62 protein-coding genes (2 of these 62 running past the window's edge) are annotated in these 53,970 nt (G+C 72.0%); 25 read left to right on the top strand and 37 right to left on the bottom strand.

Going from position 1 to position 53,970, the window contains the following annotated elements:
• The 7 genes from IE140_RS34100 to IE140_RS34070 form a co-directional block, all read right to left on the bottom strand.
• Positions 1-680, bottom strand: the start of a protein-coding gene (locus tag IE140_RS34100; RefSeq protein WP_229827026.1) for a DoxX family membrane protein. The gene continues 961 nt to the left of window position 1, outside the view; 680 of the gene's 1,641 nt are visible here — the first part of the coding sequence; the start codon lies at positions 678-680; its stop codon lies beyond the left edge, outside the window.
• A 170-nt stretch (positions 681-850) separates the two neighbouring features.
• The gene (gene rlmB, locus IE140_RS34095) at positions 851-1,807 is read right to left on the bottom strand and encodes a 23S rRNA (guanosine(2251)-2'-O)-methyltransferase RlmB (protein WP_006125642.1); all 957 of its coding nucleotides are present in this window, start codon (positions 1,805-1,807) and stop codon (positions 851-853) included.
• A 113-nt stretch (positions 1,808-1,920) separates the two neighbouring features.
• Positions 1,921-3,321 carry a cysteine--tRNA ligase gene (cysS, locus tag IE140_RS34090; protein ID WP_150197625.1) on the bottom strand — a complete coding sequence of 467 codons (1,401 nt, stop codon included), beginning with the start codon at positions 3,319-3,321 and terminating at the stop codon, positions 1,921-1,923.
• 133 nt (positions 3,322-3,454) lie between these two features.
• Positions 3,455-3,859, bottom strand: a complete 405-nt coding sequence (locus IE140_RS34085; RefSeq protein ID WP_010063550.1) for a PPOX class F420-dependent oxidoreductase — start codon at positions 3,857-3,859, stop codon at positions 3,455-3,457.
• Between the two features lie 147 nt (positions 3,860-4,006).
• On the bottom strand, positions 4,007-4,519 hold the full coding sequence (gene ispF, locus IE140_RS34080; RefSeq protein ID WP_032781280.1) for a 2-C-methyl-D-erythritol 2,4-cyclodiphosphate synthase: 513 nt from the start codon (positions 4,517-4,519) through the stop codon (positions 4,007-4,009).
• Positions 4,509-5,276, bottom strand: a complete 768-nt coding sequence (ispD, locus tag IE140_RS34075; protein ID WP_150197626.1) for a 2-C-methyl-D-erythritol 4-phosphate cytidylyltransferase — start codon at positions 5,274-5,276, stop codon at positions 4,509-4,511. The genes ispF and ispD overlap by 11 nt, the downstream gene beginning before the upstream one ends.
• A 400-nt stretch (positions 5,277-5,676) precedes the next feature.
• Positions 5,677-6,159 (bottom strand): CarD family transcriptional regulator, encoded by a 483-nt coding sequence (locus IE140_RS34070; protein WP_003953493.1) that lies wholly within the window; start codon positions 6,157-6,159, stop codon positions 5,677-5,679.
• A gap of 697 nt (positions 6,160-6,856) precedes the next feature.
• On the opposite strand from IE140_RS34070, the gene IE140_RS34065 reads away from it, so the two are divergent.
• Positions 6,857-7,585, top strand: a complete 729-nt coding sequence (locus tag IE140_RS34065) for a DUF461 domain-containing protein (RefSeq protein ID WP_093445296.1) — start codon at positions 6,857-6,859, stop codon at positions 7,583-7,585.
• Positions 7,586-7,704: 119 nt separating this feature from the next.
• Here IE140_RS34065 and phoP read toward each other — a convergent pair whose 3' ends face one another.
• Positions 7,705-8,376 (bottom strand): two-component system response regulator PhoP, encoded by a 672-nt coding sequence (phoP, locus tag IE140_RS34060; RefSeq protein WP_007446453.1) that lies wholly within the window; start codon positions 8,374-8,376, stop codon positions 7,705-7,707.
• Between the two features lie 5 nt (positions 8,377-8,381).
• Positions 8,382-9,644, bottom strand: a complete 1,263-nt coding sequence (gene phoR / locus IE140_RS34055; protein WP_006125648.1) for a two-component system sensor histidine kinase PhoR — start codon at positions 9,642-9,644, stop codon at positions 8,382-8,384.
• Between the two features lie 198 nt (positions 9,645-9,842).
• On the opposite strand from phoR, the gene phoU reads away from it, so the two are divergent.
• Both phoU and IE140_RS34045 read left to right on the top strand, forming a co-directional pair.
• A complete protein-coding gene (gene phoU / locus IE140_RS34050) occupies positions 9,843-10,520 on the top strand; it encodes a phosphate signaling complex protein PhoU (protein ID WP_073226069.1) in 678 nt (225 codons plus the stop codon).
• 294 nt (positions 10,521-10,814) lie between these two features.
• Positions 10,815-10,964 (top strand): hypothetical protein, encoded by a 150-nt coding sequence (locus tag IE140_RS34045; RefSeq protein WP_167533443.1) that lies wholly within the window; start codon positions 10,815-10,817, stop codon positions 10,962-10,964.
• Between the two features lie 87 nt (positions 10,965-11,051).
• Here the strand turns inward: IE140_RS34045 and IE140_RS34040 are convergent, their stop codons facing one another.
• Positions 11,052-12,380, bottom strand: a complete 1,329-nt coding sequence (locus IE140_RS34040) for an MDR family MFS transporter (protein WP_150193476.1) — start codon at positions 12,378-12,380, stop codon at positions 11,052-11,054.
• 221 nt (positions 12,381-12,601) lie between these two features.
• Here IE140_RS34040 and IE140_RS34035 point away from each other — a divergent pair, with 221 nt between their 5' ends.
• Entirely contained in the window at positions 12,602-13,363 is a 762-nt protein-coding gene (locus IE140_RS34035; protein ID WP_006125651.1) for a phosphoglyceromutase, read from the top strand.
• A gap of 231 nt (positions 13,364-13,594) precedes the next feature.
• Positions 13,595-14,017, top strand: a complete 423-nt coding sequence (locus tag IE140_RS34030; protein ID WP_093445294.1) for a hypothetical protein — start codon at positions 13,595-13,597, stop codon at positions 14,015-14,017.
• Positions 14,018-14,044: 27 nt separating this feature from the next.
• Here the strand turns inward: IE140_RS34030 and IE140_RS34025 are convergent, their stop codons facing one another.
• Positions 14,045-14,788, bottom strand: a complete 744-nt coding sequence (locus tag IE140_RS34025; protein WP_093445293.1) for a class I SAM-dependent DNA methyltransferase — start codon at positions 14,786-14,788, stop codon at positions 14,045-14,047.
• A 98-nt stretch (positions 14,789-14,886) separates the two neighbouring features.
• Between IE140_RS34025 and IE140_RS34020 the strand changes: the two genes are divergently transcribed.
• The 3 genes from IE140_RS34020 (at position 14,887) to IE140_RS34010 (ending at position 15,912) form a co-directional block, all read left to right on the top strand.
• Positions 14,887-15,273: a YunG family protein gene (locus IE140_RS34020; RefSeq protein ID WP_150193477.1), complete on the top strand. Its 387-nt coding sequence runs from the start codon at positions 14,887-14,889 to the stop codon at positions 15,271-15,273.
• 151 nt (positions 15,274-15,424) lie between these two features.
• A complete protein-coding gene (locus IE140_RS34015; protein ID WP_010063563.1) occupies positions 15,425-15,673 on the top strand; it encodes a hypothetical protein in 249 nt (82 codons plus the stop codon).
• Positions 15,670-15,912 (top strand): hypothetical protein, encoded by a 243-nt coding sequence (locus IE140_RS34010; protein WP_032766339.1) that lies wholly within the window; start codon positions 15,670-15,672, stop codon positions 15,910-15,912. The genes IE140_RS34015 and IE140_RS34010 overlap by 4 nt, the downstream gene beginning before the upstream one ends.
• 63 nt (positions 15,913-15,975) lie before the next feature.
• Here the strand turns inward: IE140_RS34010 and IE140_RS34005 are convergent, their stop codons facing one another.
• The 3 genes from IE140_RS34005 to mshA form a co-directional block, all read right to left on the bottom strand.
• The gene (locus tag IE140_RS34005) at positions 15,976-16,782 is read right to left on the bottom strand and encodes a hypothetical protein (protein ID WP_093445292.1); all 807 of its coding nucleotides are present in this window, start codon (positions 16,780-16,782) and stop codon (positions 15,976-15,978) included.
• 280 nt (positions 16,783-17,062) lie between these two features.
• Positions 17,063-17,575 carry a type III secretion system chaperone family protein gene (locus tag IE140_RS34000; protein WP_032766337.1) on the bottom strand — a complete coding sequence of 171 codons (513 nt, stop codon included), beginning with the start codon at positions 17,573-17,575 and terminating at the stop codon, positions 17,063-17,065.
• A gap of 46 nt (positions 17,576-17,621) precedes the next feature.
• Positions 17,622-18,974 (bottom strand): D-inositol-3-phosphate glycosyltransferase, encoded by a 1,353-nt coding sequence (mshA, locus tag IE140_RS33995; RefSeq protein ID WP_109179142.1) that lies wholly within the window; start codon positions 18,972-18,974, stop codon positions 17,622-17,624.
• Between the two features lie 202 nt (positions 18,975-19,176).
• Between mshA and IE140_RS33990 the strand changes: the two genes are divergently transcribed.
• The 3 genes from IE140_RS33990 to IE140_RS33980 all read left to right on the top strand — a co-directional run bounded on the left by IE140_RS33990 (position 19,177) and on the right by IE140_RS33980 (position 23,034).
• Entirely contained in the window at positions 19,177-19,962 is a 786-nt protein-coding gene (locus IE140_RS33990) for a class I SAM-dependent methyltransferase (protein WP_150193478.1), read from the top strand.
• A 315-nt stretch (positions 19,963-20,277) separates the two neighbouring features.
• Entirely contained in the window at positions 20,278-21,366 is a 1,089-nt protein-coding gene (locus IE140_RS33985; RefSeq protein ID WP_150193479.1) for a C40 family peptidase, read from the top strand.
• Between the two features lie 318 nt (positions 21,367-21,684).
• Positions 21,685-23,034: a PP2C family protein-serine/threonine phosphatase gene (locus tag IE140_RS33980; protein ID WP_109179145.1), complete on the top strand. Its 1,350-nt coding sequence runs from the start codon at positions 21,685-21,687 to the stop codon at positions 23,032-23,034.
• Here IE140_RS33980 and IE140_RS33975 read toward each other — a convergent pair.
• The 3 genes from IE140_RS33975 to IE140_RS33965 form a co-directional block, all read right to left on the bottom strand.
• On the bottom strand, positions 23,016-23,354 hold the full coding sequence (locus IE140_RS33975) for a DUF2516 family protein (RefSeq protein ID WP_032766332.1): 339 nt from the start codon (positions 23,352-23,354) through the stop codon (positions 23,016-23,018). The two genes, IE140_RS33980 and IE140_RS33975, sit on opposite strands and share 19 nt — an antisense overlap.
• 139 nt (positions 23,355-23,493) lie before the next feature.
• A complete protein-coding gene (locus tag IE140_RS33970) occupies positions 23,494-24,183 on the bottom strand; it encodes a hypothetical protein (RefSeq protein ID WP_093445287.1) in 690 nt (229 codons plus the stop codon).
• 34 nt (positions 24,184-24,217) lie between these two features.
• Positions 24,218-24,721 carry a helix-turn-helix domain-containing protein gene (locus IE140_RS33965; RefSeq protein ID WP_093445286.1) on the bottom strand — a complete coding sequence of 168 codons (504 nt, stop codon included), beginning with the start codon at positions 24,719-24,721 and terminating at the stop codon, positions 24,218-24,220.
• A gap of 269 nt (positions 24,722-24,990) precedes the next feature.
• On the opposite strand from IE140_RS33965, the gene IE140_RS33955 reads away from it, so the two are divergent.
• The 4 genes from IE140_RS33955 to IE140_RS33940 all read left to right on the top strand — a co-directional run bounded on the left by IE140_RS33955 (position 24,991) and on the right by IE140_RS33940 (position 28,034).
• Positions 24,991-25,662 (top strand): MFS transporter, encoded by a 672-nt coding sequence (locus IE140_RS33955; protein WP_150193480.1) that lies wholly within the window; start codon positions 24,991-24,993, stop codon positions 25,660-25,662.
• An 88-nt stretch (positions 25,663-25,750) separates the two neighbouring features.
• Positions 25,751-26,605 carry an alpha/beta fold hydrolase gene (locus tag IE140_RS33950; protein ID WP_093445283.1) on the top strand — a complete coding sequence of 285 codons (855 nt, stop codon included), beginning with the start codon at positions 25,751-25,753 and terminating at the stop codon, positions 26,603-26,605.
• Positions 26,602-27,246, top strand: a complete 645-nt coding sequence (locus IE140_RS33945) for an HAD-IA family hydrolase (protein WP_093445282.1) — start codon at positions 26,602-26,604, stop codon at positions 27,244-27,246. The genes IE140_RS33950 and IE140_RS33945 overlap by 4 nt, the downstream gene beginning before the upstream one ends.
• Positions 27,243-28,034 (top strand): phosphotransferase, encoded by a 792-nt coding sequence (locus IE140_RS33940; RefSeq protein WP_150193481.1) that lies wholly within the window; start codon positions 27,243-27,245, stop codon positions 28,032-28,034. The genes IE140_RS33945 and IE140_RS33940 overlap by 4 nt, the downstream gene beginning before the upstream one ends.
• Positions 28,035-28,070: 36 nt before the next feature.
• Here the strand turns inward: IE140_RS33940 and IE140_RS33935 are convergent, their stop codons facing one another.
• Positions 28,071-28,742, bottom strand: a complete 672-nt coding sequence (locus IE140_RS33935; protein ID WP_176741900.1) for a TetR/AcrR family transcriptional regulator — start codon at positions 28,740-28,742, stop codon at positions 28,071-28,073.
• A gap of 19 nt (positions 28,743-28,761) precedes the next feature.
• Positions 28,762-29,565 (bottom strand): TetR/AcrR family transcriptional regulator, encoded by an 804-nt coding sequence (locus tag IE140_RS33930; protein WP_150193482.1) that lies wholly within the window; start codon positions 29,563-29,565, stop codon positions 28,762-28,764.
• Between the two features lie 131 nt (positions 29,566-29,696).
• Between IE140_RS33930 and IE140_RS33925 the strand changes: the two genes are divergently transcribed.
• Both IE140_RS33925 and IE140_RS33920 read left to right on the top strand, forming a co-directional pair.
• On the top strand, positions 29,697-30,740 hold the full coding sequence (locus tag IE140_RS33925; protein WP_150193483.1) for an ATP-binding cassette domain-containing protein: 1,044 nt from the start codon (positions 29,697-29,699) through the stop codon (positions 30,738-30,740).
• Complete coding sequence (locus tag IE140_RS33920; RefSeq protein WP_093445279.1) at positions 30,733-31,566, top strand: ABC transporter permease; 834 nt, start codon at positions 30,733-30,735, stop codon at positions 31,564-31,566. Before IE140_RS33925 ends, IE140_RS33920 begins: the two co-directional genes overlap by 8 nt.
• A 31-nt stretch (positions 31,567-31,597) precedes the next feature.
• Here the strand turns inward: IE140_RS33920 and IE140_RS33915 are convergent, their stop codons facing one another.
• Genes IE140_RS33915 through IE140_RS33905 form a run of 3 tightly spaced genes read right to left on the bottom strand, consistent with a single transcriptional unit; the run spans position 31,598 to position 34,564 of the window.
• Positions 31,598-32,854 carry a GNAT family N-acetyltransferase gene (locus tag IE140_RS33915; RefSeq protein WP_150193484.1) on the bottom strand — a complete coding sequence of 419 codons (1,257 nt, stop codon included), beginning with the start codon at positions 32,852-32,854 and terminating at the stop codon, positions 31,598-31,600.
• A gap of 24 nt (positions 32,855-32,878) precedes the next feature.
• Positions 32,879-33,865 (bottom strand): asparaginase, encoded by a 987-nt coding sequence (locus IE140_RS33910; RefSeq protein ID WP_150193485.1) that lies wholly within the window; start codon positions 33,863-33,865, stop codon positions 32,879-32,881.
• Between the two features lie 51 nt (positions 33,866-33,916).
• Positions 33,917-34,564: an RsiG family protein gene (locus IE140_RS33905; RefSeq protein WP_229827024.1), complete on the bottom strand. Its 648-nt coding sequence runs from the start codon at positions 34,562-34,564 to the stop codon at positions 33,917-33,919.
• Positions 34,565-34,679: 115 nt separating this feature from the next.
• Between IE140_RS33905 and dtd the strand changes: the two genes are divergently transcribed.
• A complete protein-coding gene (gene dtd, locus IE140_RS33900) occupies positions 34,680-35,129 on the top strand; it encodes a D-aminoacyl-tRNA deacylase (RefSeq protein WP_150193486.1) in 450 nt (149 codons plus the stop codon).
• Between the two features lie 51 nt (positions 35,130-35,180).
• Here the strand turns inward: dtd and ygfZ are convergent, their stop codons facing one another.
• From ygfZ to IE140_RS33870, 6 genes are all read right to left on the bottom strand, one after another.
• Positions 35,181-36,146 (bottom strand): CAF17-like 4Fe-4S cluster assembly/insertion protein YgfZ, encoded by a 966-nt coding sequence (gene ygfZ / locus IE140_RS33895; RefSeq protein WP_150193487.1) that lies wholly within the window; start codon positions 36,144-36,146, stop codon positions 35,181-35,183.
• 9 nt (positions 36,147-36,155) lie between these two features.
• Positions 36,156-36,614, bottom strand: coding sequence for a Fur family transcriptional regulator (locus IE140_RS33890; RefSeq protein ID WP_093445276.1), 459 nt, complete (start codon positions 36,612-36,614; stop codon positions 36,156-36,158).
• A gap of 56 nt (positions 36,615-36,670) precedes the next feature.
• Positions 36,671-37,243 (bottom strand): heme-binding beta-barrel domain-containing protein, encoded by a 573-nt coding sequence (locus tag IE140_RS33885; RefSeq protein ID WP_032781356.1) that lies wholly within the window; start codon positions 37,241-37,243, stop codon positions 36,671-36,673.
• Positions 37,244-37,525: 282 nt separating this feature from the next.
• A complete protein-coding gene (locus IE140_RS33880; RefSeq protein ID WP_229827021.1) occupies positions 37,526-38,536 on the bottom strand; it encodes a hypothetical protein in 1,011 nt (336 codons plus the stop codon).
• Positions 38,533-39,363, bottom strand: coding sequence for a hypothetical protein (locus IE140_RS33875; protein ID WP_229827020.1), 831 nt, complete (start codon positions 39,361-39,363; stop codon positions 38,533-38,535). Before IE140_RS33875 ends, IE140_RS33880 begins: the two co-directional genes overlap by 4 nt.
• Positions 39,360-40,160, bottom strand: a complete 801-nt coding sequence (locus IE140_RS33870) for a hypothetical protein (RefSeq protein ID WP_225679342.1) — start codon at positions 40,158-40,160, stop codon at positions 39,360-39,362. The genes IE140_RS33875 and IE140_RS33870 overlap by 4 nt, the downstream gene beginning before the upstream one ends.
• A gap of 105 nt (positions 40,161-40,265) precedes the next feature.
• Between IE140_RS33870 and IE140_RS33865 the strand changes: the two genes are divergently transcribed.
• Positions 40,266-40,628: a DsrE family protein gene (locus tag IE140_RS33865; protein WP_093807666.1), complete on the top strand. Its 363-nt coding sequence runs from the start codon at positions 40,266-40,268 to the stop codon at positions 40,626-40,628.
• Between the two features lie 19 nt (positions 40,629-40,647).
• On the opposite strand, the gene IE140_RS33860 is transcribed toward IE140_RS33865, so the two are convergent.
• The 8 genes from IE140_RS33860 to IE140_RS33830 all read right to left on the bottom strand — a co-directional run bounded on the left by IE140_RS33860 (position 40,648) and on the right by IE140_RS33830 (position 46,306).
• Positions 40,648-40,905 (bottom strand): DUF3099 domain-containing protein, encoded by a 258-nt coding sequence (locus IE140_RS33860; protein WP_032766301.1) that lies wholly within the window; start codon positions 40,903-40,905, stop codon positions 40,648-40,650.
• Positions 40,906-41,044: 139 nt separating this feature from the next.
• Entirely contained in the window at positions 41,045-41,332 is a 288-nt protein-coding gene (locus IE140_RS33855) for a DUF1416 domain-containing protein (RefSeq protein ID WP_003968135.1), read from the bottom strand.
• Positions 41,333-41,372: 40 nt separating this feature from the next.
• The gene (locus IE140_RS33850; protein WP_032781366.1) at positions 41,373-42,212 is read right to left on the bottom strand and encodes a sulfurtransferase; all 840 of its coding nucleotides are present in this window, start codon (positions 42,210-42,212) and stop codon (positions 41,373-41,375) included.
• A 173-nt stretch (positions 42,213-42,385) separates the two neighbouring features.
• Positions 42,386-42,466: a putative leader peptide gene (locus tag IE140_RS36725; protein WP_350310325.1), complete on the bottom strand. Its 81-nt coding sequence runs from the start codon at positions 42,464-42,466 to the stop codon at positions 42,386-42,388.
• A 299-nt stretch (positions 42,467-42,765) separates the two neighbouring features.
• Positions 42,766-43,458, bottom strand: coding sequence for an LmeA family phospholipid-binding protein (locus IE140_RS33845; protein ID WP_150193488.1), 693 nt, complete (start codon positions 43,456-43,458; stop codon positions 42,766-42,768).
• A gap of 157 nt (positions 43,459-43,615) precedes the next feature.
• Positions 43,616-45,091: a hypothetical protein gene (locus IE140_RS33840; RefSeq protein ID WP_150193489.1), complete on the bottom strand. Its 1,476-nt coding sequence runs from the start codon at positions 45,089-45,091 to the stop codon at positions 43,616-43,618.
• Between the two features lie 10 nt (positions 45,092-45,101).
• Positions 45,102-45,356: a MoaD/ThiS family protein gene (locus IE140_RS33835; protein ID WP_006125697.1), complete on the bottom strand. Its 255-nt coding sequence runs from the start codon at positions 45,354-45,356 to the stop codon at positions 45,102-45,104.
• Positions 45,357-45,418: 62 nt separating this feature from the next.
• Positions 45,419-46,306, bottom strand: a complete 888-nt coding sequence (locus IE140_RS33830) for an alpha/beta hydrolase (protein WP_150193490.1) — start codon at positions 46,304-46,306, stop codon at positions 45,419-45,421.
• A 344-nt stretch (positions 46,307-46,650) separates the two neighbouring features.
• On the opposite strand from IE140_RS33830, the gene IE140_RS33825 reads away from it, so the two are divergent.
• From IE140_RS33825 to IE140_RS33805, 5 genes are all read left to right on the top strand, one after another.
• Positions 46,651-47,469, top strand: coding sequence for a response regulator transcription factor (locus tag IE140_RS33825; RefSeq protein ID WP_032766285.1), 819 nt, complete (start codon positions 46,651-46,653; stop codon positions 47,467-47,469).
• Positions 47,470-47,493: 24 nt separating this feature from the next.
• Positions 47,494-48,534 (top strand): LacI family DNA-binding transcriptional regulator, encoded by a 1,041-nt coding sequence (locus IE140_RS33820; RefSeq protein WP_093445270.1) that lies wholly within the window; start codon positions 47,494-47,496, stop codon positions 48,532-48,534.
• Positions 48,535-48,630: 96 nt separating this feature from the next.
• Positions 48,631-49,695 carry a S1C family serine protease gene (locus tag IE140_RS33815; protein WP_150193491.1) on the top strand — a complete coding sequence of 355 codons (1,065 nt, stop codon included), beginning with the start codon at positions 48,631-48,633 and terminating at the stop codon, positions 49,693-49,695.
• Between the two features lie 70 nt (positions 49,696-49,765).
• Complete coding sequence (locus IE140_RS33810; RefSeq protein ID WP_097973790.1) at positions 49,766-50,506, top strand: response regulator transcription factor; 741 nt, start codon at positions 49,766-49,768, stop codon at positions 50,504-50,506.
• Positions 50,507-50,601: 95 nt separating this feature from the next.
• Complete coding sequence (locus IE140_RS33805) at positions 50,602-52,017, top strand: HAMP domain-containing sensor histidine kinase (protein ID WP_150193508.1); 1,416 nt, start codon at positions 50,602-50,604, stop codon at positions 52,015-52,017.
• 12 nt (positions 52,018-52,029) lie between these two features.
• Here the strand turns inward: IE140_RS33805 and IE140_RS33800 are convergent, their stop codons facing one another.
• Positions 52,030-52,965 (bottom strand): phosphatidylinositol-specific phospholipase C, encoded by a 936-nt coding sequence (locus IE140_RS33800; RefSeq protein WP_150193492.1) that lies wholly within the window; start codon positions 52,963-52,965, stop codon positions 52,030-52,032.
• Between the two features lie 363 nt (positions 52,966-53,328).
• Here IE140_RS33800 and IE140_RS33795 point away from each other — a divergent pair, with 363 nt between their 5' ends.
• Positions 53,329-53,970, top strand: partial view of a fascin domain-containing protein gene (locus tag IE140_RS33795; RefSeq protein WP_150193493.1) — the 5' portion only. 24 nt of this gene lie beyond the right edge of the window; only the first 642 of its 666 coding nucleotides appear in the window; its start codon is at positions 53,329-53,331; its stop codon lies off the right edge, out of view.

Raw genomic sequence — 53,970 nt, 5'->3', positions numbered from 1 at the left:
ATGCCGGCGTAGATGGAGATGAAGCCGAGGAGGACCCGCATGGGCAGCAGGACGACGCCCAGGTTCATCCGGTGGCCGGGGTAGTAGGCGTGCCGGACGGGGTCGCCCGTTCCGCGCCGGGCGCGGGCGTCGGCGGATTCGGCGGATTCCGGGGAGTCGGCGTCGTCGTAGTCGTCGCCGGGTCCTGCGGGTCCGTCGAGCGGGTCGTCGTACGCGCCGACGGCCTGCCGCATGGGCGGCAGCAGGGGGCCGGTGCGTCCCGGCTGGTGGGGGGCGGTCAGTACGGGGTTGGGCTGCGTCTCCTCCAGGAGCGGGATGACCTGCGTCGCGCCCGCTTCGTGGCCGTGCCCGCCGCCGGGGGCCGCGCCGAGTCCGGCGTCGAGGTGCCCGGCGGTGGAGTTGCGCACGGCCTGGAGGAGGCCCGTCGCGCCGGGGTCGCCGGGGGCGGACTTGCCGCTCCAGACGACGGGTGCCCGCCTGCGGCCGCCGCCGGCGCCGCTCATGGCGGGGATGCGGGCCGTTTCCGCGGGGGCACCGCGCAGCCGTGCGCGCTGGCCCGGGGCGAGCTGCACCCGGAAGCTGGCGTGGTTGACGATGACCTGCGCGGGGTCGCTGTCCACCTTGGTCATGCTCAGGGCGGGTTGCTCGTCGAACCGAGGCGTTCTGGTGTCCACACTCATCTAACCGAGTGATGTGTGTTTAGGACACTGCCTTGACCGCACCGGATGTGTCCGAGACCCGTCAAGATCAGGCCAAACTCGGGCATCCTGGATGGGTGTTCGGCGTTCGCCCGTCAATGCGCCCGGCGGGCGGGCCTGTCGACGGGCGAACGCCGCACGTCCGAGGAGCCTCAGGCGCGGCGGCGCGCCACCTCGTACAGCACGATGCCCGCGGCGACACCGGCGTTGAGCGACTCGGCGCCGCCCGGCATCGAGATCCGCACCCGGTAGTCGCAGGTCTCGCCGACGAGCCGGCCGAGGCCCTTGCCCTCGCTGCCGATGACGATGACGACCGGGCCGTCCAGCTCTTCCAGGTCCTCCACCGTGTGCTCGCCGTCGGCGGCCAGGCCGACGACGGTGAGGCCCGCCTTCTGGTAGCCCTCCAGGGCGCGGGTGAGGTTGGTGACCCGGGAGACGGGGGTGCGGGCCGCCGTGCCGGCGGAGGACTTCCAGGCTCCGGCGGTCATGCCGGCCGCGCGGCGCTCGGGGACGACGACGCCGTGGCCGCCGAACGCGGAGACCGAGCGGACGATGGCGCCGAGGTTGCGCGGGTCGGTCACGCCGTCGAGGGCGACGATCAGCGGGTCCTCGTGGTTGTCGTCGGCGGCGGCGAGCAGGTCGTCCGGGTGCGCGTACTCGTACGGCGGGACCTGGAGGACGAGGCCCTGGTGGTTCAGGCCGTTCGTCATCCGGTCCAGCTCGGGGCGGGGGGCCTCCATCAGGTTGATGTTGCCGCGGTCGCCGGCGAGCTTGAGGACGTCGCGGACGCGCTCGTCGTTGTCGATGTACTGCTGGACGTAGAGCGTCACGGCGGGGACGCCGTCGCGCAGGGCCTCGTAGACCGGGTTGCGGCCGACGACCATCTCCGAGGTGCCCTTGGCGCCGCCGCGCCGGGGTGCGGGGCGGCGGGCCGCGGCCTGCTTGGCCTGGGCGTTGGCGACCCGGTTCTTCTTGTGTCCCTTGCGGGCGGACGCGGGCGGGGTCGGGCCCTTGCCCTCCAGGCCACGGCGTCGCTTGCCACCGCTGCCGACCTGCGCGCCCTTCTTGTTGGACGTGCGGCGGTTCCTGCGCTGGCTGTTCCCGGCCATGACCTACCTGTTCCTGTAAATCCTCGATCCACATGCGGATGCGGATCGTGTACGTCTCATCAGTGTGCCGCCCGGATCGCCGGGCGGCACCATTGCCCTGCTCAGAGGTTCGCTCAGCGCGGTCCCAGCGTCCACCGGGGGCCGGTGGGGCTGTCCTCGATGACGAGGCCGGACTGGCCCAGCTGGTCGCGGATGGCGTCGGCGGCGGCCCAGTCCTTGCGGGCGCGGGCCGACTGCCGCTGGTCGAGGACGAGGCGCACGAGGGTGTCGACGACGCCGTGCAGGTCCTCGCTGCGGTCGCCCTCGCCCGCCCATTGCGGGTCGAGGGGGTCAAGGCCGAGGACGCCGAGCATGGCCCGGACCTCGGCGAGGCGGGCCGCGGCGGCTTCCTTGTCGTCGGCTGCCAGTGCGCTGTTGCCCTGGCGGACGGTGGTGTGGATGATCGCCAGGGCCTGCGGGACGCCCAGGTCCTCGTCCATCGCCTCGGCGAAGGCGGGCGGCACCTCGGCGGCGGGGGCGACGGTCTCCCCCGCCTTCTCGGTGACGCGCTGGATGAAGCCCTCGATGCGGGCGAACGCGGACTCGGCCTCGCGCAGGGCCTCCTCGCTGTACTCGATCATCGACCGGTAGTGCGGGGTGCCGAGGTAGTAGCGCAGGACGATGGGGCGCCAGTGCTTGACCATCTCGCTGACGAGGACGGAGTTGCCCAGCGACTTCGACATCTTCTCGCCGGCCAGGGTGACCCAGCCGTTGTGCACCCAGTAGTTGGCGAACGTGTCGCCGTAGGCCTTGGCCTGGGCGATCTCGTTCTCGTGGTGCGGGAAGATCAGGTCGATACCGCCGCCGTGGATGTCGAAGGCGGAGCCCAGGTACTTGTGGGCCATGGCCGAGCACTCCAGGTGCCAGCCGGGCCGTCCTCGGCCCCACGGGGTCTCCCAGCTGGGCTCGCCCGGCTTGACGGCCTTCCACATGGCGAAGTCGCGCGGGTCGCGCTTGCCGGTCTCGCCCTCGCCGGAGGGCTGGCGCAGATCGTCCAGCTCCTGGTTGGAGAGCTCCAGGTAGCCGGGGAGGGAGCGCACGTCGAAGTAGACGTTGCCGTCGGCCTCGTAGGCGTGGCCGCGCTCGATCAGGCCGCGCATCATCTCGATCATCTCGGGGACGTGGCCGGTGGCGCGGGGCTCGTAGGTGGGCGGCAGGCAGCCGAGCACGTCGTAGCCGTCGTTGAACGCGCGCTCGTTCTCGTAGCCGATCGACCACCACGGGCGGCCCTGCTCGGCGGACTTCGCGATGATCTTGTCGTCGATGTCGGTGACGTTCCGGATGAACGTGACGTCGTAGCCGCGGTAGGTGAACCAGCGGCGCATGATGTCGAAGTTCAGGCCCGAGCGGATGTGGCCGATGTGCGGTGCTGCCTGGACGGTGGCGCCACAGAGGTAGATCGAGACACAGCCCGCGGTGAGCGGGACGAAGTCACGGATCTGCCGGGCGCTGGTGTCGTGCAGGCGAATAGTCACGCCTCAAGGGTAGTAGGCCGACACCAGTGCCCCGCGACCCTTGGGGATCGCGGGGACAACTTTCTGGTACCGGGATGGTTCTGGACACCCCGGAGAGCGTTTTCCGGCCGTACGAGGGGGAAGTCGCCGGGCTTCAGATGCTGCCGACGACCTTGCGCGGCGAGATGCGGACGACGACGCGGGGGTCGTCGGCACCGGAGTTCGGGTTGAACTCGGCGTACGGCTTGCCGGTGTACTTCACCGAGAGCTCGTCGATCAGTTCCTGTCCGCCGTCCGTCGTCAGCGTCGCCTCGCCGCGGATCTCGGCGTAGCTGTACGGGGCGTCGAAGGGCTGGACGACGACGGTGACGCGCGGGTCGCGGCGGAGGTTCTTCTCCTTGCGGCGGCCGACGGTGGTGGAGATGAGGACGTCGTCGCCGTCGCGCTTGACCCAGACCGGGGAGACCTGGGGGCTGCCGTCGGGCTGGATGGTGGCGATGTTGACGAACACGGGGGTGTCGAGCAGGTTCTTGAGCTCGGTGGAGAGTGCGGCGGTCATGCGTACGTCCTCCTGTGCGCTGCGGGTCGGTGGCACCGGTCCGGTGTTCCGATGCTGCTCCTACCCGGCAACCGCGCGCGGTCCCGCTTCCTTCCCGCCACGTCCGGCCGGAAGGGTGAACGCCCCCCGGTCGGCGGGCCCCAGGACCTAGCGGGTCCGGTAGACCAGGGCGGTGGCGATGCCGGCGATGCCCTCACCACGACCGGTGAAGCCGAGCCCGTCGGAGGTGGCGGCGGAGAGCGAGACCGGGGCGCCCACCGCGGCGGACAGCACCTTCTGCGCCTCCTCGCGCCGCTTGCCGATCTTCGGGCGGAGGCCGACGACCTGGACGGCGACGTTCCCGATCTCGAAGCCCCCGGCGCGGACGATCCGGGCGGCCTCGGTGAGCAGGGTGATGCCCGCGGCCCCGGACCACTCGGGGCGGCCGGTGCCGAAGTGCTGCCCGAGGTCGCCGAGGCCGGCGGCGGAGAACAGCGCGTTGCAGGCGGCGTGCGCGACGACGTCGGCGTCCGAGTGGCCGGCCAGGCCGGGTCCCTCGCCCTCCCACTTCAGGCCCGCGCACCACAGTTCGCGGCCCTCCTCGAAGGCGTGGATGTCGGTGCCGATGCCGACGAGCGGGATGACGGGGGCGGGCCCCGCCGCGGACGTGTCAGAAACCATCGTTGGCCCTCCTGCGGGCGAGTACCGCTTCGGCCAGCACCAGATCGAGCGGCCGGGTCACCTTGAACGCTTCTTCGTGGCCGGGGACGACGACCACGGGCCGGCCGAGGCGTTCCACCATGCCCGCGTCGTCCGTGGCGCCCTCGCCGTCGACCGCGACCTCGGCGTGGGCCCGCTCCAGCGTGTCCCGGTCGAAGCCCTGCGGCGTCTGCACCGCGCGCAGTCTGGCCCGTACGGGGGTGGCGAGCACCGGCTCCGGCTCCCCGGGCGCGGCGGCGGGCTCGACCTCCTTGACGGTGTCCGCGAGCGGCAGCGCGGGGACGACGGCGGGTGCCCCGTCCCGTACGGCTGCGGCGACGGCGTCGACCGTGTCGACCGGCACCAGCGGGCGGGCGGCGTCGTGGACCAGGACGACGGCGATGTCCTCGGGCAGCGCTTCGAGGCCGAGGCGGACGGACTCCTGGCGGGTCTCACCGCCCGGCACCACCAGGTAGTCGGTGCGCTCGGGCAGCGCGTGCTCGTCGAGGAGGTGCTTCACCTCGGGTGCGCCGTCCGGCGGGGCGACGACCACGACGAGGGAGACGGCGCGGGACGCGGCCATGGCGCGGATGGCGTGGATCAGGATGGGCGTCCCGCCGAGCACCCGGAGGGCCTTGGGCGCGCCCGGGCCGAGCCGCACGCCCCGCCCGGCCGCGGGAATCACCGCGGCGGTACGGGGAGGGCGCGGCCGGTCGGCCGGGGGTGGCGTCGATGACATCGGTTGCACTCCGAAGGTCCGAGGGTTCCGAGGGTTCCGAGGCTCCGGGATGAAGGTCCCGGGGTTCGGCAGGTTTGTTTCCACGACCGACATGGGTAGGGGCCCAGCGAGCCGGGTGTGACACCCTGACTCGCACCGGGCCCCTTCCGTGAGTACCCGCCCGGTCGAGTACGGGCCGCATCGGGCTCACGCAGCACAGGGGCCGCCCTCACTCGACGGCCCCTTCCACACGGATCTTCCACACGGATCCGCATGTACACGGATTCGGTTGTTCACGGATTCCGATACCGCGGCAGCTGCGGATCCAGGTCCGAACATGCCGCAGCGCCCGACGACACAGCGTGAAAACGGCTGGTCAGCGGGCACCGCGGCACATTCATACGACCGGTGCGATCCGGTTTCAGGACGCGAGGACCTCGTCGAGCAGGGCCTCGGCCTTGTCCTCGTTCGTGTTCTCCGCGAGGGCGAGCTCGCTCACCAGGATCTGGCGGGCCTTGGCGAGCATGCGCTTCTCTCCGGCGGAGAGACCGCGCTCGCGCTCCCGACGCCACAGGTCACGGACGACTTCCGCGACCTTGATGACATCGCCGGAGGCGAGCTTCTCGAGATTTGCCTTGTAACGCCGGGACCAGTTCGTCGGCTCTTCGGCATACGGTGCACGCAGCACCTCGAAGACCCGGTCCAGCCCGTCCTGCCCGACCACGTCGCGCACGCCTACGAACTCCGCATTGTCCGCCGGCACACGGACCGTCAGGTCGCCCTGGGCGACCTTGAGCACCAAGTAGGTCTTGTCCACGCCTTTGATCTGGCGAGTTTCGATAGCCTCGATCAGCGCGGCCCCGTGATGGGGATAGACCACGGTGTCGCCAACCTTGAACGTCATGTGACAGGTACCCCTTCCGTGGCTATCCAGAGTAACACGAGAATCGCCTCTCCTGAATGGCGTTTTCGCAGGTCAGGGCATATCTCGGGGCTTGACAACAGCAACACGAACGTGCTGCGGAAGGTATCCGGAGGGCGGTATTCGCAGGTCGGAGCCGCTGTGCGCCCGGGGCGAAACATCCACGTCACACGGCCCGGAAGCCCTACAGAAGAGGACGAAAGTCCCGTTTTGTCGGTTTCGGGATAGCGATCTTTCCCTACTCCGTTCGGTGATCGCTCACCCGTACGGGCGTAACTGTCCGACCGCAATGAATTTGATCAAGCCATGTGCCGGCCGGCGCTTTCCGTCGCGGAACACGAAGGCGAAGAAGCCGCGAACCGGAAAGGAGGAAGAAGCGGCGGGGCGCCCGGGAGAATTGATCACGCGGATTATGTGAACGGCACATGGCCTACCGGCCGGTAGAACGCCTCTGCGGCGGCCCGGGCCCCGCCCTCGATCGCCGATCGGCCCCACGCCCGGCCGCCGAGACACCCCCTGGAGCCGACGAGACACCCCATAGAGGCGGGTCGGGTGCAGGGCGGGCGCGGCGGCTCGGTAGCCTAAGGCCGCTGACACACCCTTAGGGCGGCTTTACACCACCGCTCGACGCCCGACGTCCGAAGTCCGCAGTCCGAACGTTCAAGGAGTTGCCGCCGCCGTGAGCCGCAGCCTTCGACACGGCGCTCTCGCCGCCACCGCCACCGCGCTCTCGATCTTCTCCCTGTCCGCCTGTGCGGCGGGCAACAACGCCGAGACGCTCAAGATCCGGCCGGACAACCCGGCCACCTCGGTGGACGACATCAAGGTCCAGAACGTCAACGTGATCACGCAGCCGGGCGCGGGCACGGACGGTCCCGCCGTCGTCACCGCGACGCTGTTCAACGACGGCACCGAGCGCGAGGTGCTGGAGGCGATCACGCTGCCCGGCAGCAACGTCGAGGTGAAGCTCCAGGCGGCCGGCGGCAAGGGCCCCATCGTGGTCCCGGCCGGCGGTCAGGTCATCATCGGCGGCAAGGGCAACGCCGCCGCCGTGATCGAGAACAGCGGCGAGGCCGCGCGCAACGGCGACGTCCAGCAGGTCGTCTTCAAGCTCAGCCGGACCGGCGACGTCGGCCTCGGCGCGAGTGTCTTCCCGGCCGAGGGCTTCTTCAAGGACTTCGGTCCCAGCCCCCAGGCCGAGCCGCCCGCCCCGAAGCCGAGCCCGACCCCCTCGGGCGAGGCGACCGGCAACGGCGAGACCCCTGCCGCGACCGAGGGCGCGACGGGCGGTACGCCGGCGGACGGCGCGGCCGCCGAGGGCGCCACGGGCCAGGGCGAGACGGGCGCACAGGGCGATGCGGCCGCGCAGGGCGCGGGCGACGCCGCCTCGGTGCCCGCGGCCGACTGACGCGGCAGTACCCGCAGCACACACGCCGAAGGGCGCTTCCCCCACCGGGAAGCGCCCTTCGGCGTACAAAGGCGTGTACAGGCGTGTACAGGCGTGCACATGACCGCCCGGCCCGCGGTCTACGGCTCGAACTTGTACCCGAGGCCCCGCACGGTGACGAGGTAGCGCGGGGCGCCCGGGTCGGGCTCGATCTTGGCGCGCAGGCGCTTGACGTGGACGTCGAGGGTCTTGGTGTCGCCGACGTAGTCCGCGCCCCAGACCCGGTCGATGAGCTGCATGCGGGTGAGCACGCGGCCCGCGTTGCGCAGGAGCATCTCCAGCAGGTCGAACTCCTTGAGCGGGAGGTCGACCTTGCCGCCGGAGACGGTGACGACGTGCCGGTCGACGTCCATCCGGACCGGGCCCGCCTCCAGGGCGGCCGGGGTGACCTCCTCCGGCTCGCCGCGGCGGCGCAGGACGGCCCGGATGCGGGCGACGAGCTCGCGGGAGGAGAAGGGCTTGGTGACGTAGTCGTCGGCTCCTATCTCCAGCCCGACGACCTTGTCGATCTCGCTGTCCTTGGCGGTGACCATGATCACCGGGACGTTGGAGCGGCTGCGGAGCTGGCGGCACACCTCGGTGCCGGGCAGGCCGGGCAGCATCAGGTCGAGGAGGACCAGGTCGGCGCCGTTGCGCTCGAACTCGTCCAGCCCGTCGGGGCCGGTCGCCGCGATGGCGACCTCGAAACCTTCCTTGCGCAGCATGTAGGACAGGGCGTCGCTGAAGGATTCCTCATCCTCGACGACAAGCACTCGGGTCACGGAAGAGCCTCCGGGGCAGGGAAGGGGTCAAAGGTGTCGGTCTCGTACGGCCCCTCGTCGTCGCCGTTGACGATAAGCGGTCCGCCGGTGGTGCGCTCCCTCGTGGCGCCCGTTTCGGGCAGCCGGAGGGTGAAGGTGGAGCCCTGTCCCTCGGAGCTCCAGACGGTGACCTCCCCGCCGTGCGAGGCGGCCACGTGCTTGACGATGGCGAGGCCGAGACCGGTGCCACCGGTGGCCCGTGAGCGGGCCGGGTCGACGCGGTAGAAGCGTTCGAAGACCCGTTCGCGGTCCTTCTCGGAGATGCCGATGCCCTGGTCGGTGACGGCTATCTCGATGAGGTCCCCGCCGGGCGAGGCGAGGCGGCGTGCGGCGATGCCGACGCGGGTGTGGGCGGGGCTGTAGTTGACGGCGTTCTCGACGAGGTTGCCGAGCGCGCCGACGAGCTGGCCGCGGTTGCCCCAGACCGTGAGGCCCTCGGCGCCCGCGGAGGCCATGGTGATCTGCTTGGAGCCGGCCTGCTGGCGGCAGCGGTCGATCGCCTCGGCGACCAGCGTCTCCACCTTGACCGGCTCGGCGTCCTCCAGCGGGTCGTCGTTCTGCACCCGGGAGAGGTCGATGAGTTCCTGTACGAGGTTGGTGAGCCGGGTCGCCTCGATCTGCATCCGCCCGGCGAACCGCTCCACCGCCTCCGGGTCGTCGGAGGCGTCCATGACCGCTTCGGAGAGCAGGGAGAGCGCTCCGGTCGGGGTCTTGAGCTCATGGCTGACGTTGGCGACGAAGTCGCGCCGTACCGCCTCTATCCGGCGGGCCTCGGTGAGGTCCTCCACCAGCAGCAGCACCAGCCGCGAGCCGAGCGGGGCGACCCGGGCGGAGACGGCGAGGGTGTCCCCCCGGCCCGTACCGCGCCGGGGCAGGTCCAGCTCGACCTGCCGTATCTCGCCGTCCCGCCGGGTGTCCCGGGCCATGTTGAGCATCGGCTCGACGGCCAGCCGGCCGCCTCTGACCAGGCCCAGGGCGTACGCCGCCGAGCTGGCCTTGACCACGCTGTCGCTCTCGTCGAGGACGACTGCGGAGGAGCTGAGGACGGAGAGGACGGTGTCCACTCCGGGGGGAAGGGCGGCGTTGCTGTCGGGCCGCAGCGAGGTGCGCGTGGGCCGTTTCAGGTCGCGCTCGCTCCAGCGGAACGCCAGCATGGCGATCACGCCGGTCAGAAGACCGGCGATCGCCGCAGCTGCGGCGACCGCCGCGTTCACGTCCATGCTTCAAGGTTATGCGGGTGCGACGAGTCCCTCCCAGCCGTCCGAGTGCCATCTCGAACACTCGTCGCCCAGAGTTCACCGAGGGGTAGGAGCCGGTTCACTTAGGGGGCCGGATCCGGACGCGTTACGGCCCCACCGTGGCACCGTGGGGGTCGGTCCGAGACCCCGGCCTCAGTCTGGAACTGGAGAGGGACTTCCATGCGCGACGCTTACCACGAGGAACTCGATTCGATCGGAGAAGGCCTGGTCGAGATGGCCCGGCTGGTCGGATCGGCGATCGGGCGGGCGACCACGTCCATGCTCGACGCCGACCTGACGCTGGCGGAGAACGTGATCGCCGGCGACCAGAAGGTCGACGACCTCCAGCACGACCTGGAGGCCCGCGCCATCGCGCTCCTGGCCCGCCAGCAGCCGGTCGCCACCGACCTGCGCATCGTGGTGACCTCGCTGCGGATGAGCGCCGACCTGGAGCGCTCGGGCGACCTCGCCCAGCACGTGGCGAAGCTGGCCCGGCTGCGCTTCCCGCAGTCGGCGGTCCCGCACGACCTGCACGCCACGATTCTGGAGATGGGCCAGCTCGCCCAGCGCCTGATGGCCAAGGCGGCCGAGGTCATCATCACCAAGGACGTCGATCTGGCGCTCCAGCTGGAGCAGGACGACGACGAGATGGACCTGCTGCACCGCACGCTGTTCAAGCACCTGATGGACGACCGCTGGAAGCACGGCATCGAGACGGCGGTAGACGTGACGCTGCTGGGCCGCTACTACGAGCGCTTCGCCGACCACGCAGTGTCGGTCGCCAAGCGCGTCGTCTACCTGGTGACGGGCGAGCACGCGGACGAGATCCAGGCGGCGGCCCCGGTCGAGGGCGCGTAGGCGAGGGCGCGCCGCCGGAGGGGGGCACGGTCGAGGGTGCGCGGGGACGGGCCGGGGGGGGGGACGGGCCGGAGGGGACGAGCCGGGGGCGCCTCCGACGTACCACCGGCGCTCACCGGCGTACGCGAGCCGCACATACGTTCCTGCACGTGTGCGCCGTTGATGCGCCTGCCGGGATGGGCATGCAATGGGGCGGGGGGCGGCGCCATGGCCGGGATCGGTGGGCCGTGCCGTACGTCCCCGGCGGCGGCGCACAGGCGTCCGCCGCCCAGCGGTATGCCCTGAGGAGGGACCATGGCCGATTCCCCCACGACCGAACCCCAGCAGGAGACCCCGACCGAAGTGGTGCACCTGACCTTGCTCGGCGCCTGCGGATGCGGGGCGGGCTGCGGGTGCGGCTGCCAGTCCGGTGCCCCGTGCCAGTGCGGCGGCTGCTGCGGCTGACCCGTACCCGCGGGTGCGCGTACAGGTACGAGAAGCGCGCGGTGCCCGCCCGGACCCCCGTTCCGGATGGGCACCGCGCGCCGTATTTCAGCAGGCCCGCTCGACCGCCGCCGCGGGTGCGGCCTCCGGTTCGGCCTGGTCCGGCCGGGCCTCGGCGGGCACGGGCGCGGGCTCCGGCAGGGCTTCCACCGCGACCAGCTCCTCGCGCGGCAGCGTGCGCATCAGCAGCCAGTAGCCGAACCCGGCGACGGTGCCGATGACGGCGCAGGCGGCCCAGAGCCAGGCGGCGCCGTAGTGGTCGATGACGAAGCCGGACATCAGCGGCGCGACGAGCGCGGCCACCGACCAGGACATCGTGTACATGCCCTGGTAGCGGCCCCGGCCCTTCGCGGGCGACAGCTGGACGACGATGCCCGTCTGGGTGGGCGCGTTCACGATCTCGGCCAGCGTCCAGACGCAGACGGTGAGGGCGTACGCGGCGACCGACCCGGCGAAGGCGGTGAGCCCGAAGCCGTACCCGGCGAGCAGCGAGGAAATGATCAGCAGCCGGCGCGGGTCGCGGTCCTGGATGAAGCGGGTGACGGGGATCTGGAGGACCACGATCAGCACGCCGTTGACGGCGATGGCGGTCCCGAAGTCGGAGCTGGACAGCCCGTCCGTACCCATCGCCACCGGCAGCCCCACGTACCCCTGCTGGAAGATCAGCGCCACCAGGAACGACAGCCCCACGACACCCATGAAGCGTCCGTCGCGCAGGACGGTGGTGAGCCGCACCTCGTCCTTGGGCCGTTTGCCGCCGACGGTCTTCACCACGGCTTCCTCGGGCCGCGACTCCGGCACCTTCACGAAGACCAGGACGGCGCAGACGAGCGTCATCAGGGCCTCGCCGAGGAAGCCGGCGAGGTAGCTGTACTCGGCGATGAATCCGGCCCCGGCGGAGGAGATCGCGAAGCCGAGGTTGATGGCCCAGTAGTTCAGCGAGAAGGCCCGGACCCGGTCCTTCGGCGGCACGATGTCCGCCATCATCGCCTGGACGGCCGGGCGGGAGGCGTTGCTCGCCATACCGACGAAGAACGCCACGGCGGCGATGGCGAACGGGTGCTGCATGAACCCGAGCACCGCCACCGACACGGCGGTGGAGACCTGGGCGATCAGCATGGTGGGCCGCCGCCCGAGCCGGTCGGTCATCACGCCCGCGCCGAGCGAGGAGATGACCCCGCCGAGCCCGTGGAGGGCGGCGACGAGCCCCGCGTACGAGGCGGAGTAGCCGCGGTCCAGGGTCAGGTAGAGGGCCATGAAGGTCGCGACGAACGCGCCGAGGCGGTTGACGAGGGTGCTGGTCCACAGCCACCAGAACTCGCGGGGCATCCCGGAGACGGTCTCGCGGGCGGCTGTGCGCAGACCGGCGACGGACATAAGGATTCCCCCCACGGGACGTACGGACGGATACGGAGACGGGCCTCGGGTAACACCCCCCGACCCGTTCGAGACATTACGAACCCCGGCTCCCCGCCCGCCACTGGATTGACGCCCCCCGTCAATCGTCCGGGCGCCGGGACCCGGCGCCCGGGGCCCGGCGCTGTCCGCGTTACGGGCGGGCGCGCGGGGGTCGCACGGGTTCGATTACGCTCGGGCTCATGGCCGACGCACCGTACAAACTGATCCTCCTCCGCCACGGCGAGAGCGAATGGAACGCGAAGAACCTGTTCACCGGTTGGGTGGACGTCAACCTCACCGAAAAGGGCGAGAAGGAAGCAGTCCGCGGCGGTGAGCTGCTCAAGGACGCCGGTCTGCTCCCCGACGTCCTGCACACCTCCCTCCAGCGCCGCGCGATCCGCACCGCGCAGCTGGCCCTGGAGTCCGCCGACCGCCTGTGGATCCCGGTCCGCCGCTCCTGGCGCCTGAACGAGCGCCACTACGGTGCGCTCCAGGGCAAGGACAAGGCGCAGACGCTCGCCGAGTTCGGCGAGGAGCAGTTCATGCTGTGGCGCCGCTCGTACGACACCCCGCCGCCGCCGCTGGCCCGCGACGCCGAGTACAGCCAGTTCGACGACGCGCGCTACGCGACCCTCCCTCCGGAGCTGCGCCCGGACACGGAGTGCCTGAAGGACGTCGTCGTCCGCATGCTCCCGTACTGGTTCGACAGCATCGTCCCGGACCTCCTCACGGGCCGCACGGTCCTGGTCGCCGCGCACGGCAACAGCCTCCGCGCGCTGGTGAAGCACCTGGACGGCATCTCGGACGAGGACATCGCGGGCCTCAACATCCCGACCGGCATCCCGCTCTCCTACGAGCTCGACGCGGACTTCAAGCCGCTGAAGCCGGGCGGCACGTACCTCGACCCGGACGCGGCGAAGGCGGCCATCGAGGCCGTGAAGAATCAGGGCAAGAAGAAGTAGAGAACGTAGTCGGGCCCCTCACCTGCGTTGTTCGGGCAGGTGAGGGGCCTTCGCGTTTCCCGGGCCCCCTACGAGTCCGGGGGGCGCAGGTCGCCTGGTGCGAAGGGCTGATGACCTCGGAGGTAATTGATGGCCTCCAGGGGGCCGCCTACCTTCGGCACTGTTCGGCGGCCCCGCGGAGATTCCTCTTCCGTATCGGGCAACTCCCTTGTGCACGAAAGGAAGACGACAATGGCTTCGACGCGGTACGACCGGGTTGCCTCAGACGCAAGGGCGACGGGAACCGACGGTTTCGCCCGGCTGGCGCTCAAGCTGGACGCGGTGGCCACCGGCCTCAACGGCATCGCGTACCTGGCGCTCGCCACGGTGCTCGACTCCTTCTTCGGCGTCACGACGGCGGTCCAGTACCCCGTCGGGGCGTTCCTGCTCCTCTACGCGGTGGGAGTGCTCGCCGTCGGGACGCGGAAGGAGATCAGCCGCACGGGACTGACGGCGGTCATCGTGGCGAACCTGCTGTGGGTCGTGCTCAGCCTGGTGGTCGTGGTCTCCGGTGTGCTGTCCCCGACCGGCGTCGGTGCGGTCTGGATCGTGCTGCAGAGCCTGACGGTCGGCGGCTTCGCGGCCCTCCAGTACGTCGGGCTCAAGCGGATGTGAGTTCGTCCGGGCCGGGGCGGGGGGACCTCAGGCCACCGGCTTGCGCCACACCGAGATGTGCTGTGCGGAGTCCGGGCCGAACGGCGTCCCGTTCCAGTCCTCGGCCCGGCTCTCCAGCCCCAGCCCCGCGATGCGGGCCATCAGGTCCAGTTCGGCCGGCCAGGCGTAGCGCTGGCGGCAGGTGCCTCGGCGGTAGCGGCCGTCGTCGCCGTCGCGGGTGAAGTGGTGCGAGACGAGGGTCTGTTCGACCAGATCGAAGGTGTCGAAGCCGAGGTGCCGCTCGGACACGTCGAACGGCACCGCGACCTGGCCGGGCGGCAGGAACCGCAGCGGCGGCACGGTCAGTTCGATGACGAACCGGCCGCCGGGGGCCAGATGGCGGGCCGCGTTCTCGAAGCACGCCACCTGTTCGTCCTGGGTGAGCAGGTTCCCGATGGTGTTGTAGACGAGGTAGACCAGGGTGAACTCGCCGGGGACGACCGTGGTGGCCATGTCCCCGATCACCACCGGGAGGGTGTCCTCGTCGGCCTTGCGGCGGAGCACCGCCGCCATCGGCTCGGACAGTTCGATGCCCGTCACCGGTACGCCGCGCTCCCGGAGCGGCACGCCGACGCGCCCGGTGCCGATGGCGAACTCCAGGGCCCGGCCGTCCCCGGCGAGTCCGGCGAGGAAGTCGAGGGTCGGTCCGAGGGCGGCGGGCGAGGAGTTCTCGGCCTCCTCGGCGTCGTAGCGGTCGGCGGTCTCTCGGGTCCACAGTTCGCTGCTGGTCACGGACGACCACTCTGCCGGGAGGCCGGGACGTCTGTCGACGCAATTCCCGGGGCCACGGAACGGGGGCGCTGTCAGTCCCCCCTGCCACGATGGTCTCCATGACGATCCACCTGCTCACCGACATCGAACAGGCCCTGCGCGGCAGTTGGAGCGCCGAGACCTGCACCCCGGAGTACCGCGACAGCTGGACCCCGGACAACCCGGCGCGCGATCAGTGCGGGGTCACCGCCATGGTGCTCAACGACCTGCTCGGCGGCGAGCTGATCCGGGGCGAGGTGCATGTCGACGGGGTACGCACCGACTTCCACTGGTGGAACCGGCTGGGCCTGGGCGTCGAAATCGACCTGACCCGGGAGCAGTTCGGGCCCGAGGAGACGGTCGTCGGCGGTGAGGTGGTCGTCCGGCCGCCCGGCGAGTTGCCGCGGCTTCAGGAGGAGTACGCGCTCCTGCGCGACCGGGTCGCGGCGAGGCTCGGCGGGGGCTGAACGCGAAGTGCCGCGTCGTACCTGATCCGTGGCCGATCCGTGCCCGGCCGGACCGGCCGGAATCCCTCGTGTACGCACTACGGTGAGCCCATGCCGTCACGCCGTCCGTGGCGGCGGACCCTCCAGGGCAAGGAGATCGAGGAGAGCGATCATGGGTGAGTCTCTGAAGACCTTCGTCGGCGGTACCGAGGTCGAGGTGCCCAACAGCATCCCGGACATCCGGGCGACGCTCCCCGAGGAGAGACGCGAGGAGTTCGATCTCGCGATCAACGAGGCGGGGGTGCACGAGATCCAGGCCGTCATGCGGCACTGGATGCTGGAGGCCGTCCCCGACCCCGAGGCCGAGAAGATCCTGGACCGGCTGGCGCGGGACGAGGCCGAGAGGCGGAGCGTCGCTTGAGCTTCCGCATCTCCTACGCACCGCCCGCCGACGACACCCTGGCCAAGATGAGCGGCGGCGAGTCCTTCCGGGACGCGATGGTCCGCACCCTCGGCGAGGAGCCGTACGGGCACGCCTCCTCCGCCGTCAAGCGCGAACGGGACCGGCGTGAGGCGACCGTCGCCGGGGCCATCGTCCTCTACTACGTCTCCCGGTCCGTCCTGACCGTGACCGTCGTCCGGCTCGTGCCTCTGCCCTGATCCCCCACGGCCGCGGCGCCCCTGCCCCGTGGTGCATCAGGACAGAGGCGCCGCGGGCGTACGTCAGGCGAGCTTCTTGTCCTGCGCCGCCACGACCGCCGTCGGCAGCTCGAACTTCACGTCGCCGCCCGCCGCCGCCAGGTTGAAGGCGAAGAACGTCGCCACGGAGCCTCCCTTGCGCAGCGCGACCAGCTTGACCGGTGCGGTGGCGCCGTCGGACTCGGAGGTGACCGTCCAGGCCGCGGCCTCGTCGCCGCCGGTGATCTTCTCCTCGGCCATCGAGACGACCTTCGTCGGCGTGCCCGCGACCGTGGCGGTGAAGCCGCCCGCGCAGTCCACGGCGGCCTTCTTCAGCGCGGTGAACGCGTCCGGGCCGGCCGTCCCCTCGTACGAGTGCAGCGCGACGAACGTGGACGTCAGGTTGAAGGCGTCCTTGAACGCGTCGGCGCCCTCGCCCTTCGCCACGTCCTCCAGCGACTTCTTGCCGTCGGTCTTCGGCTCGTCGATGACCCTGCGCTTCGTGGTGGCCAGCGCGCCCTTCTGCGCCACGCCGTACATGGCGTGGGCGACGGGCAGGCAGGCCTCCTTGTCGACCTTGACGCCGTCCGCCGGGACCTCGTCGGCCGGGCCCGTCTTGGTGATCTTGGTGCCCTTCACGTCGCCCTGGGCGAGGGCGGCCGTCTCCAGCTCGGCGGCGGTGAGCGCCTTGGCGGGGGTCTTCGGGGCCGAGCTGCTGCCGTTCGCGGCGCCCTTCTCGTCCTTGCCGTCCTTGGCGTCGGCGTCCGACGAGCCGCCGCAGGCGGTGGCCAGCAGGGCGAGGGCGGCCGCGGAGGCGGCGAGGGCGGTCCGTCGTACGGCAGTGGCGCGCATGGTTCTTCTCTCCGGTTCGAGGAGCAACCGCCCTTTCCCCGTACGGCGATTCGAGGCCGCCCGGGACGGACCGTCGCAGTGATCCACACTTTACGATCGAACCTGCGAGCGAAGTCCGGTCCAGCAACGCCCTGCCGTGATCGTCATTTTGTTGTGATCATTCTGTGAATGCACTGTGCGGAACGGCTGTACAACCTTCCTGGACCTTCCTGAACCTTCCTGAACCCTCTCGAACCTTCCCGCATCCTTCTGGGCCTTCCCGCATCAGGGAGGGCGGGCGTCAGCTGTCGGACGCACCCCGGGTCAGGTGGCTGAACGCGTCCAGATTCCGGGTGGACTCGCCGCGCGCCACCCGCCACGCGTACTCCTTGCGGATCGAGCTCGCGAATCCGAGCTCCAGGAGCGTGTTGAAGGCCCCGTCCGCCGCTTCGAGCACCACGCCGAGCAGACGGTCCAGCTCCTCGGCGGTGACCACCGACAGCGGCAGCTTGCCGACCAGGTAGACGTCGCCGAGCGAGTCGATGGCGTAACTCACCCCGAACAGGCGGAGGTTGCGCTCCAGAAGCCAGCGGTGCACCTCGGCGTCGTTCTCGTCGGGGTGCCGGACGACGAACGCGTTGAGGGAGAGTGAGTGCTTGCCGACGATCAGGGAACAGGTCGTCGACAGCTTGCGGGTGCCGGGCAGCGTCACGACGTAGTTGCCGCGCCCCGGGCTCTCCCACACGAGCCCGGCGTCGTTCAGCGTCGCCTCGATGACCTGGGCCGCTGCGGTTTCGTCCGGTACGTCAGCCATGATGCGAGCCTACGACAGGGCCGTACGCCGCACGCGCCCGGCAGCCTCAGCCGTGGTGCGCCCGGGCCCGGCGGCGGTGGTCGCAGAGCGCGGCCGTGTACACGTCGGCGGTCGCCGAGGCGGAGGTGTCCCAGCCGAAGGACTGGGCGTGTGTCGCGGCGGCCGCCCCCATGCGATCGACCAGCTCCGGCGCGTCCACGAACCGCCCGAGCGCACGGGCGTACGCCTCCGGCTCGTGCCCGGGTATCAGAAAGCCGCTGACCTCGTCGCGCACCGCCACCGGGAGCCCGCCCACGGCCGCCGCGACCACCGGCGTACCGGTCGCCTGGGCCTCGATGGCGACCAGGCCGAAGGACTCGTTGTACGACGGCATGACCAGCACCGACGCGGCCCGGAACCAGTCCGCCAGCAGGTCCTGGCCCACCGGCGGGCAGAACCGTACGACGTCGGCGATACCGAGCCGCGCGGCCAGCTTCTGGAGCCCCTCGGGCTTGGCGAGACCGCTGCCGCTCGGCCCGCCGACCACCGGCACCACGATGCGCGAGCGCAGCGACGGGTCCCGCTCCAGCAGCACGGCCACCGCGCGCAGCAGCACGTCCGGGGCCTTCAGCGGCTGGATGCGGCCCGCGAAGAGCGGGATCAGCGCGTCCTGCGGCAGGCCGAGCCGGGCGCGCGCGGCGGCGCGGCCGTCGGCCCGGCGGAAGCGGTCGAGGTTGACGCCGGGGTGCACGACGGCGACGGCGGCCGGGTCGGCGCCGTAGAAGCGGACGAGTTCGTCGGCCTCCTCGGCGGTGTTGGCGATCAGGCGGTCGGAGGCGTTCACGATCTGGGTCTCGCCGATGACCCGGGCGGGCGGCTCGGGGGTGTCGCCCTCGGCGAGCGCGGCGTTCTTGACCTTGGCCATGGTGTGCATGGCGTGCACGAGCGGGACGCCCCAGCGCTGGGCGGCGAGCCAGCCGACCTGGCCGGAGAGCCAGTAGTGGGAGTGCACGAGGTCGTAGTAGCCGGGACGCTGACCGGCCCAGGCCTGCATCACGCCGTGGGTGAAGGCGCAGAGCTGCGCGGGCAGGTCCTCCTTGGCGAGACCTTCGTACGGTCCCGCGTCGACATGCCGGACCAGGACGCCGGGGGCCAGCTCGACCGCGGGGGCCAGGGAGCCGGTGGTCGCCCGGGTGAAGATCTCGACCTCGATGTTGATCGCGGCGAGGCGCTTGGCCAGCTCGACGATGTAGACGTTCATCCCGCCCGCGTCGCCGGTACCGGGCTGGTGGAGGGGGGAGGTGTGCACGGAGAGCATCGCGACGCGGCGCGGCTTCCGGGAGGCCCCGGAGAAGCCTCCGGGGAACCTGAGGCGCGCGGCCGCGCGGGTGGAGCCGAGCCGGGAGACGTACTGGCTCACCTCGTCGGTCCTCCTCGATAGGGGCATGCTGCGGGAGAGGGCGTGAGGACCCTCCTGAAGGGTCAGAACAGTGGAACGCCGCCTTTCATTTCCTCTTTGCCAAATCATTACGCGGTCGGCGGCGCGTCGCACTGGGCCTCTCCCGGACCGGCGGGGCCCACCGCGGCCGGGTGCCCCGCGACGCGTCGCATACGCTCGACCCATGCGCCAGCGCCCCATCGGCACCGCCACCCGCGGGACCACCAACCCGAACCGGCTGCGCCGCATGGACCGCTGGATCGCCGACGCGCACGGACCCGCCCTGCGCCGCGCCGGGACACCCGTGGCCGTCGATCTCGGGTACGGGGCGGCCCCCTGGACCGCGGTCGAGCTGCTGGCCCGACTCCGTACCGCCGAGCCCCGTACCGCCGTGGCGGGGATCGAGATCGACCCGGACCGGGTCGCGGCGGCGAAGCCGTACGAGCGCGAGGGGCTCACCTTCGTGCACGGCGGCTTCGAGGTGCCCCTGGCCGTGCGGCCCCTGCTCATCCGGGCGGCGAACGTGCTGCGCCAGTACGACGAGGACCGGGTCGCCGAGGTCTGGGCGCGGCTGTGTGCCCGCCTCGACGCGGACGGGCTCCTGGTGGAGGGGACCTGCGACGAGATCGGTCGCCGGCACGTCTGGGTGGCCCTGGGGCCCGAGGGGCCGCGCACGGTCACCTTCGCGACCCGGCTCGGTTCGCTGGAGCGCCCCTCCGACCTGGCGGAACGCCTCCCGAAGGCGCTGATCCACCGCAATGTGCCGGGCGAGCCGGTCCACGCGTTCCTGCGGGACTTCGACCGGGCGTGGGCGGCGGCCTCCCCGTACGCCTCGCTGGGCGCGCGGCAGCGCTGGATCGCGGCGGTGCGGGCGGTGGCGGCCGACTGGCCGGTGACGGACGGGGTACGGCGGTGGCGGCAGGGCGAGATCACGGTGCGGTGGGACGCCCTGCGACCCAACAGCCGCTGAGCTTCCCCCCTCACGGGCAGCTCACGGGCACCTCGCTGGTGGATCGCGGACGGATCGCGGGCAGCTCACGGGCGGACCGCGGACAGACGGCGGGCAGAGATCGTCCACTCCGGGAACGCCTCAGGAGCATCGTTCGTCCCTGAGGGTGGGGATGACGCGGCCGGGGGGGTTCCTGGCGAACTTGTCCCGTGCGGGCGGTATGTGACGTACCGGGTGCCGTCGGCCTCTGTTGCTTTGGAGGACGACATGGCACGATCGCGACGTTGCCGAGAAGTTACTGACGGTAAGTCAGATACGTGCCCGGAGGGGGAGCCCGTGAACCGACGCCACTGCGCCACTGCCGCCATCACGCTGGTCTGTGCGCTGGCCCTGCTGACGTCCACGGGCCAGGCCTCGGCCGCCCCGGTTCCGGAGCCCTCGCCCTCCTCGTCGTCCGCCGCCCCGGCCGACCCGTCACAGCGCTACTCCAACGCGGACCTGGAGAAGGTCCGCGAGCAGATCGAGACGCTGTACCGGCAGGCGGGCGCGGCGACCGACGCGTACAACCTCGCCGAGGAGCAGACGAAGAAGCAGTCCGGCGAGATCGTGAAGCTGGCCAAGGCGATCGTCGACGGCCAGGCGCGCATCGCCGCGCTGAAGGACCGGGCCGGCGCCCAGGCCCGCGAGCAGTACCGCAACGGCGGCCTGCCTCCCGGCGCGCAACTGGCCCTGAGCAACGACCCGAAGCTCTTCCTGGACGGCATCAACAAGGTCCGCCAGGGCCAGCAGGCCTCCAAGTCCCTGCTGACCGAGCTGAACCAGACGCAGCAGGACCTGGAGACGTACACCCAGGACGCCAGCGCCAACTGGGAGAAGCTGGAAGCGAACCGGGTCAAGCAGGCCAAGGCCAAGAAGAAGATCAACGCCCAGATCAAGGCGGCGGAGAAGCTCGAATCGCGGCTGGAGAAGAAGGAGCGCGACCGGCTGCGCCAGTTGGAGCAGGACGCGGCGAACAGGGCGCAGACCGCCTGGCTCTCCTCCGGCGCGGTCAAGGACGTCAGCGGCGAGGCGAGCGAGGCCGGGGCGGCGGCGGTGGCCTTCGCGACGGCGCAGATCGGCAAGCCGTACGTCTGGGGGGCCGAGGGCCCCGGTTCGTACGACTGCTCCGGCCTGACGTCCCGGGCCTGGCTGGCGGCGAAGCGGCCGATCCCGCGCACCTCGCAGGAGCAGTGGCGGCTGCTCCCCCGCATCGACATCCAGGACATGCGCCCCGGCGACCTGATCATCTACCACGCCGACGCCAGTCACGTCGGGATGTACGTCGGCGACGGCGCGATCGTCCACTCCCCACGCCCCGGCCGCAACGTCACGCTGGCGGGCGCGGGCTCGATGAAGATCCTCGGCGTGGTCCGCCCGGACAAGTAGGGATCCACCCGGACAAGCAAGGAACCGCCCGGACAACCCTGACAGTCAGGAAACCCGCCGAGGTGACCCGGGCCACGTGAGCGGGGCCACGCCGCCGTCGGTGGGCGCGTGATGTTCGTCATGGGCGCTTCCGCCCCCGTACGGCCGCCCATCGCGCCGGATCCGTGTCGGGACGCGGCTTATGACGGCGCATATGACAGGGGCCGGTCCCCGCGTGCCATTCCGTTCCCCCACCGGGGACCGCTATCGTCCCCGACTGGCGGATCGTCGATCGTCGACCCGCCGCGCCCTCGGGGGGAGGGAAGGAAACCTGAACCGATGCCCGTACCCGTACCGCAGCAGCGCTCCGTTCCCGCTGCGGAGACCTCCCACGGCGACCTCACCCTGCTGGTGATCGAGGACGACCCGGCGGGCACCACCATCACCGTCCCCGAGCTCTCGGCTGCGGCCGGCACCCGGGTCCGTATCCGTACCGCCCGCAACCTCACCGAGGCGGCGCGGCTGCTCACCGACGACGTGGACTGCATCCTGCTGGACCTGGCCCTGCCGGTCGCGGGCTCCGACAGCGCCCCCGGCGACGCCCCTGTCTCCGGCCGGGCCGCCGAGCTGGCGGCTCTCACCCACGTACTCCGTATCGCCCCGCTGCACGCGGTCCTGGCGCTGACCGCCGAGGACGACACGGAGCTGGCGGCCGAGGCGGTACGCGTCGGGGCACAGGACTACCTGTTCCGGGGCGAGCTGGACGCCCGCGTGCTGAGCCGCGCCATCCGGTACGCCGTGGAGCGCAAGCGCGCCGACATGGCACAGCACCAGCTGACCGAGTCCCGGCTGCGCGCCCAGGAGAACGCCCGCCTGGAACGCGGCCTGCTCCCCACCCCGCTGCTGGACGGCTCCGGCCTGAGCTTCGCCGCCCGCTACCGCCCCGGCCGCAGCCGCGCCCTGCTCGGCGGCGACTTCTACGACGTCGTCCGCACCCCGGACGGCACGGTGCACGCGATGATCGGCGACGTCTGCGGCCACGGCCCGGACGAGGCGGCGCTCGGCGTCGAGCTGCGGATCGCCTGGCGGGCGCTGACGCTGGCCGGGCTGTGCGGGGACGAGCTGCTCTCCACGCTTCAGCAGGTGCTGGAGCACGAGCGGCAGAGCGAGGAGATCTTCGCGACGCTCTGCACCGTCGACATCGCGCCCGACGGGCGGCGGGCCGGACTCTGCCTGGCCGGACACCCCGCGCCACTGCTCGCCCGGCACGGCCGGCCGGCCCGGCTGCTCCCGTACGAGGACGGCGGCCCGGCGCTGGGGCTGCTGCCGCGGGCCCGGTGGCCGCGCCGCCAGGTCGAGCTGGGCGGCGCCTGGAGCCTGATGATGTACACCGACGGGCTCATCGAGGGGCGGGTGGGGACCGGCACCAGCGAGCGGCTCGGCCAGGACGGCATGGTCGCCATGGTCAACGGCCGGCTGGCGGAGGGCCTGGCGGGCGAGGAGCTGCTGGAGGCGGCGGTCGCCGAGGTGCGGGAGCTGAACGGCGGCGAGCTGACCGACGACGTGGCGGTCCTGCTGCTGGGCCGCGATCCGGAGCGGGTACGACGAGGGGGCGGCAGCGCACCGCGCTCCCGCCCCGCTTCACCCGTCGTCGCGCGCCCCCTGGGCGTTCAGCGACCGCCGTTGTAGGGACCGTACGGGCCGTCGCTGCTGGAGCCGCCCCTGCGGCCACCGCCGCCGCCCGAGACCTCCTTGAGCGCGGGGCGCACGTCGACCATGAACACGATCGACGCGACGACGCCCGCGAGCTGGAGGAACAGCATCGGGATGATCAGATTCACGGCGACGGCGATGCCGAGAATGATCAGCCAGAAGGACTTCTTCTTCTTGTCGGCGGCACGGTAGGCGTCCTCACGGGCGGTCGCCGCGAAGACGAACGCGACCACGGCCAGCACCAGCATCGCCAGATAGAGCAGCTGGAGCAGTGAGCCGAATGCTGAGAGCAACATGCTGTGTACCGCCTAGTGAGTGGATGAGCGCCCTGCGGCCGAGAGGGCCAAGGTACCGGGACAACGAACCGGCCACCCCTAAAGGTGCCCGCCCCGCGCCCCGGTCACGCGTACCGCGTCGGGCGAGGACCCGTGCGGGTCACTTGCCGTCGGCCGGCGGGGTCTTCTTCGCCGCGGGCTTGCGGGGCGCGGGCGTCTTCTTGGCGGGCGCGGCCTTGGCCTCGGCGGGCGCGGCCTTCGTCGCGGCGGGCTTCGCCGGGGCGGCGGGCGCGGCCTTCGCGGAGCCGTCGGCGGCCGGCGCGCTCCTGGCCTCGCCCTTGGGGGCGGCCTTGGGCGAGGCCTTGGAGGCGGCGGGCTTGGGCGTGGCCTTCGGCTCGGCCTCGACGACGGCGGCGATCTCGACGATCTCCTCCGCGGTCTCCCCGCGCCAGGTCCGTACGGTCTGCTCGCCGTGCTCGGCGACCTTCTCGTACGTCTCACGGGCCTTGATCGCGTACTCGGCGGCCACACCCACGCTGCGGAGCGCCAGATCCTGAGCGCTCTCGCCGAGCTTCTTCAGATCGGCGGCGTCGAACGAACCGAAGACCTCGGTGACCTTCGCCTGCACGGTGGCCTGGGCCTCCTTGGCCTGCGTGGTCACCTTCTCCTGCACGGCCTTGGGGTCGGTGTTGCGCACGGCGTCGATCCGCTCGGGCGCCTCGGCCCGCAGCTGCTCGATCAGCGCCGGAACCTTGCGCGCCTGCTGGACGGCCAGGTCGGCCGTGCCGGCGGCGAAGTAGAGGGGGGTGGGGTCGGTGAGGGTCTTGCGCAGGTCATCGGTGATGGCCATGACTGTGGTCCTCCCGGATCATCAGAACCAGCTGCTAGCTGTGAGGGTCTTGGTCTTTGGTGGTGCCCGCACCGGCGTCGTCGCCGTCACGGGTCCCGGCATCGCCGCCCGCGTCACTGCCGGCGCCCGCGTCCGCGCTCGCACCGGCGTCCGCTTGGGCGCCCGCGTCCACGTCCGCGTCGGGCCCGGGCGCGAATCCGTTCTCGCGGCGGAAGGAGTCGTAGATCTGCAGCAGAACGTTCTTCTGCCGCTCGTTGATCGACGGATCGGCCAGAATGACCGCCCGCGTCTCCAGCTCCTCCCGCTCCCGCTCGTCGAGGATCCCCGCACGTACGTACAGGGTCTCGGCCGAGATCCGCAGCGCCTTGGCAACCTGCTGGAGCACGTCCGCGCTGGGCTTGCGCAGACCGCGCTCGATCTGGCTGAGATACGGGTTCGACACCCCGGTGGCATCGGCGAGCTGCCGCAGCGAGAGCTGCGCTGCACGGCGCTGCTCCCGCAGGTACTCACCGAGATTGCCGACGTTGAGTGATGCCATGACTCGATAGTGCAACACCCTTGCTAACTTTTGCAAGCACGTGCTTGCAAAAGTGTCGCGCGCCTCGGTGTGACTGATCGCTTCAGTCGGCGGGTGAGTATCCCTTTCCCGCCGGAAGTGAACGGGTCCCGCTCGATCCGGCCGGCGTTTCAGCCGGTCGGTCTGCCTACGTAGACATGGGTGCGGGTGTACGCGGTGAAGCCCATGGACTCGTAGAGCCGCTTGGGGACGGGACAGGCGGCGTCGCCGCGCGAGTGGACGATGGCGCGGTGGCCGCCGGCGTCGGCGAAGGCGTGCAGCACCGCGGTGCAGACGGCGGACCGGTCGCCGCCGGCCTCGTGCTCCTGGCGGACGAACGCGGCTGGGGTGCCGCCGGCATGGGGTGGATCGCGAGCGCGTTCAGTGTCGGAGCCGCTGCCGCCGCCCTGCTGCTCGCGGTACGGGCCCGCGTCCCGCGCGCCGGGCCGGCGATGTCCGGCGCGTTGTTCATCACGGCCGTGGGAGCGGTCGCCCTGGGGCACGCGCGATCCCTGCCGTACGCCGTCGCGTTCGGCGCTTTGATCGGGCTCACCAGCGGGATCACCGCGGCGGTGACCGGCGCCCTGGTCCAGACGGAGACCGACCCCCGGTATCTGGGCCGGGTCACCTCGGTCACGACCCTGTGCGCGCTGGGGCTCGCCCCGGTCTTCTTCCCCGTCGCGGGCGTCACGGTGGCGGTGTGGGGCGCCGCCATGTTCTTCACCGTGTGCGGGGGGATCTGCCTGCTCGCCGCGGTGTTCGGGGTCGCTGTGCCGGTGTTGCGCCGCGCCGAACTGCAAAAGCCCGGGGCTGAGCCGGCGCCATCGGCGTCCGCGTCGCCACCGGAGTCCGCGTCGCCACCGGCGCCGGCACCCCCACCGGAGTCCGCGTCGACGTCGGAGTCCGCGTCGGCCGAGCGGTGACCACGCTCCGTGGTTCTGCCCCGCGGGACCCGAAAGCCTCGCCTCCGGGGCCTTGCCCTCGAAGATCATTCCGTTGGAACCTGGGAGCATGCCGAATCTTCCGACCTTCGTCCTCGTCCACGGAGCCTTCGCGAACTCGTTCTCCTTCGCGCCTCTCCAGGCCGAACTCGCCCTGCTCGGCCACCGATCGGCCGCTGTCGACCTTCCGGGGCACGGGTTCGCGGCCACGTACCCCGCCGCCTACCAGACGCCCCAGGATCTCGGTGCGCTCGCCGCCGAACCGGGGGCCATCAAGGGCGTCACCCTCGCGGACAACGTGGCCCACGTGGTCGAGGCCCTCGAACGGGCCAAGCGGAACGGTCCCACCATCCTCGTCGCACACAGCCGGGGCGGCGTCACGGCCACCGCCGTCGCCAACGCCCGGCCGGACCTCATCGACCGGATCGTCTACGTCTCCGCCTGGTGCCCCGTCAACCTGGACGTGGGCGACTACTACGCCGAGCCCGAGATGGCCGATGTCGACCCGGCGGCCCTGATGGTCGCGCTCGTCGGGAACCCTGCCGAGCTCGGGCTGCTGCGGGTCAACTTCCGTACCGCCGACCCGGCCGCGCTGGCCGCGTTCCGGCACGCGTTCGCCGCCGACCTCACCGACGACGAGTTCCGGACCTTCCTCAACTCCTTCCAGCCGGACGAGAACCTCGACGTCGGCACGGCGGCCGACCGGGCACAGGCCGCGACCTGGGGCCGAGTGCCCCGGACCTATGTGCGCCTGGCCGCCGACACCAGCCTTCCGCCCGCCGCGCAGGACCGCATGATCCGCGAGGCCGACGAGCTCACGCCCGACAACCCCTTCGACGTCCGGACCCTCGAAGGCAGCCATCTGCGCTGGCTCGTCCGCCCGAAGCCGGCCGCCGAGCTGCTCGCCGGACTCGCCGGACTGTGACACCCGCCCCCGCCGGCCGCGCCTTCGACGCCGTGCTCTGCGACCTCGACAACGTCATCCGCTTCTACGACACCGCCCCTCTCGCCGCCCTGGAGCGGGCCGCCGGGCTGCCGGAAGGCACCACGACGGACATCGCCTACGCACCCGAGACCGACCTCCCGCTGCTGCTCGGCCGGATCACCCCGGACGCCTGGGTGGAGTCCATCGCGGCCGGGCTCACGGAGCGGGTGGGCGCGGATCGCGCCCACGAGCTGGGCCGGGCACTCGCGGACGCGCCGTTCCGGGCCGACGAGGAGGTGGTGTCGCTGCTGCGCCGGGCCAGGGCCCATGTCCGGTTGGTCCTTGTCACCAATGCCACTCTCCAACTGGACGCTGATCTGGCTCTGTTGGGCCTGACCGATCTCACCGACGCGGTCGTGAGCAGTGCGGTGGAGCAGGTGGCCAAGCCCGACCCGGCCATCTACCGCATCGCGGCGGAGCGGGCGGGCGTACCGATGGAGCGGTGCCTGTTCGTGGACGACCGCCAGGAGAACATCGACGCGGCCGCCGCCCTCGGCATGGCCACCGTCCTCTACCGCGGACCGGAGGATCTGCGGCGGGCGTTGGGGCCCTGCGCGGAGGAGGCAGTAGCGGCCCCATGAACCGTGAGCCGGAAGTACTGTCCGGCGGGCTGGCCAACGCCGGGGCCGTCCTGCGCCACGGCGACACCGTCGAGCGTCCCGCCCCACCGCACGTCACCCTCCTGCACGCCCACCTCGGGGCCCTGCGGGAGCAGGGGTTCGACGGCGTGCCCGTGCCCCTGGGAGTCTCCGAATCCGGGCAGCGCGAGCGGCTCTCGTACGTTCCCGGCGAGGTCGCCGTCAGTCCGTATCCGGAATGGGTCTGGACGGACGACGCCCTGCGCTCCGTGGGGGCGCTGCTCCGGCGCATGCACGACGCGGCGGCGGACGTCCCGTTCGACCGGGCGGCCGGCTGGCCCTCCGACCTGGCCGATCCGGAGGGGGCGACGGCTCCCGGCGCGTTGGTCTGCCACAACGACGCGTGCCTGGAGAACGTGGTGTTCCGGGACGGCCGCGCCGCCGCCCTCATCGACTTCGACCTGGCCGCGCCCGGCCGCCCGGTGTGGGACGTGGCCATGGCGGCGCGTTACTGGGTGCCGATGCGGGGCCGCCCCGGGCTCGACCCGGCGCACCGGCTGCGCGTCCTGGCCGACGGCTACGGGCTGGGGCGCGCGGGCCGGGCCGTCCTGCCCCAGGTGATCGAGCAGGCCACCGCGGTGTGCCGGGCGTTCGTCGAGCGGCGGGTGGAGCGGGGGGACGCGGCGTACACGGCGGCGTACGAGCGGAGCGGGCGGGCGGCGTGGGACCGGCACCAGAAGTGGCTGGTGAACCACCGCGCCGCACTCACCACCGCGCTGCTCGCCGACTGACCGGGATCCTCCTCCACCCTCTGCACCCCTCACCCCTCAGGCGTGCGACTCCAAGCCCGTCCGCAGCTGGACGAACGCCTCCTCGGCCGCCTGGACGGCTCCCGCGTAGACCCGGTCCGCGCTCTCCCCCGCGTCGGTCCGGCGCCAGTTCTCCAGGGCCAGGATGCGCAGGACCGCGATGATCTGCCCGGCCGCGAGCCGGTCGGACAGCCCGCCGCCGAGTGCGCGGGCGAGGGCCGCCTCGGAGCGGCCCTGGTAGGCGTGGAGGCGGGCGACCAGGGACGGCGTTCCGTACAACAGGCGCAGGAACGCCAGCACTTGGGGTGCGTCGCAGAGGCCGGTCACCGGGTCTCGGCGGTCGAGGCCGTCGAGGAAGTGGCGGCGCAGGGCGTCCAGCGGGGTCTCGTCCGGGGCGCGGCCCGTGACCACTCGGGCCGCCTCGTCCTCGTGGTCGGCGAACCGGTGCAGGACCAGGTCCTCCTTGGCGGGGAAGTACCGGAACAGCGTCGGCTTGGAGATGTCCGCCGCGGCCGCCACCTCCGCCACCGACACCTTGTCGAAGCCCCGCTCCAGGAACATCGCGATCGCCGCGTCGGAGACCGCCTGGTAGGTCAGCCGCTTCTTGCGCTCCCGCAGACCGACCGGCGGCGACCCGTCGCCGGAATCGGAACGGTCGCCGTTCGCGGGGTTCTCTCCGTTCATGACCATGAAGCGTACGCGCCCGGCCTCAACCGGAATTGGCGCCGTCGGCCGGGACGCGGGGACCGCCGTCCGTCTTCCGGATCAGCGCCTCCACCCCGTCCAGCAGACGCTCCAGCCCGAAGGTGAACTCGTAGTCCGGGTCTTCCGGCCCGCTCATCGCCCCGGACTCCAGCAGCCGGGAGATCCCGGGGTGCCGGGCGGGGTCGACGAGGCGTTTGAGGGTGCGCTCGTAGGACGCCGCCACCTCGTCGGGCGACACCCCTCGCGCGACCACGGCGGCGGCCAGGTCGGCCATCAGAGCCGCCTCGCTGCGGACGAAGTTGGAGACCAGCAGGACCACCGAGGTCTTGTCGCCCTCGGCAAGCCCGCTGCCCTCCAGCGCCTGGATCCCCTGCTCCCACCAGGCCAGCGAGTTCGGGGTCGCGGGCGGTCCCCCGACGGGAATCCGGAGCAGCCAGAGGTGGGCGTGGAGCCGGTCCCGCTGCGCGGAGGCCCACTCGGCGAGCGCCTCCCGCCAGCCCGCGCCGGGCTCCGGGGCGGACAGCGGTTCCGGGGGGCCGAAGGCGGCCTCCTGCATCAGGACGTACAACTCGTCCTTGGCGGAGACGTACCGGTACAGCGACATCGTGGAGGCGCCCACCTCCTGGGCGACCCGGCCCATCGACACGGCCGCGAGCCCGTCCGCCGACGCGACGTCCACCGCCGCGGCCACGATCCGCTCCAGGCTCAGGCCGGGCTTCGGGCCCTTCGCCGGGCGGTCCCGCAGCCCCCAGGCCGCCTCCAGGCTGGCCGGCAGGTCACCGCCGCCCGAGCTGCTCTTCTCCGCCACCACATCCCCTTCGCCCGGCTCCCGGCCCTGCCTGCGCCCTGCGCCGCGGCCTCGTACGCCTTGACCCCATCCTAGAGATGCGTAAGGCTTACGCAATAACGCGTATGTCATACGCAGAAGGGGGTCCGGACATGACAGAACCCATCCAGCCGGGCGGAGACTCCGCCGCCACCATCGAGGCGCGCGGCCTCACCAAGTCCTACGGAAAGCCCTCCGTCCGGGTTCTCGACGGCATCGATCTCCAGGTCGGACGCGGCACCGTCTTCGCCCTGCTCGGGCCGAACGGCGCGGGCAAGACCACCACCGTGCGGATCCTCGCGACACTGACCGAGGCCGACTCCGGCACGGCCCGGGTCGCGGGGTACGACGTCGTCGCCGACCGGAGCGCGGTACGCCGCTCCATCAGCCTCACCGGCCAGTTCGCCGCCGTCGACGAGACCCAGACCGGCGAGGAGAACCTGCGGATGATGGCCCGGCTCACCGGGCAGCCCCGGGCCGCCGCCCGACGCCGGGCGGCGGAGCTGCTGGAGCGCTTCGGCCTCACCGCGGCCGCCCGCCGCCCGGTCCGGACGTACTCCGGGGGGATGCGCCGCCGGCTCGATCTGGCCGCCGGACTCGTCGGATCGCCGGAGCCCGGGGTGTTCTTCCTGGACGAGCCGACCACCGGACTCGACCCGCGCAGCCGCCAGGAGCTCTGGGAGGCCGTCCGCGAGCTGGCCGCACGCGGGGCGACCGTCCTGCTCACCACCCAGTATCTGGAGGAGGCCGACCGCCTCGCCGGCCGGATCGCCCTCCTCGACCGGGGCCGGATCGCCGCCGAGGGCACCGCGGCCGACCTCAAGTCCCGCGTCGGCGGTCACCGCCTCGACCTGGTCCTCACCAGCAAGGAGGCCTATCTGAGGCTCGCCGGCCGGGCCGTCCACCACTCCCCCGAGACCCTGACGCTCGGCATCCCCACCGACGGCTCGGCGGCCCAGGTGCGCGCCCTGCTCGACGAGATCGACCCGGACGGCCGGGAGATCGAACGCTTCAGCCTGCACAGCGTGACCCTCGACGACGTCTTCCTGGCCCTGACGTCGAACGCGCCGATGTCGAGCGCGCCCTCGCCGGACGCGACCTCGCCGGACGCGACCACGCCCACGCCCACGCCCCCGGAGGCATCCGCCCATGTCTGACACCGCCGTTCAGCGCAGAAGCCCGGACCGGCACTCCGAGCGGGCCCCCGCCCCCGGACGCGGGCCCGGCCCCTTCACCCACACCGCCGTCATGGCCGCACGCGCCCTGCGCATCAGCAGCCGCAACATCGACGCCCTGATCACGTCCCTGGCCCTGCCGATCATGATGATGCTGATCTTCGTCTACTTCTTCGGCGGCGCGATCGACACCGGCACGGACTACGACTCGTACGTCATGTACGTCGTCCCGGGCGTCCTGCTCCTGTCCGCCGGGTTCGGCGCCGCGACCACCGCCACCGCCGTCAGCGAGGACATGAAGGGCGGCATCATCGACCGGTTCCGCTCGCTGGACGTGGGCGGTACGCCGGTGCTCGCCGGACATGTGGCGGCCAGCACCGTCCGCAACCTCTGCTCCACCGCCCTGGTCTTCGGCGTCGCGCTGCTGATCGGCTTCCGGCCCGCCGCCTCCTGGAGCGGCTGGCTCGTGGTCGGCGCCGTGCTGGTCGCCTACATCGTGGCCCTGTCCTGGATCTCGGCGGCGATCGGCCTGCTGGCCCGGACCCCCGAGGCGGCGAGCGGCTTCACGTTCTTCATGTCGTTCCTGCCCTACCCGAGCAGCGCGTTCGTCCCGACCGAGAACATGCCGGACTGGCTGCACGGCTTCGCCGACCACCAGCCGATCACCCCGGCCATCGAGTCGCTGCGCGGGCTGCTGCTCGGCCAGGACGTGGGCAACACCCCCTGGATCGCGCTCGCCTGGGCGGCGGGGCTCCTCGCCGCGGCGGTCGGCGCCTCGGGGACGTTGTTCCGGATCCGGACGCGCTGAGCCCGGGGTACGGGCACGCGATCCGGGCCGCTCAGAACACGTCCGGGCACCAGGGCCGCCGGCCCGTGCGGAACAGTGCGTCCGCCGTCGTCGCCGCGCCCGGCCGCAGCTCCTCCACCCGGCCCAGGTCCACCAGCCGCCGCACGGACTCGTCGCCCAGGTACAGCGTGGACAGCTCCGCCACGTCCAGGGCGAGGTCGGCGCTCCGGGTGGTCGGGGTGCAGCGTGCGCCGGAGTCCGAGGCGTCCAGCAGGAAGCGGCCCCCGGCCAGGCCCGCCGCGTCCCGGACGTCCAGGACGAGCGAGGCCTCGACACCGTACGTCCGGGCCCCAAGGGCGCGCGGCACGTCCAGCAGCCTCAGCCACAGCCAGTCCGCGTGGGTGACCATGCGGGCCGCACGCGGGTCGGGGAGCAGCAGCGGGAGCAGGTCGTCGGGGGCGCGGTAGCCCGAGCGGACCGTGGTGATCCAGTCGACCGAGCAGAGGTAGTGCCACAGGGCCCGCTCCGCCGCCGGGTTCAGCGCGATCATGTCCCGTACGGAGGCGGTGTTGAGCGGCTGCTTGGAGTCGCCCCACTTGTCGTCCACGCCGTAGACCAGCAGGCCGTCGGCCTCGCCGTTCGCGGCGCGGTGCACGACGTAGAACGGCTCGGTCCACGTCTCGTGCGCCGCGCGGGGCGCGACGCCCGTACGCATCCGCCACCAGCGCTCCCCGCGGCCGACGATGCCGGGCTGCCGGGCCGCCAGCGCCGCGTGCACCTCGGGGCCGGTCTTGCGGACGTCGGCGCCGTCCACCAGCTCGATCCGGCCGCCGTCCGCCGGCTGCCCGGAGCGGCGCGGGTCGAGCCCGGCGCGGTCCACCGCGATCTCCCACTCGACGTTCCAGGCGGCGGGGCCGAAGCCGTACCGCCCGTAGATCGGGTACTCGGCGGCGATCAGCGAGGCGACCACCTCGCCGCGCTCCTTGGCCGCCGCCAGGTCCGTGGCCATCATCCGGCTGAGCAGTCCGCGGCGGCGGTGCGTGGGCGTCACGGTCACGCCGGTGACCGCGTCGGCCGTCACGGTGGCCCCGCCGACCACGGTCAGCTGCTGGGCGAACGAGCGGAACGTCGCCACGCACCGCCCGTCGTCGAAGGCGCCCTGCATACGGGAGAGGTCGGCGTCCCCGAACCGGTCGGCGACCAGCTCCTCGCCCGGCTTCTCCGCGGTGGGGGTCAGGAAGCCGGTGCCCACCGCCTTCATCCAGTCGGCGATCTCGGAGGGGGTGACGGTACGGACATCGAGGCTCATTCCCCCACGCTAAGCAGGCACGGATCAGAATGTCGCCCGAATTTCCCCGACCTCGGCCGCCCCGCCGAGCAGCGGCGAACGTCCGATCCTGGCGACCACCGGAGCGTCCACGCCCAGCAGCTCCAGGGCGCGGGCGAGCACCGGGCCGAGAGCCCGCCCCGCCCCGTCGTCGATCTTGAAGGCGAGGGCCCGGCCGTCGGCCAGGGCGACCGCCTGGACGGCCTCGGCGCCCATCTTGGAGAGCGTCCCGGGCACCTCCCGCATCAGCCAGGTGTCGGGGCGCCGGGTGCCCGCGACGTACTCCGGGTGGGTGCGCATCGCGTCGGCGACCCGCCGCTCGGCGCTCCCGGGCTCCGCGAGCACGAAGGACCGGAAGGCGCGGGCCAGACCGGTCAGCCCGATCGCCATCAGCGGGGCCCCGCAGCCGTCCGTGCCGACCGCCGCGACGGGCTCGCCCGCGGCCTCGGCGACGACCTGGGCGACGAGCTGCTGGAGCGGGTGCGCGGGGTCGAGGTAGGTGGCCGTGTCCCAGCCGTTGCGGACGCAGACGGCGAGCATGGCCGCGTGCTTGCCGGAGCAGTTCATCGTGATCCGCTCGCGTACGTTCCCGGCGGCGAGGTACGTCTCCGCCTCCACCGGGTCCAGCGGCAGGTCGGGCGGGGTCTGGAGGTCGGCGGGCCCCAGTCCGTGCTCGGCGAGCATCTTCCGCGCGAGGTCGAGGTGGAAGGGCTCCCCGGAGTGGCTCGCGGCGGCCAGCGCCAGCCGTTCGCCCGACAGGTCGAGGCCCGCCCGCAGGATCGCGGCGGCCTGCATCGGCTTGTTGGAGGACCGGGGGAAGACCGGCGCCGCCGGATCGCCGATCGCCCGCTCCACGCTGCCGTCGGCGGCCAGCAGGACCAGCGCCCCCCGGTGGTGGCCCTCGGTGAACCCGGAGCGCACGACCTCGGCCAGGACGGGCGGGGCGGGTACGGCGGCGGAGGGTATGGCGGACGGGGCGTCGCTGGACGTCATGGGTGGCCTTCCGGGGACGGGGGTGCGGGACCCGCGCCCGGAAGGATCGCTTCAGGCGAGCAGGTCGTCCACTTGTGCTTCCCCGTCACGGTACCTGCGGGCGATCTCCGCGCCGCAATCGTCGGCCGTGCGCTGGAGCTCGTGACGACGCCGGGAAACCTGCTGTTCGTAGCGGACGAGCCGGCCCATCGCCGCGTGCAGCTCCTCGTCCGTCCGGGCGTCCAGATCGGACAGCTCGACCTCGGCGAGGTTCTCGGCGGCGAGCTGCCGGAACTCGTCGCCGCGCGGCGTCGTCAGCGTGACGTGCCGGGCCGAGGTGCGGTGCCGGGACGGGGTGTCGGCCAGGATCTCCGAGAGCCGGTCGACCACGGCGGCGTCCTCCACCGGTGCCTCCGGGTCCCGGCGGCGGGCCAGTTCGGCCCGGAGGATGTCGATCCGGCCCTGCACGAGCCGGCGTACGTAACTGAGATCGGCCTCGTCCCGCTGGGCCTCCCGGCGCAGCGTCCGCAGCTCCGGCAGCCGCAGCCCGCCGAACCCCGCGTCGCCGCCGGCCTGCTCCGGCACGGTGGCGGTGGCGGGCGTGGCGGGTGGCGCCACGGGAGCATGTCCCGGCAGACTGCGCTGTACGGGTGACCTCAGGGTGCTGGTACGGGCCCCCGGAACGGCACCGGGAGATTGCCCTGCTCCATATGTGCTCATGCTGTTTTGTCCCCTCGACCGGTGCGTCGGCACACCGACATCGTGCATCGTGCCACCCCTGCCCGTGCCCCCGCTGACGTCTTGTACCCGTTCAGCCCAAGATAGGTTGGTCTGTATGCGTGCAGTGGTACAGAGAGTGGATGGCGCGAGCGTCTCCGTCGCCGGCGCGACGGAGACGCCGTCGGCCCCGGGAGTCGTCGGGGAGATCGTCGGCGAGGGCCTGTGCGTGCTGGTCGGGGTCACCCATGACGACACCCCCGAGAAGGCGGCGCAGCTGGCCCGCAAGCTCTGGTCGGTGCGCATCCTGGAGGGCGAGAAGTCCTGCTCGGACGTGAACGCGCCCCTCCTGGTGATTTCCCAGTTCACTCTCTACGGGGACGCCCGCAAGGGCCGCCGGCCCACCTGGAACGCCGCCGCTCCGGGCGAGGTCGCCGAGCCGCTGGTGGACGAGGTGGTGGCGCGGCTGCGGGCGCTGGGGGCGCACGTGGAGACGGGCCGGTTCGGAGCGGACATGCGCGTCTCGCTCACGAACCACGGCCCGTTCACGGTGATCATCGAGGTGTAGCCGTACGCCGCCGGAGCGGGGCTCCTGGCGTACGCCGCCTCGACGGAGCCCCTACGGTTCCACGACCGTCTCCTGGGCGGCCGCCGTGTCCCCGGCGATCAGCTCCGCGTCGACGGCCACGTTCCGCTTGACCAGGGCCAGGGCGATCGGGCCCAGTTCGTGGTGGCGGGCCGAGGTGGTGATGAAGCCGAGCTGGCGGCCTTCCTGGCCGTCGGCGGCCAGCCGTACCGGAGTGCCGTGGCCGGGCAGGTGCACCTCGCTGCCGTCGAGGTGCAGGAAGACGAGCCGGCGCGGCGGCTTCCCCAGGTTGTGGACGCGGGCCACGGTCTCCTGGCCCCGGTAGCAGCCCTTCTGGAGGTGGACGGCGGTGCCGATCCAGCCCAGCTCGTGCGGGATGGTGCGGTGGTCGGTCTCGAAGCCGACGCGGGGCCGGTGCCCCTCGACGCGCAGCGCCTCGTACGCCAGGATCCCGGCGGCGGGCCCGTGGGCGGCGGCGAACGCCTCCAGCTCCTCGCGCGGCAGGAACAGGTCCCGGCCCTGCGGGGTCTCCCGTACGGTCACCCCGTCCGGGGCCTGGGCGATGGAACCGGCCGGGAGGTGGACGACGGCGGTGTCCGGGGTGCGGTCGGCGACCTCGACCCGGTAGAAGAACTTCATCGACTCCAGGTAGGCGATCAGATCGGCCTGGGTGTCGGGTTCGACGTGCATCCACACCGTCGTGCCGTCGTCCACCAGATACATCGCGTGCTCGATGTGCCCGTTGGCGGAGAGGATGAGCGCCTCGGTGGCCTGGTGCGGGGCGAGGTCGCTGACGTGCTGGGTGAGCAGGAGGTGCAGCCAGCTCAGCCGGTCGTCGCCGGTGACGGCGACGACGCCCCGGTGGGAGAGGTCGACGAAGCCGTTGCCGTCGGCGAGGGCGCGTTGCTCGCGGAACAGGTCGCCGTAGTGCGCGGCGACACCTTCGTCGCGGCCTTCGGCGGGGACGGCGCCGGGCAGGGACAGCAGGGGGCTCTTCATGCGCCCAGCCTACGACTTGGCGGAGGTGTCCTCCGCGGCGTCCCGCGCCTTCGCCGCCGTGCAGTCCGCGCAGCGGCCGAAGATCGCGAAGTGCTTCATGTCGGTGTCGAAGCCGAAGTCGGCGCGCAGCTTCTCCGTGAACTCGGCGACGACGGACAGCTCCGCCTCGATGACGTCCTTGCAGTCCCGGCAGACCAGGTGGATGTGGTGGTGCCGGTCGGCCAGGTGGTACGACGGGGCGCCGTGGCCGAGATGCGTGTGGCTGACGAGCCCGAGCTCTTCCAGGAGCTCCAGAGTCCGGTACACGGTGGAGATGTTCACGCCGGACGCCGTCTTGCGCACCTCGCACAGGATGTCGTCCGGAGTGCCGTGCTCCAGCGCGTCGACCGCCTCCAGGACGAGCTGCCGCTGGGGCGTCAGCCGGTAGCCGCGCTGCCGAAGATCGGTCTTCCAGTCGGTGGTCACCACACGCCCAGTCTAGGGCGTGCGGTCAAACCCCGGCCGGTCCCGCGGCCCCGGCACTCCTACTTGAAGAAGGCGATGCCGTCGTCCGGCATGTCCTCGAGGTTCCGCGCCATCTCGGCGACCTCCTCGGGGGTGACGACCTTCTTCAGGTGCGCCGACATGTACGGGCGCAGCTCGACGTCGGGGGTGGCCTTCTCGCCGACCCACATCAGGTCGCTGTTGACGTACCCGTAGAGCCGCTTGCCACCGCTGTACGGGCCGGAGGCCGCGGTGCGGGCGACCGCGTCGGTGACCAGGTCGATCTGCGGCTTCTGGTCGGCAAGCTCGCCGTACCAGATCTCGATGACGCCCTGGTCGCGGGACATGACGACCTCGACCTTGCGGTCCTTGTCGATGCGCCAGTAGCCGCTCTCGGTCTCCAGCGGCCGGACCTGCTTGCCCTCTCCGTCCAGGACCCAGGTGTGGGAGACGTACTCCAGGAAGTCCCGGCCGTCGTGGCTGAAGGTGACTTCCTGGCCGAAGTTGCACTTCTCGGCGCCGGGGAAGTCGGACACGCCCGCGCCCGCCCAGTTGCCGAGGAGGAAGGCCAGCGGGACGAGGTCCGGGTGGAGGTCGGACGGGATCTCGATCATGAGCGGCTCAGACGATCTGTGAGGGTGCGAGGAGGGGTGGGCGGGAACCGTTGCGCGACGAGGTCAGCGCTGGCCCTGGTACAGCTTCTTCACGGTGAGCGCGGCGAAGGCGGTGACGCCCACGCAGACCAGGACCAGCAGGGCGGTGAAGAATGCCTCAAGCACAGGGGGCTCCTCGTGACGAGCGGTTGGCGGCCACGGCATGGCCGGGCCCCCAGCCTAATGGGTGGGGGCCCGGTCTTCTCGTTCAGGTGCCGGTCGCGGGCCGCGCCCGGCACCGCCTCAGGCGAGCAGCTGGTTCTGCAGGATCAGCGTCTGCTGGAAGGGGATGCGGGCGGTCTCCCGCTTTCCGGGACGCTCGTGCACGACGAGGGCGATCGTGTCCCCCGCCAGGGTGTACGCCTGCCGGACGTGCTCGGCCCCGAAGGGCGCCTGCTCGGCGAAGACGAACGAGGACAGGTTCTCGATGTCGTTGACCGAGCCCCAGGCGGGGTCGAGGTCGGTGGTGTCCGTACGGGCCAGGGGCGTACCGGCCGACGATCCCACGTTCAGGTCGTCGATCATGCGGCTCGCGAACGCCGTCGAGTTGAACCGCACCAGGTAGATCCGGGACGTCGTGCCGTCCGGCATGGTCCAGCCGCGGGCCGCGATGTGCCGCGGGGCGGCGTCCTTCAGGAGCTGGGCCACCGACCGCCGGTCCTGCTTCCGGTAGGCGTCGAGGAAGGTCTCCGTGGAGATCCAGCCGCCGGTCAGCTTCTTGTCGGGCTTCGCTCCGGCGGGGGCCGGAAGGAGCAGTTCGCGCAGGTCGGCGTGGTGGATCTCGGCCGGGTTGCCGGGCGAGAACGGCCGGGGCGAGCCGGCCGGGAGCGCGGGCAGGGACAGCTCCGGGTAGTCCCAGCGGCCGTCGCCCTCGGTGGCGAGCCCGGGGACGTCGGTGCGTTCCAGCGAGGCGATCCCGAAGGCCGTACCGGTGCCGAGCACCCCGAACGCCAGCGCGGCGGCCGTCCACCGCGCCACGGCCCGCAGAACTCGCCGGGGCGGCTTGGGCGCCGCGTCGGCCGCGACAGCCGCTATGGGCACCACGGGCGGAGCCTCGGGCAGCGGGGGCGCGCCCTCGGGCACCGGGTGCGGGGCGGGCGCGGGGGGTGCCTCGGGTGCGACGGGCGCCCCGGTCGCCTCGGGCGCGACGGGTGCCTCGGCCTTCTCCGGCGCGACGGTCGCCTCCGGCTCAACAGGCGCCCCCGCACCCTCGGGTGTCACTCCCGCCCCAGGGGTCACCGTCTGCTCGCTCATATGTACTCCCCCGGGGACGCGATGTGGTCGAGCTGGTCCTTCACCAGGTCCCCGACCTCGGACGGGCTGAACGGCTTGCTGCCGCTCGCTTCGACGGAGACCGAGACCTCACCCTCGTACGCGATGCAGAGGACACCGTCGAGGGTGTCCTTGTCGCCCTTGGGCAGCCGGTAGCAGGAGGCCTTCCTGTGGCCCTCGATCGACGGCCCCTCGCGGAGCTCGTCGACGCCGTCCAGCAGCGTCTTGCGGTCGGCGTGGTTCCGGTGGAGCGCCCGCTTGTCCCGCATCTTCACGACCTCCACGTTCACGAGGAGGTCGTTGGAGTCCGCGAGGTACGAGCGCTTCGCGATGCCCTGGATGCGCAGCTTCTCGATGAACTTGTTCAGCTCCCGGCGGTCCTTCCCCGCCAGGCCGCGTCCCATCTCCTTCATCGCCGCCGTGGCCTTGGCGCCGCTCGTCTCGCTGTCGTTGCCGAGATCGCCGATGTCCGGGCCGAGCCGGTAGCCCTTCGGCACCGGGAGCAGCAGCTTGGCCAGCTCGGTGTCGTGGCGGCCCCGGGACGGATCGCCCGCCGGGTCCTTGCCCTTCGGTACGTGGTCCTCGTCCCAGATCGCCGTCGTGACCGTCCGGTCGGCGGCGTCCACGGTGTTCTTCGTGTACGCCGCCGCGCCGCCGACCGCCCCGAGCACCAGGACGACGGGCAGCGCGGTCAGGAGCACCCGGCGGACCTTGCGTCCCCGGTGCTTCTGGTGGTCCCCGTCGGGGGCGGGCTCGGTCACGGCATCGGCCACGGGCTCGGTCACGGGGTTCGTTTCGTCGTCGGTCACAGCCGCTCCAACTGTCGCTCGGCCAGCGTCCGGATGTCCTTCTTGCTGATCGGGGAGCTGTCGGAAATGCTGATGTCGAGCGCGATGTCGCCGCGTACGGCCAGTGCCCTGGCCCGGTAGAACGGGAGGTATCCGGCCTTCCGCTCGACCGGGTAGAGGAAGTAGCGGCCCTCGCGGCTGCCCTTGATCGCGTCGCCCATGTTGCCCGCGCCCTCCTCGTCCTCCGGCATGTACGTCATCTGGCCCTCGAAGTGCTCCGAAGCGCCGAGCAGGTCACCGGACCGGAACTGAAGCAGGTGGACTTCGGTATTCCGGTACTTCCCCTGGTCCCACGAGGTCGAGGCGACCCGGCGGAGGCCTTGCTCGGCCAGCGCCTCGAACATGTAGTGCGGGTTCTCGAACTTCATCTCGGCGTACTGGTCGATCGGCTCCCAGCCGTCACCGAGGCCCAGCTCGTCGATGAGCGTCTTCTTCGCTCCCTCGGGCCGGTCGACGAGCAGCTTGCGCAGATCTCCGTCCGTCTTGACCCGCCGGTCCTGGGCGGCCGGCAGCGGGGCCGGTGCCCGGTCGGCGGAGAGCGGCTTCGCCGGGTAGCCGAGGCCGGGCTGCGACAGGGCGGCCAGCGGCGTCGGCTCCCGCTCCGCCTGGACGCCGTAGCCCACGGCGACCCCGCCCACGATCCCGAGCAGGGCCGCCGCCGCGATGATCAGCGTCGTACGGCCACGAGGCCGGGGCCGGTGCGCGGGCACGGCGGCGGAGGCCTCCGGTGCGGCAGGAATGGTGTCGTTCGGTTCCAAAAGGGTCCCCCCAAGAGACCTGAAGCGCGGGTTCCCTTACCTGCGCGCACAAGTGACCCCCAGCCAGGCAAGGAGGTTGTCTCCCGGACGATTACAGTTCGGCATATGCCGAAGAAGCTTGTGATCAAGGTGACGGCCGGGCCCGAGGCCGCCGAGCGCTGCTCGCAGGCCTTCACCGTGGCGGCCGTGGGGGTCGCCAGCGGGGTGGAGGTCTCGCTCTGGCTGACCGGGGAGTCCTCGTGGTTCGCGCTGCCGGGCCGGGCCGCCGAGTTCGAACTGCCGCACGCCGCCCCGCTGCCCGACCTGCTGGACTCGATCCTGGCGGGCGGCCGGATCACCCTGTGCACCCAGTGCGCGGCCCGGCGCGACATCACGGAGAAGGACGTGCTGGAGGGCGTACGCATCGCGGGTGCGCAGGTCTTCGTGCAGGAGGCCATGGCGGACGACACGCAGGCGCTCGTCTACTGATCCCCGCCCGGGGGCGGCCTCAGCGACGTTTCCTGCCGTCCAGCTCGTCCCACCACTCGTCGGACTCGGGGTCACCGGAGGGGTCGTCCCACCAACGGTCCTCCGGGCCGCGCCGGTTGGCGACCATCGCGGCGACCGGCGGGATGACCATGGCGACGACGCACATGGCGATGGCGGCGGGCATGGACCACAGGCGCACCACGGCCCAGGCGGACACGAAGAGCACGATGCATCCGCCCATCATCAGGAAGTAGTTCCTCCTGCGTCGGGCGTACATGCTTCCAGCGTAGGACTCCCGCCGCCGGACGGCACGAAGGGCCGCACCCCGCGTCAGGTGGCGTCCAACCCCCTGGGGTGCGGCCCTTCGGCCGTTCGGTGTGCCGTCGAAGACGGCGTGCCGCGGATCCCGTGAGGGATCAGACGGCGATGGCGACCTCGGAGAGCCCGCCGGTCTGCGCGACGACCGTGCGGTCGGCGCTGCCGCCCGGAACCAGGGCGCGGAGCGTCCAGGTGCCCTCGGCGGCGTAGAACCGGAACTGTCCGGTCGCCGAGGTCGGGACCTCGGCGGTGAACTCACCGGTCGAGTCCAGGAGGCGCACGTAGCCGGTGACGGGCTCGCCGTCGCGGGTCACGCTGCCCTGGATGGTGGTCTCACCTGGCTTGATCGTCGAAGCGTCGGGGCCACCGGCCTGTGCTCCACACATGGTTCTGTCCTTCGGGTCGTCGTGGTGCTGGTCGGTGGGGTTACTTGTTGGCGCCGAGCTCGATCGGCACGCCGACGAGGGAGCCGTACTCGGTCCAGGAACCGTCGTAGTTCTTGACGTTCTCCTGGCCGAGCAGCTCGTGGAGCACGAACCAGGTGAGCGCGGAGCGCTCACCGATGCGGCAGTAGGCGATGGTGTCCTTCGACAGGTCGACCTGCTCGTCCTCGTAGAGGGCCTTCAGCTCGTCGTCCGACTTGAAGGTGCCGTCGTCGTTGGCGTTCTTCGACCACGGGATGTTGCGGGCGCTCGGCACGTGGCCGGGGCGCTGCGACTGCTCCTGCGGGAGGTGGGCCGGGGCGAGCAGCTTGCCGCTGAACTCGTCGGGCGAGCGCACGTCGACCAGGTTCTGGCTGCCGATGGCCTTGACGACGTCGTCGCGGTAGGCGCGGATCGACTCGTCCTGCGGCTTGGCCGTGTACTGGGTGGCCGGGCGCGTGGGGACGACGTCGGTCAGGTCGCGGGAGTCCAGCTCCCACTTCTTGCGGCCGCCGTCGAGGAGCTTGACGTTCTCGTGGCCGTACAGCTTGAAGTACCAGTAGGCGTACGAAGCGAACCAGTTGTTGTTGCCGCCGTAGAGGACGACCAGCGTGTCGTTGCCGATGCCCTTCTCGCTGAGCAGCTTCTCGAAGCCGGCCTGGTCGACGAAGTCGCGGCGGACCGGGTCCTGGAGGTCCTTGGTCCAGTCGATCCGGATCGCGTTCTTGATGTGGTTCTTCTCGTACGCCGAGGTGTCCTCGTCCACCTCGACGATCGCGACCTGCGGGTCGTCGATGTGGGCCTCGACCCAGTCGGCGTCTACCAGGACGTCGCTGCGGCTCATGCTGTTCTCCTCCGGGGCAGTCTGCGGCGGGGTGGTGCGAGATGCGGAGTTGCTGGGTGCGGGTGTACGCGCGGAGGCACGGAACGCGGCGCGCACGGGGCACGGGGTCGGCCCTGGTGACGGTCGGAGGGCCGGGGGAAGCGGGGCGGCCGCGACGGTGCGTGCGGTCCCGCTCAGAAGGTGCGACAGAGCATGGCGGCGACGCGGCACAGGTCTACTGCCCGCCGCTTCGTGAGATCCGCCTGTCGCTTCATGCGTCCGATCGTAGGGAGGTACGGACGGAGATGTCACCGTCGTGTCGCATGGTGAGACACGATCATCCGTGATGCGAGACGGGAGTGTGGGGATCCGGGCCGCGATCCGCTGCCGTGCTCCTCCGAGCCTTCCCCGCATCTGCGGACCGGACGCGGTTGTCTCACCATCCGGATCGGAGGGTCGGATCAGCCGGTCGGGCGGAGTCCGGGCCGGTCAGGTGGCCGGCCCCGTCAGGTGTTCGACCCCGTCAGCAGGTCGGCCCCGTCAGGTGTCTGACCCCGTCAGCAGGCCGGCCCCGTCAGCCGGCCGTCAGGGAGACGTCCGAGCCGGTCACCGAGATCTCCAGGCCCTTCTCGGTCACCTTGACCTCCTGGAGCTCCAGCCCCTCGGGCAGCCCGTCGATGTCGCCCTCGAAGTCGGTCTTCTCGCGGACCAGCTCCTCCACCCCGGGGATCCCCTCGCCCGGCACCTGGTCCGCGCGCACCTTGATCGTGTGGCCGTCGACCCTGGTCACGGTGGACAGCACGCTGCGCGAGATCGGCCGGCCGAGGACCTCGACCGTGCCGGTGACCTTCGCCTTGCCCTTGCCGCCGTACTCCACGACGACGCCGTCGCTGGCCGCCGCCGTCAGGTCCTCGTACGTGACGAGCGCGGTGCCGGTGGCGCGGGTGGCGGTCGCGGTCCGGTAGCCGGAGCCGAGCTTCACGTCGTGGAGCTGGGCCCGGACCTCGCTGACCCGGATCGTGCGGCCGGCGGCACTGGTCTTCATGCCGGTGAGGTTGACGTCGACCCGGTCCAGCTCCGATCCGGCGAGCTGGGTGAGGAAGGGGAAGCCCTTGATCGAGATCTCCGTCGTGGCGGGGCCGCCCCCGCTGATCGTGACCCGGTCCTCCGCCTCGGACTCGGCGTACCAGACGGCCGCCCGGTCGACGGCGAGGAAGAGGCCGCCGAGCACCACCACCAGGACCAGCAGTATTCGCAGTGCGCGCATGTCTCGATTCCCCACCCTGAGCCGATCGGTCCCCCTGGCGCCCGTGAGCCTACTGCGGCAGGAGTGGGCGCCCTGGATGATCGACGACCGACGGCCCCCCGGTGGTTCCCGAGGGGCCGTCAGCAGCCGTCAGCAGCCGTACGAAGCAGGGCAGGCCCTATAGGAGGGCGCGGCCGACCACGTAGACGGCCGGGGCCGCCAGGGTCAGCGGCAGCGCCACCCCGGCGGTCATGTGCACGAACCGGGACGGGTAGTCGTAGCTCGCCACGCGCAGCCCGATGAGCGCGCAGCCGGCCGCCGCGAGACCGAGCAGCGTGCCCTGCGGACCGATGCCGGTCGTGTTGCCGAAGACGAGGCCCGCGCCGACCCCCGTGACCAGCGCCATGACGAGGGAGGCCGCGCCGGGCAGCGGGAGGGCGCGGACGAGCGTGGCCGCCGCGACGGCCGCCCCGCCGACGACCACCGCGTCCGGGTCCGCCGCGAGGAATCCGCCCGCGAGCACCGCGAGGGACGCGGAGACGACGGTGGCCATCAGGCCGTACATCCGCTCGTCGGACCCCGCGTGGCTGCGGAGCTGGAGGACCACGGTGAGCAGCACCCAGACGCCCAGGGTGCCCAGCAGCGCGGCCGGACCGTGCTCCCGGCCCGCCACGAGCAGGGCGACATCGGCGACCAGGCCCCCGGCGAAGGCGAGCGCGATGCCCTGGCGGGCGGGCCACATGCCGTTGAGCCGGAACCAGCCGGCGGCCGTCACGGCCTGGAGGAGCACCACCGGGACGAGCAGGGCGTACGTCCCGATCGCCGCGCCGCCCGCGAGCAGCAGGCCGAGCGCGGCGGTGAGCGCCGCGGGCTGGATCCCCGGCGCGATGATCGGCGAGCGCCCCTCGGCACGGGCCCGCTGGGCGTCGGTGATCCGGGCGTTGCCCAGCGTCGTGGGCGCGCTGTACCCGGTGTCGCCGGGGCCCGACTGCGCGGTGGCGGGCGCGGGCGCGGTCACCGGCTCGGACACGGGAGCGGGCGCGGGTGCGGCCGGTGCCACGCGTGCGGCGGGCGCGGCCGGGACCTCGGGCGGCAGCGGATAGGAGCCCGAGGCTCCCTGGGGCGGCAGGTAGGCGGTGTCGGCGGCCGAGAAGGGGTACGCCTGCTGCGGCTGCTGTCCCTGGTGGTGCGGGGGCTGCGGCTGCTGCTGTGCGTACGGCCCGGGCTGCGGCTGTCCGTACGGCTGGGGCTGCTGCTGCCCGTACGGCTGAGGCTGTGCGTACGGCTCCGGCTGCTGCGACTGCCCGTACGACTGGGGCTGCGACTGCGCGTACGGCCCCGGCTGCTGCGGCTGTCCGTGACCGTGGCTCTGCCCGTGTCCCTGGCCCTGCCCGTAGCCGTAACCGTCGCCCTGCCCCTGCCCGTATCCCTGGGCCTGGCCCTGTCCCGGGCTTCCCTCCGGGCGGATCGTCGGCTGGTACTGCGTGTCCCAGGTCGGGGCCTGCCACGTCTGCGTGCCGCCCTGGTCGAAGGCGGCCGGCTCCTGGGGCCCGGCGTGCTGCCCGGCCGTGCCGTCGGGCCACTGCGGCGGCGCGGGACGCTGCGGGTGCTCGGGGTCGTACGGATACGGGTACTGCTGATCGCTGCTGCTCATGGCCTGCGGTTCACCCTCCTGCGAACGGCGGGAGCACCTCGACCGTGCCGCCCTCGGCAAGGCGTACGGTCTCATGCTCGCGGGTCCCCACGGGGTCCCCGTCGACGAGGAACGAGCACCGCCGGAGCACCTGGCTCAGCTCGCCGGGGTGCCTCTCGCGCACGGCGTCGAGCGCCTCGGCGAGAGTCGCCGCCGCGTACGGCTCCTCCGCGGTGCCCGCTGCGGCCTTCGCCGCGGCCCAGTAGCGGATCGTCCCCGCTGCCATGGCGCCACTCCTTCGGTCGGTCGGTTCGTCGGACGCCTCGTGCGTCAGCTCTCCATGATGGGTCACGCGGGCGGTGTGGCCGTCGCCCAGTCGGCGATGCGGGCCAGGAGGGCGTCGTCCGCCGCGTTCTCCGCGTGGCCCATCCCCCGCTCCAGCCACAGCTCCGCGCCGCCGGGACCGGCCGCCTCCGCCAGCATCCTCGGGTGGTCCAGCGGGAAGTACGGGTCCCGGTCGCCGTGCACGAGCAGCAGCGGGGCCGGGGCGATGAGCGGGACCGAGGCGACCGGGGAGAGGGGGACGGGGTCCCACTCCTCGGTGGCGATACGGGTACGGAATCCGTAGCGGCCGACGAGACGGCCCGGGGGGCGGGTGACCACCCAGTGCAGCCGGCGCATCGGGGCCGTCCCCCGGTAGTACCAACGGGCGGGCGCGCTGACGGAGACCACCGCGTCCGAGTGCGCCCCTGTGCGCTGTATGCGCCCCTCGCGCTCCGGCACGCGAACGGGTGTATCCCCGGCCGCGGATTCCGCGCCTCCGGCGAGGGGGTCCGCCGTATACAGGGCGCCGTGCCGGAGCACCACCGAGCCGCCCATCGAGAACCCGACCGTCACCACCCGGGTGTGCCCGAGCCGCCGCGCCCAGGTCACCGCCGCCGCCAGATCCAGCACCTCGCGGTCGCCCACCGTGGAGCGCCCGCCGGACCGCCCGTGGCCCCGGAACGAGAACGTGATCACGGCCGCACGCTGGGCGAACACCCGCGCGGCACGACGTACGGCGGGACGGTCGGCCGCCCCGGTGAACCCGTGCGCGACGACGATCGCGGGGGTCGCCGCGGAGGTCGCCGCCGGGGCCGCGGCGAGGGTCCCGGCGGCCCCGCCGCCCGGGGCTCCGAAGCCCGCCGTACACGGTTCGTACACCGCCTCGACCGGCACGCCGTCATCCGTCAGCAATGTGGCGAATCGTGGGGGTGGCGTGAGCAAGGGAACAGAGGAACCCCGGAATCGACCCTCGGACACGGAACTCATGTGGGCTATTCTGCTGCGAAGAGGATCCGGGCAATGCAGCCCCCGGGTCCTTTTGTGCTTTACGGGCGTTGTTACGACGACGTTTCCACAAGCTCAGCGGTCCCCGGGGCGCGGGACCGCACGCAATACCCGCTTGACGTACGAAGCAGTGCCGCATACTCCCCCGGGTCCGGCCCGGGAGTGCCCCTCTCGCAGGGAACGAGGAGGACCGACGTAATGGGCGAGCGAACCGTGCAACACGATCGACCGAACCAGGCAGGTGGGCGGCGATGAGTTCACTGCTGCTTCTGACGAACGCACTCCAGCCGTCGACGGAGGTGCTCCCCGCCCTCGGCCTTCTGCTCCACAGTGTGCGGGTGGCCCCCGCCGAGGGCCCGGCCCTCGTGGACACCCCGGGCGCCGACGTGATCCTCGTCGACGGGCGGCGCGACCTTCCGCAGGTCCGCTCGCTCTGCCAGCTCCTGCGGTCCACGGGCCCCGGCTGTCCGCTGATCCTCGTCGTCACCGAGGGCGGTCTCGCGGCCGTCACCGCCGACTGGGGCGTGGACGACGTCCTGCTGGACACGGCGGGACCGGCGGAGGTCGAGGCACGGCTGCGGCTCGCCATGGGCCGCCAGCAGATCACCTCCGACGACTCCCCGATGGAGATCCGCAACGGTGATCTCTCCGTCGACGAGGCGACGTACAGCGCGAAACTCAAGGGCCGGGTCCTGGACCTGACCTTCAAGGAGTTCGAACTGCTGAAATACCTCGCCCAGCACCCGGGCCGGGTGTTCACCCGCGCCCAGCTCCTCCAGGAGGTCTGGGGGTACGACTACTTCGGCGGTACGCGGACGGTCGACGTCCACGTACGGCGGCTGCGCGCCAAGCTCGGCCCCGAGCACGAGTCGCTGATCGGGACCGTCCGCAACGTCGGCTACCGCTTCGTCGTGCCGGAGAAGGTGGAGCGCGCCGCCGAGGAGGCGAAGGAGCGCGCGGCCGGGCGGCCGAAGGCGGACGGACCCGATGCCCGGCCCGTCGCCCGTTCGGAGCAGTCCTCTTCGGCCACGGCGGAGCAAGAAGCCCCGGTCCGGGCTGCCAAGGGATAGGTCCATCCGCGTAGACTGCCACGCGTGGCCAAGGTGACGCGGGACGATGTGGCGAGACTGGCGGGGACGTCGACCGCGGTCGTCAGCTACGTCATCAACAACGGACCCCGGCCGGTCGCCCCGGCCACGCGCGAGCGGGTGCTCGCCGCGATCAAACAGCTGGGCTACCGGCCCGACCGGGTCGCCCAGGCCATGGCCTCGCGCCGCACGGACCTCATAGGCATGATCGTGCCGGACGCCCGGCAGCCGTTCTTCGCGGAGATGGCGCACGCGGTCGAACAGGCCGCCGCCGAGCGCGGGAAGATGGTGCTGGTCGGCAATTCCGACTACCGCGACGAGCGCGAGGTCCACTATCTGCGGGCCTTCCTCGGCATGCGGGTCTCCGGGCTGATCCTGGTCAGCCAGGGCCCCAGCGAGCGCGCCGCCGCCGAGATCGAGGCCTGGGACGCCCGGGTCGTCCTGCTGCACGAGCGCCCCGAGGCGATCGACGACGTCGCCGTGGTCACCGACGACGTCGGCGGCGCCCAGCTCGCCACCCGCCATCTGCTGGAGCACGGCCACCCGTACGTGGCCTGCCTCGGCGGCACGGAGGAGACCCCGTCGGTGGGCGACCCGGTCGCCGACCACGTCGAGGGCTGGCGGCGGGCGATGCACGAGTCGGGCCGCTCCACGGAGGGCCGGCTGTTCCAGGCCCCGTACAACCGTTACGACGCCTACCAGGTGGCCCTCGGTCTGCTGTCCGGACCCGACCGGCCGCCGGCGATCTTCTGCGCCACGGACGACCAGGCCTTCGGCGTGCTGCGGGCAGCCCGGGAGCTGCGCATCGACGTGCCGGGCGAGCTGGCGGTGGCGGGCTTCGACGACGTGAAGGAGGCGGGTCTCACGGATCCGCCGCTGACCACGGTCTACTCCGACCGTCCGGCGATGGCCCGGGCGGCCGTGGACCTGGTCCTGGACGACGCGCTGCGGGTCTCGGGGTCGCGGCGGGAGCGGCTGAAGCAGTTCCCCTCGGCGCTGGTGGTCCGGCGCTCGTGCGGCTGCGGGGAACCCGCACCGTCCGTCTGACCGTCGGTACCCGTCGGCCTTTACAGCGGGCATACGCGGTTCTTCCGGGCTTCTCAGGACGTACTCAGGCGGCTCTCATCTTCGCCGACCAGCCTGATGGACATGACGGAGAACCTTCGCCCGAGCGGCGCGCACTCGACGGACCAGGACCCGACCTCGTACCCGTACGCCTCCCCGTCCGCGTATGACGGCACGGCGTACCACAGCGCTGCGGGCGGTTACCCGCCGCCGCCCCCGTACGCGCCCGCCAACCGGCGCAAGGCGAAGCGGCCGGTGGCGCTGCTGGCGGCCGTCGCGATCGCGGCGGGTGTGATCGGCGGCGGCACCGCCACCCTCGTCGGCCGGCTGAACGGCCAGGACTCCGCCGCCACCGGTTCGGGCGGCGCGGTCAACGGCACCACCGTCTCGCAGAGCAGCAAGGGCACGGTGGCGGGCGTCGCGGAGGCGGTCTCGCCCGCGATCGTGGAGATCGGAGCGGCCTCGTCGGCGGGCAAGTCCACCGGATCGGGCGTGGTGATCACCGAGGACGGCGAGATCGTCACCAACAACCACGTCATCTCCGGCGCGCAGCAGATCCAGGTCACCCTCTCCACCGGCAAGACGTACACCGCCGATGTCATGGGCACCGACCCCGACAAGGACCTGGCGCTCATCAAGCTCCGGGGCGCGAGCGGCCTGAAGACGGCGACGCTGGGCGACTCCTCCAAGGTCAAGGTCGGCGAGGAGGTCGTGGCGATCGGCTCGCCGGAGGGCCTGACCGGCACCGTCACCAGCGGCATCGTCTCCGCGCTCGACCGGGACGTGACGGTGGCGAAGGACGACTCCGGCAGCTCCGGCCAGGGGCAGGGCCAGGGCCGGCAGGGCGGCGGCCAGGAGTGGCCGTTCGAGTTCGGCGGGCAGCAGTTCAACGGCGACACGGGCGAGGAGACCACCACGTACAAGGCGCTCCAGACCGACGCCTCGCTCAACCCCGGCAACTCCGGTGGCGCGCTGATCAACATGAACGGCGAGATCATCGGCATCAACTCGGCCATGTACTCGCCCAGTTCGTCGTCGGCGGGCAGCGGTTCCTCGGCCGGCAGCGTGGGCCTCGGCTTCGCGATCCCGGTGAACACGCTCAAGGCCGACCTGGACACCCTGCGCGCCGGGAACGGCTCCTGACCGTGCGAGGCTGAGAGCGCCCGCGCAGGGCGGACGGACCGGGTCGACACGAGAAGAGGACCAGACAGCGATGAGCCCCGCCGAAGACGATCCCCAGCGCATCCTGATCGTCGACGACGAGCCGGCCGTGCGCGAGGCGCTGCGGCGCAGCCTCGCCTTCGAGGGGTACGGGACGCAGGTCGCGGTCGACGGGTACGACGCCCTGGCGATGGCCGAGGCGTACGCCCCCGACCTCATCGTCCTGGACATCCAGATGCCCCGGATGGACGGGCTCACCGCCGCCCGCCGCATCCGGGCCACCGGCTCGACCACGCCCATCCTGATGCTCACCGCCCGCGACACCGTCGGGGACCGGGTCACCGGGCTCGACGCCGGGGCGGACGACTACCTGGTCAAGCCGTTCGAGCTGGACGAGCTGTTCGCCCGGATCCGGGCCCTGCTGCGCCGCAGCAGTTACGCGTCGGCAGCGGCGGCGGGCGCACAGGCCCCCGACGACGACGTGCTGTCCTTCGCGGACCTGCGGATGGATCTGGCGACCCGCGAGGTCACGAGGGGCGAGCGCCGGGTCGAACTGACCCGTACGGAGTTCACGCTGCTGGAGATGTTCCTGTCCCACCCGCGCCAGGTGCTGACCCGGGAGCAGATCCTCAAGGCCGTCTGGGGCTTCGACTTCGAGCCGAGCTCCAACTCCCTGGACGTGTACGTGATGTATCTGCGCCGCAAGACGGAGGCGGGCGGCGAGCCGCGCCTCGTCCACACCGTGCGCGGGGTGGGCTACGCGCTGCGGACGGGCGGGAGCGGGGAGGCGTGAGCGGGTCGGCGCCCGTCGCGGACGGCCGGGAGCAGGGTGGGACGTCCGGGTCGACGGCCGTCCCGGACGGGCGGGGCCGGCGGGGCAGGGGTCCGCTGCGCCGGTTCCGGGCGCTGCCGCTGCGCTCACGGCTGGCGCTGCTGGTGGCCACGGCGGTGGCGGTGGCGGTCGCGGCAGTGGCGGTGGCGTGCTGGTTCGTGACCCGGGAGCAGTTGGAGGACCAGCTCGACGACTCGTTGCGCAACGCGAAGATGGACAACGCGCCGATGCGCGATCTGCTGTCCTCGTGCCTGAGCGGCGGGCAGTTGCCCGCCCAGGAGTTCCCCGGCCAGTACACCGTGCAGATCGTCGCGGCGAACGGCGACTACTGCACGGCCCCGAACACGACGCCCGTCCCCGCCCAGCCCAGCGACATCGCGGTGGCGGCGGGGCGGGAGGACGACGCCCTGCACACGACGGAGAACGAGCGCGGGGAGGACATGCGGGTCTACACCCGCAAGCTGCCGCCGGTGGTCAGCTCCGGCCAGGCCAACAACGAGCTGGCGGTCTCGGTGGCCCGCCCGCTCAGCGAGATCGACGCACCGCTGTCCACGCTCGCCTGGGTGCTGGTCCTGGTCGGCGGCATCGGCGTGGTCGGCGCGGGCGCGGCGGGACTGTGGGTGGCGCGGGCGGGTCTGCGCCCGGTGGACGAGCTGACGGAGGCGGTCGAACACGTCGCGCGCACGGAGGACCTGACCGTCCGCATCCCCGTCGACGGCGAGGACGAGATCGCCCGTCTGTCGGCCTCCTTCAACTCGATGGCCGCCCAGCTCGCCTCCTCCCGCGACCGCCAGTCCCAGCTGATCGCGGACGCGGGCCATGAGCTGCGCACCCCGCTGACCTCGCTGCGGACGAACGTGGAGCTGCTGGCCCGCAGCGACGAGACGGGCCGGGTGATCCCGCCGGAGGACCGCAAGGCGCTGATGGCCTCGGTGAAGGCCCAGATGACGGAGCTGGCCGCGCTGATCGGCGACCTCCAGGAGCTGGCCCGCCCCGACGCGGCCGAGCCGGGCCCGCTCCAGGTGGTGGCCCTGCACGAGGTCACCCGCTCCGCCCTGCGCCGAGCCCGCCTGCGCGGCCCGGAGCTGACGATCACGGAGGACCTGGCCCCCTGGTACGTACGGGCGGAGCCTGCGGCCCTGGAGCGGGCGATCGTCAACGTCCTGGACAACGCGGTGAAGTTCAGCCCGCCGCGCGCCACGGTCGACGTGCGGCTGCACCGGGGCGAACTGACGGTACGGGACCGGGGCCCCGGCATCCCCGCCGAGGAACTCCCCCACGTCTTCGAACGCTTCTGGCGCTCCCCGACCGCCCGCCAGCTCCCCGGCTCGGGCCTGGGCCTGTCCATCGTGGCCCGTACGGTGCACCAGGCGGGCGGCACGATCACCCTGCTCCCGGCCCCGGACGGGGGCCCCGGCACGGTGGCGTCCCTGACGCTGCCGGGGGCGCCGACGCCGCCGCCGGAGATGTGAGGGCTGCCGGGCTCACCCCACCGGGTTGTGCCGGATCAGCGACTCGACGAGCCCGGACCGCTGGTTCGGGTAGTCCAGCGGGACGATGCCGAGCCCGGTCCACCCGGCGGTCTCCGCGCGCTCCAGGAAGGAGTGCACCTGCGGGTTGAGGCGGTCGGCGTTCCAGCGGGGCGGCATCAGGGCGGCGGTGGAGACGTAGTTCATGTAGAACTTCCCGGGCTGCGCGGCCGCCTTGCGGAACTGCGCTTCGATCTTCGGGTACTTGGCGAACGGCTCCGCCATGTAGTCGTCCTGGATGTCGAAGAGCGCCGGGTCCGCGTACCGCACCCCGGGCAGCCCGCCGTTGTCCGCGAGCAGCACCACCTTGCCGCGAGCCCCGCCGAGGTCGGGGAGAGTGGAGTCGAGGCGGAACAGGGAGCGCCAGCCCCGCCGGTCGAGGTAGTCGTCGAAGACCGCCCGGAACGCGGCGTCGCTCGCGGAGGAGTGCTCCTGCTTGACCCGCATCAGCACGGTCTCGGTGGGGCGGGCGGCGAGGAAGTCCCGGCAGGCGATGAGGACATCGCCGAACATCATGTTCTGGAACGACGCCCCGTGGTGGATCGCGAACGAGCCGTCGATGAGCCGGCACCGTACGTCGAGGAAGCGGATGCCGCTGGTCAACTGCTGGGCGATCGTCGTGTTCTGACACTCCGACCAGGGCCCGCCGAACCGGGCCCCCGAGTCGTGCGTCCCCGGGATCGTCAGCCGCTGGAGCGCGGTGCCGTCGGGCAGGGCGGCCATCCAGTCCTGCGTCCCCCGGACCGCCCGGGCCTTCTCCCGGGTGGCGGCGACGGCGGGTGCCGTGCCCACGATCGCGGTGGCGGACACGGCGAGGGCACCGGCCAGGAAGCCTCTGCGGGAGGGACGGGACGGGGACGCGGACTCGGGCGTGTGCGCGGGGGTGGACATGCGGGTGCCTCCAAGGGCCGTGGGGGGTCGGACCGGGCGGTAACCCTTGGATTCTGTCGGGTGCACGTCACGCAGGAAAGAGGACAGGCGCCCCTGTCCGGCGACGGAGGCCACGTCAAGGTGAACGCAATACTGCGGAGCGGAATATTCACCATGTCACCGAAAGGAATTACCCAAGCCCCATAAAAGGATTGCCGGAAATAACGAAAAACCCTTATTCTGGGCCCACTTGACCGGCCCATTCGACCGGCACCGTCGCGGAGAAAAGGCGATTTCCGACAAACGCACGAGCAGCGGTCGGCGCCCCCATTTCCCTCCGTCGCGGAATCCATCGACACCATGCGAGGAAGACCTGTGCGACGTATGACCTCCGCCCTCCTCTCCCTGAGCGCCCTGCTGGCCGCATCCGCCCTCGCCGCCCCTGCGGCGGGCGCCGCACCGCGGAACGACCAGCCGGCCGCCGCGCCCGCCGGGTGGGAGACGGTGGACGGGCCCGAGCTGGCGAGATTCGCCGGGGCCGACGGAAGAGCCCAGACCCCGGCCGCCACGGGCCGCAGCACCTCCGCGCGGGCGGCCGACTCCGGAACGTTCGCCCTCAAGTCGGTCCGCAACGGAAAGTTCACGGCCACCGAGAAGAACTACGCCGCCCCCAACACCGGTGCCCTGCGGGCGCGTTCCGCAGCGGTGACCGGCGCCTGGGAGGGCTTCGCCTTCGAATGGCACGAGGCCACCCAGACGTACGCACTGAAGTCCCTGGCGAACAACCGCTATGTCGCGGTCGAGGGGAACTACACCGGCAATTCACAGAACGTCCTGCGCGCCCGTTCGACCGGCGCGGGCACCTGGGAGCGGTTCACGCTCTACTACAACGAGGACCTGGACCGCTGGGCGCTCCAGTCCGCGCTGAACGGCCGCTTCGTCGCCATGGAGAACAGCTACACGGGTTCGCTCCAGTACGCGCTGCGCGCCCGGTCCCTCGAAGTGACCGGCTCCTGGGAGCAGTTC

The organism is Streptomyces parvus (assembly GCF_014648875.1).
Lineage (GTDB): Bacteria > Actinomycetota > Actinomycetes > Streptomycetales > Streptomycetaceae > Streptomyces > Streptomyces parvus.
Note: the sequence above shows the minus strand (reverse complement) of the source record. Positions and strands in the feature narration are given on the sequence as shown.

Bases quoted from the DNA above. Each gene is read 5' to 3' on its own strand.
- IE140_RS33940 (WP_150193481.1), top strand. From the start codon at position 27,243: ATGAACCGTGAGCCGGAAGTACTGTCCGGCGGGCTGGCCAACGCCGGG.
- IE140_RS33880 (WP_229827021.1), bottom strand. From the start codon at position 38,536: ATGAGCGAGCAGACGGTGACCCCTGGGGCGGGAGTGACACCCGAGGGT.
- IE140_RS36725 (WP_350310325.1), bottom strand. From the start codon at position 42,466: ATGAAGCGACAGGCGGATCTCACGAAGCGGCGGGCAGTAGACCTGTGC.
- ispF (WP_032781280.1), bottom strand. From the start codon at position 4,519: ATGGTTTCTGACACGTCCGCGGCGGGGCCCGCCCCCGTCATCCCGCTC.
- IE140_RS33860 (WP_032766301.1), bottom strand. From the start codon at position 40,905: ATGTACGCCCGACGCAGGAGGAACTACTTCCTGATGATGGGCGGATGC.
- IE140_RS33815 (WP_150193491.1), top strand. From the start codon at position 48,631: ATGGACATGACGGAGAACCTTCGCCCGAGCGGCGCGCACTCGACGGAC.
- IE140_RS33915 (WP_150193484.1), bottom strand. From the start codon at position 32,854: ATGAGCCTCGATGTCCGTACCGTCACCCCCTCCGAGATCGCCGACTGG.
- IE140_RS33975 (WP_032766332.1), bottom strand. From the start codon at position 23,354: ATGTTGCTCTCAGCATTCGGCTCACTGCTCCAGCTGCTCTATCTGGCG.
- IE140_RS34005 (WP_093445292.1), bottom strand. From the start codon at position 16,782: ATGCGCGCCACTGCCGTACGACGGACCGCCCTCGCCGCCTCCGCGGCC.
- IE140_RS33925 (WP_150193483.1), top strand. From the start codon at position 29,697: ATGACAGAACCCATCCAGCCGGGCGGAGACTCCGCCGCCACCATCGAG.
- IE140_RS33850 (WP_032781366.1), bottom strand. From the start codon at position 42,212: ATGAGCCGCAGCGACGTCCTGGTAGACGCCGACTGGGTCGAGGCCCAC.
- IE140_RS33990 (WP_150193478.1), top strand. From the start codon at position 19,177: ATGCGCCAGCGCCCCATCGGCACCGCCACCCGCGGGACCACCAACCCG.
- phoR (WP_006125648.1), bottom strand. From the start codon at position 9,644: ATGGACGTGAACGCGGCGGTCGCCGCAGCTGCGGCGATCGCCGGTCTT.
- IE140_RS34045 (WP_167533443.1), top strand. From the start codon at position 10,815: ATGGCCGATTCCCCCACGACCGAACCCCAGCAGGAGACCCCGACCGAA.
- IE140_RS33845 (WP_150193488.1), bottom strand. From the start codon at position 43,458: ATGCGCGCACTGCGAATACTGCTGGTCCTGGTGGTGGTGCTCGGCGGC.
- IE140_RS33825 (WP_032766285.1), top strand. From the start codon at position 46,651: ATGAGTTCACTGCTGCTTCTGACGAACGCACTCCAGCCGTCGACGGAG.
- IE140_RS33910 (WP_150193485.1), bottom strand. From the start codon at position 33,865: ATGACGTCCAGCGACGCCCCGTCCGCCATACCCTCCGCCGCCGTACCC.
- IE140_RS34020 (WP_150193477.1), top strand. From the start codon at position 14,887: ATGACGATCCACCTGCTCACCGACATCGAACAGGCCCTGCGCGGCAGT.
- IE140_RS33970 (WP_093445287.1), bottom strand. From the start codon at position 24,183: ATGGCCATCACCGATGACCTGCGCAAGACCCTCACCGACCCCACCCCC.
- IE140_RS34015 (WP_010063563.1), top strand. From the start codon at position 15,425: ATGGGTGAGTCTCTGAAGACCTTCGTCGGCGGTACCGAGGTCGAGGTG.
- IE140_RS34040 (WP_150193476.1), bottom strand. From the start codon at position 12,380: ATGTCCGTCGCCGGTCTGCGCACAGCCGCCCGCGAGACCGTCTCCGGG.
- dtd (WP_150193486.1), top strand. From the start codon at position 34,680: ATGCGTGCAGTGGTACAGAGAGTGGATGGCGCGAGCGTCTCCGTCGCC.
- IE140_RS33885 (WP_032781356.1), bottom strand. From the start codon at position 37,243: ATGATCGAGATCCCGTCCGACCTCCACCCGGACCTCGTCCCGCTGGCC.
- IE140_RS34030 (WP_093445294.1), top strand. From the start codon at position 13,595: ATGGCTTCGACGCGGTACGACCGGGTTGCCTCAGACGCAAGGGCGACG.
- IE140_RS33835 (WP_006125697.1), bottom strand. From the start codon at position 45,356: ATGGCAGCGGGGACGATCCGCTACTGGGCCGCGGCGAAGGCCGCAGCG.
- ispD (WP_150197626.1), bottom strand. From the start codon at position 5,276: ATGTCATCGACGCCACCCCCGGCCGACCGGCCGCGCCCTCCCCGTACC.
- IE140_RS34085 (WP_010063550.1), bottom strand. From the start codon at position 3,859: ATGACCGCCGCACTCTCCACCGAGCTCAAGAACCTGCTCGACACCCCC.
- IE140_RS33855 (WP_003968135.1), bottom strand. From the start codon at position 41,332: ATGTGTGGAGCACAGGCCGGTGGCCCCGACGCTTCGACGATCAAGCCA.
- IE140_RS34000 (WP_032766337.1), bottom strand. From the start codon at position 17,575: ATGGCTGACGTACCGGACGAAACCGCAGCGGCCCAGGTCATCGAGGCG.
- ygfZ (WP_150193487.1), bottom strand. From the start codon at position 36,146: ATGAAGAGCCCCCTGCTGTCCCTGCCCGGCGCCGTCCCCGCCGAAGGC.
- IE140_RS33905 (WP_229827024.1), bottom strand. From the start codon at position 34,564: ATGAGCACATATGGAGCAGGGCAATCTCCCGGTGCCGTTCCGGGGGCC.
- IE140_RS33920 (WP_093445279.1), top strand. From the start codon at position 30,733: ATGTCTGACACCGCCGTTCAGCGCAGAAGCCCGGACCGGCACTCCGAG.
- IE140_RS33980 (WP_109179145.1), top strand. From the start codon at position 21,685: ATGCCCGTACCCGTACCGCAGCAGCGCTCCGTTCCCGCTGCGGAGACC.
- IE140_RS34035 (WP_006125651.1), top strand. From the start codon at position 12,602: ATGGCCGACGCACCGTACAAACTGATCCTCCTCCGCCACGGCGAGAGC.
- IE140_RS33865 (WP_093807666.1), top strand. From the start codon at position 40,266: ATGCCGAAGAAGCTTGTGATCAAGGTGACGGCCGGGCCCGAGGCCGCC.
- IE140_RS33950 (WP_093445283.1), top strand. From the start codon at position 25,751: ATGCCGAATCTTCCGACCTTCGTCCTCGTCCACGGAGCCTTCGCGAAC.
- rlmB (WP_006125642.1), bottom strand. From the start codon at position 1,807: ATGGCCGGGAACAGCCAGCGCAGGAACCGCCGCACGTCCAACAAGAAG.
- phoU (WP_073226069.1), top strand. From the start codon at position 9,843: ATGCGCGACGCTTACCACGAGGAACTCGATTCGATCGGAGAAGGCCTG.
- IE140_RS34070 (WP_003953493.1), bottom strand. From the start codon at position 6,159: ATGACGTTCAAGGTTGGCGACACCGTGGTCTATCCCCATCACGGGGCC.
- IE140_RS33800 (WP_150193492.1), bottom strand. From the start codon at position 52,965: ATGTCCACCCCCGCGCACACGCCCGAGTCCGCGTCCCCGTCCCGTCCC.
- IE140_RS33935 (WP_176741900.1), bottom strand. From the start codon at position 28,742: ATGGTCATGAACGGAGAGAACCCCGCGAACGGCGACCGTTCCGATTCC.
- IE140_RS33810 (WP_097973790.1), top strand. From the start codon at position 49,766: ATGAGCCCCGCCGAAGACGATCCCCAGCGCATCCTGATCGTCGACGAC.
- IE140_RS33965 (WP_093445286.1), bottom strand. From the start codon at position 24,721: ATGGCATCACTCAACGTCGGCAATCTCGGTGAGTACCTGCGGGAGCAG.
- IE140_RS33840 (WP_150193489.1), bottom strand. From the start codon at position 45,091: ATGAGCAGCAGCGATCAGCAGTACCCGTATCCGTACGACCCCGAGCAC.